Genomic DNA, 45,169 nt, shown 5'->3' with positions numbered 1-45,169 from the left:
GCGCGATCGTGCTCTCCGGACCGGATCAGGCTCTCGGCATAGGCCTGCTCGAACAGGTCGCGCTGGGCGTGGCTGCCGCCGACGGTAAGCAAGCCGTCACGGGCGGCGCCGAGCAGGCGAGCCGCCTCGCGGTAGTCGCGCTCGTGGAAGGCGATCAGCCCGAAGGCGGCGAGCGCACCGTTGCGGGCCGCGTCGCGCCGCTCGCCACTGGGATGGGCCTGCGCATCCGCGATCAGGCCACGGGCAATCGCATCGGCCTCCGCGGCATGGCCGGCGCCGAGCAGCGACAGGGCGTAGTGCAGGTCGGCGAAGACGAGGCAGCCATCGTGGACGCGGCCTTCCGCCCTGGCGGCGAGTTCGTCCCAACGGGAGCCGACATCGACGCCGGCGAATTCGAGCCGCGCCAGCAGCGAGGCGCCATTGGCGATGTCCCGATAATCGTCGGTCGACTCGGCCCGGATCTCCTCGTCATAGAGCCGCAGCACCTCGCCGGTCTCGCCACGCTCGAGCCGGAACAGGGCGAGATGCCAGACAATGTGGAAGCGCAGATTGTTGGCGTGGGCGATGTCGCGGCCGTCGCCGAGCCAGGCGATGCCCTCATCGGCCCGGCCGGTCATCTCCAGGACGTGGGCGACGGCGTGGCGACCCCAGGCGTCGCGCGGGCTCAAGGCGACGGCGCGACGCCCGGCCCGCTCGGCCTCGGCATAGAAGCCGCGCTCCTCGAGCGCGAAGGCATGACAGCCATGGACATAGCCGGCGAGCGGATGGCTCTCGCCGAAGCCGGGCGCGACGCGGCGCAGGGTCGAGAGCATCTCGACCTGGTCGCCGAGCATGAAGCGGATGCCGTGCGAGAGCTTGAGGGCCAGCACGTCGAAGGGATGAGCCAGGAGGATCGCCTCCAGCCGTTCCGCCGCGCGACGCGGGGCGCCGTCGAGCCAGAGCGCCAGCGCCTCGACCACCATCGCCTCGCGCCGTGTCACCAGCCGCAAGCGCGCTGCCGCACGCGCCTTCGCCAGGCAATCGCGGGCCGGAGCGGCCAATTCGGCCCGCGCCAGCGAGAGCAGCATCAGCCCCTTGGCGGCATGGGCCAGGGCGAAGTCGGGATCGGCGGCGAGCGTGCGGGCGAGATGATCGGGCGTGGCGGCGGCATGGGCGAGCAGCGCTTCGAGCGTATCGTTCCAGGCGAGGCGCGCGGCATCGTTCGCGACGGTGACGCGGTCGCCCGAGAGATCGTGATGCAAGGCGTAGGACATGGGCTGCTCCATTGCCGCGCCGCAAAGGGGCGCTCTTCAGGGAGTTCGCAGCGGCTCGATCAAGCGCCGTTCAATTCGCTTCACGGACCCGTGTCGATGCGGCGCTCTGAACAATGCTGACGGCAGTGGCGGAATGCGCGGCAGTCCAGCCTGCTCTGCGACGACGATCATGGCCCGCGATCGATGAGCAGGTGAAATAGCTTTCGGCTATCGAAACCAGAGAAAGCAGATATTTCAGCCGGCTCGATCTCTCCGGGATGCTGCCTTCCGGTCGCGGCATTGCGCGACATTCAGGAAGGAGACGGTCATGTCGAGACGATACGCACCTGCAATCCGCGGCCTGCTGGCGGGGGCCGCCTGCACCGCTGCGCTCATCCAGGGCATCAGTGCAGCGCAGGCCGGCACCTGCCCGGCCGACAAGCAATTGAAGCAGCCGCGCACGGTCGAGAACGCGCCCGACGTCGGCATCCGGCGCGAAACGCTGTCCGTCGTGAACGTCACCGGCTGGCGCAATCTCGGCGATCTGCGCCTGCGCACGCGCCGCCTGACCGTCGCGGTCAACGGGATCGTGCCCTTCCATCGCCATGACGACCGCCCCTCGATCGTCTACGTCGCCTCCGGCGAGATCATCGAGCACAGCGCCTTCTGCTCGGTCCCAATCACCCACCGGACCGGCGAGTGGACGCCCGAATTCGGGCCCGGCCACGCCCATTGGTGGGAGAACAAGTCGGGCAAGGAAGTGGTCCTGCTCTCCTCCGACATCGTCCCGCCGGACATGCTCGACGATCCCGACATGTAACGCCCGATCATGCCGATGCGGGCCGGCCTTCGCCGCCCGCCATCCGGTGCCCCGATCCAACCCGCATCCTGTCGGAGGTCGTCATGCTGACGAAGGTCTTCATCGCCCTGGTTGCCTTGTCCTTCGCCGCGCCCGCCGCGGCCGAGACCGAGACTGAACGTGCTGTCACATCGCTCTACGAGCGGTTCGTCGCCGCCCAGAACGCGCGCGACACCAAGGCGGTGCGGGCGTTGATGTGGGATTCGCCGAGTTTCGTCTGGATCAGCGATGGCAAGGCGTTCTGGGGCGCCGACCGGATGATCGAACGCATGAGCGCCTTCCAACGCTCCGATGTCTGGGAGGTGAAGCCGGATCGGGAGCGTGCGCGGGTCGTCGAGGTCAGCCCGGTCAGTGCAGTGCTCTACCAGCCGCTGAAGCTGACATTGGGTTCCAGAGCCGACCCGCAACGGATCGCGTTCCTCGTCAACGTGCTGTGCGTGCGCACGCCCGACGGCTGGCGGGTCGGCGCGCTCTACACCACCGAGGAAAACCCGAACTGAGCCGGGCCCGGGCACGGCTGCATCCCGAGGATGGGAATGATGCGAAGCGAGAGCGCTCCGGCCGCCATGGCGATGCCGGTCACGAACCCGCGTTCCTGGCTGCGAACCTTCGTGATCGCGCTGACGGCCTTCCTGACGCTGGTCGATCTGTTCGCCATGCAGGCAATCCTGCCGGCGCTGATCCGGCACTATGGCACGAGCCCCGGCGTGATGGGCGTTGCGGTCAATGCGAGCACCATCGGCATGGCGCTGTCGAGCCTCGCCACATCCTATCTGAGCGCCTCGATCGACCGGCGCCGCGGCATCATGATCAGCCTCGCCCTGCTCGCGATACCGACCGCGCTGCTGGCCGGCGCGCCGAATCTTGCGACCTTCACCGGCCTGCGCGTGCTGCAGGGTGTGTTCATGGCCGCGGCCTTCACCTTGATGCTGGCCTATCTCGGCGAGCATTATTCGGCCAGTGACGGCGCGGCGGCCTTCGCGGCCTATATCGCTGGAAACGTCGCCAGCAACTTCTTCGGGCGGCTGCTGTCGGCCTCGGTCGCCGACAGGTTCGGGCTGCCCACCACCTTCTATGCTTTCGCCGTTCTCAATCTGGCGGGCGCCGTCCTGGTGCATGCCACCGTGCGGCGGGCCCCTCCGATGGCGACAGCGACGGCCCCCGTCACCGGTGCGTTGCGGCTGCATCTCGCCGATCCGCAGCTTCGCGCGAGCTTCGCGCTCGGCTTTCTGATCCTCTTCGCCTTCATCGGACTGTTCACCTATGTGAACCTCGTCCTGACCGCGCCGCCTTTGGCGCTCGGGATGATGGAGATCGGCTTCGTCTACTTCGGCTTCGCGCCCTCGGTCGCGACCACGCTCTTGGCGGGCTGGCTGGTGCTGCGCCTCGGCACACGGCGGAGTCTCCTGGCGAGCCTGGGCCTTGCGCTCGCCGGCTTGCCGCTGCTGCTGCTGCCGTCCCTGGCGGCCGTGCTCGGCGGGCTGGTCCTCTTCGCTATCGGCACCTTCGCCGCACAGGCGATCGCGACAGGCCACGTCGGCCGGACGGCGCAACGCGAACGCGGCGCGGCGAGTGGACTCTATCTCGCGAGCTATTTCCTCGGCGGCCTCGTGGGCAGCGTCATCTTGGGCCAGGTCTTCCAACGCTTCGGCTGGAGTGCGACCGTGCTCGCCATCGGCGTGACGCTGTCTGCAGCCGCTGGGCTTGCCATGACGCTCGACCGCGATGCGGGCGCAGCGGAGCGCGGATAGGCGGCGCGTTTCCGGCAGCTGCCTGTAACCAAACCGCCCGCGCCCGCGAATATCCACCCGATGGCGCCAGATCACCATCGAGCAGCGCGGCCAAGTCTGCCATCCGGGGGATTGGCATGGAAATGCATCAGATCCGCTACTTCCTGGCGGTCGCGCGCAGCCTGAACTTCACGCGCGCCGCGGAGCAGTGTCATGTCGCACAACCGTCGCTGACGCGCGCCATCCAGAAGCTAGAGGATGAGCTCGGCGGATTGCTCCTGCATCGCGAGCGGCAGAACACGCATCTCACCGAGCTCGGCCGGCTGATGCTGCCGCATCTGGAGCGCACCTATGTCGCGGCTCAGGCGGCGAAGGAACTGGCGCGCGGCGTCAGCAAGGGCGACATGGCGCATTTGCGCCTCGGCATCCTCGAAACGGTTTCCGCGGCGGTGCTGGCGGGCCTGCTCGAAAGCCTCAACACCTGCCTCAACGGTTTCGATCTCACGCTCGTAAGACTGCCGCACAGGGATCTCGTCGCCCGCGCTCTGGAGGGCGATTTCGATCTGGTCTTCCTGAGCGATGCGGTGGAGTTGCCCGAGCGCATGCGCAGCTGGTCGCTCTTCCGGGAAGGCAGCCGGCTTGTCGCGCCGCAGAGCCATCCTCTGACTCGCAAGACCAGCATCGCGCTCGACGATCTCGTCGGCGCTGAGATGATCGATCAGATCAGCTGCGTCGATCACGAGCGCTTTAAGTTCGTCTGCGCCTGCAAGGATGTCGCGGTGCGCTTCCGCCATCATGTGCAGGGCACCGACGAATTGCAGCGTCTGGTCCGGTCCGGCTTCGGCCTCGGCGTGCTGCCGGCGAGCGTCCCGCTGATCGAAGGCCTGGCGATGATCCCCTTCGAGGAGACCATCCCGGCGCGCAGCGTTGCCGTTGCGGTGGTCGCCGGCCGCCCCTTCCAGACCGCAACGGAGGCCTGCCTGCGCCTCGCGCGGTCCCGCGACTGGGACGATGCGGTCAGGCTGGCGCCGCTTTGAGCTGGGTCAGTGTCGCCAGGATCTCGGCCGGATCCATGCGATAGCGGAAATCCGGCTCGACGAAGGCTGAGGCGATCTGACCGTCGGGCGCCACCACATAGGTCGCCGGGATCGGCAAGAACCAGGACGGGTTACCGTTGATGCGCGCCAGATCGTAGCCGAGATGCTCATAGATCTCGCGAACCTCGCCAGGCACAGAGATGACGAGCCCGAACGCCAGGGCGAGGCCGAGATCGACGTCGCTGAGCACGTTGAACGGCAAATCGTGCTGGCGTGCGACCGCCAGGCCGCGACCGCCGATCTCGCAGGAGACCACGGCGACGCGCCCACCCAGCGCGGCGATCTCATCATGGGCATCGCGCAGCGCCGTCAGCTCGGTCTGGCAATAGGAACACCAGGCACCGCGATAGAAACTGAGCACGAGCGGCCCGGTCGAGAGAAGCTCGGCCGAGGTGACGAAGCGGCCATCGGCCGCGGTCAGACCGAAGGCCGGCATCGCGTCGCCGGCCCGCAAGGCCCCGGCCCCAGCACCGCTTCGTGCAAGATGCTCGACCATACGGTCATAGGCCTGCGCGATCTGCGGGCGCTCGCGCGCGAGCCATTGGCGCAGCTCGGCAAGGCGTTCGGCAAGGGACGTGTCGCTCATGAGGCGAGGCTGCTCGCGCCGCCCGGCCGCGGCAACAAAAATCGCCATAGCCGGCGGCTATGGTCACGACAGCGCATCGGCATTTCCCGGAGCCGGCCGCCATCCGCATCCTCTTCCGCAGCAAGGAGAGATGCGATGAACGTCCACGCCACAGCCGCTTCCGCGATCACCAGCCACCCACGCCCTCTCGCAGGCCGGACCGCCGTCGTCACTGGCTCCACCAGCGGCATCGGCCTGGGCATTGCCAAGGCGTTGGCGGGCGCTGGAGCCAATCTCGTCATCAACGGCTTCGGCGATCCGCGCAGCATCGAGCAGACGCGTCTGAGCCTGGAGGCAGCCGGCGACGTCACCGTGCGCTTCGACGGCAGCAATCTCGCCGAACCGGCCGGCGTAGCCACGCTGATCGAGGGCGCGGTGGCGGCTTTCGGCCAGGTCGACATCCTCGTCAACAATGCCGGCATCCAGCATGTCGCGCCGGTCGAGGCCTTTCCGGTCGAGCTTTGGGACGCGATCATCGCGCTCAACCTCTCGGCAGCCTTCCACGCCACGCGGGCCGTCTTCGCCGGAATGAAGGAGCGCAGCTTCGGCCGGATCGTGAACGTCGCCTCTGCGCATGGCCTCGTCGGTTCGCCGTTCAAGTCGGCTTATGTCGCCGCCAAGCACGGCATCGTCGGTTTCACCAAGGCAGTTGCGCTGGAGGGCGCCGAATACGGCGTCACCGTCAATGCAATCTGCCCCGGCTATGTCTGGACGCCGCTCGTCGAGAAGCAGATCGAGGAACAGGCCAAGGCGCACGGCATCGCGCGCGACCGCGTCGTCAAGGAGATCCTGCTCGCGGCCCAGCCCAACAAGCGCTTCGCGACCGTCGAGGAGATCGGTGCCCTGGCCGTCTTCCTCGCCTCCGAGGCTGGCGCCTCGATGACCGGCACGGCGATCCCGGTCGACGGTGCCTGGACGGCTCACTGATCAGCAAAGCGAGGAATTCGCCATGGCCGCCATAGCGACGACAACGACCATTCCGCGGGTTGTGATCATCGGCGCAGGCTTCGGCGGCCTCGCTGCGGCGCACGCCCTTAAGCATGCGCCGGTCGACCTGACGATCGTCGACCGGCGCAATTTCCACCTGTTCCAGCCGCTGCTCTATCAGGTCGCGACCGCCAGCCTCTCGCCGGCCGACATCGCCGCGCCGATCCGCTCGGTGCTGCGTGGCCAGGCCAATGCCCGCGTCGTGCTCGACAAGGTCGTCGATGTCGATCGCCGCGCCCGCCGCGTGGTAACCGAGAACGGCCGCAGCATCCCCTTCGACTATCTCGTCGTCGCGACAGGCGCCCGGCACAGCTATTTCGGCCGTGACGACTGGGCCGTGGCTGCGCCGGGGATCAAGACGGTCGACGATGCGACCCGCGTCCGCGCCAAGATCCTCAAGGCGCTGGAGGAAGCGGAGCTCGAAGACGACGAGGCGATCCGCAAGGCGCTGCTGACCTTCGTCATCGTCGGCGGCGGCCCGACCGGCGTCGAGATGGCGGGCGCCATCGCCGAGCTCGTCCGCCATGCGGCCGGCCGCGACTTCCGCCGCATCAGTTCCGACAACATCAGTATCGTGCTGGTCGAGGCCGGGCCACGCATCCTCCCGGGCTTCCGCGAGGAGCTGAGCAGCTCGGCTCATCATGCGCTCGAAGCCATGGGCGTCAGCGTCGCAATCAGGACCATGGTGACCGATGTCTCGGACGAGGGAGTGATGCTGGGCGCGATGCGCCTTCCGGCCCGGACCGTGATCTGGGCCGCGGGCGTCAAGGCCTCGCCTGCCGGGCGCTGGCTCGATGCTCCGGTCGATCGCGCCGGCCGAGTGAAGGTCGAGGCGGATTTCTCGCTGCCGGACGATCCCGCGATCTTGGTCATCGGCGACACGGCCGCCTATGCCGGAACGGACGGCGCCATGCTGCCGGGTGTCGCCCCGGCGGCGAAGCAGGCCGGGCATTGGGTGGGCAGTCTGATCGCGACGCGCGTTCTCTCGGCGCCCGAGCCCGTGCCGTTCCGCTATCGCGATGCCGGTTCGATGGCCACCATCGGCAGAAAATTCGCGATCGTCGACCTGGGCTGGCTCCGGCTCACGGGCTTCCCGGCCTGGCTGCTCTGGTCGGCCGCACATGTCTGGTTCCTGATCGGCTTCCGTAGCCGGCTCTCCGTCGCGACGAGCTGGCTCTGGTCCTACCTGACCTATGAGCGCGGCGCCCGCCTGATTACCGGCCGCGAGATCGCGCTGGCCAGGCCCGCGACAGAAACCCTCCAGCAGAAGGACGCCGCCTGATGTCCCCGTCGACCGTTCTCGATCACGAAGCCCGCCCGCAGCCGGAAGGCATGGCGGATGTCCCGGGCGCCAATGCGCCGACCATCAATCTCGCCCTCCAGGGCGGCGGCGCCCATGGCGCCTTCGGCTGGGGTGTGCTCGACATGCTGCTGGAGGACGGGCGCATCGAGATCGACGGCCTGTCCGCGACCAGCGCCGGTGCGATGAACGCCGTCGTCTACGCCTATGGCAAAATGGCCGGCGGCAAGGCGCATGCCCGCGAATTGCTGGAGCTCTTCTGGCATCGGATCAGTCGCGCCGGCCGGACCGCCAGCCCCTACCAGCAGACCCCCTTCGATCTCTGGCTGGAGGGTTTCGGCGTCAAGGAGCCGGTCAGCTACCGCTTCTTCGAGGCCCTGACCCGGACCTTCTCGCCGCACCAGCTCAATCCGCTCGGCTTCAACCCCTTGCGCGACGTGCTGACCAGCGTCGTCGACTTCGACGCCCTGCGGGCGTGCCGCTGCACCCGCCTGCGGCTCTGCGCGACCAATGTGAAGACCGGCAAGCCGCAGATCTTCACCAATGAGATGATGTCGCCGGAGGTCGTCCAGGCCTCCGCTTGCCTGCCGATGCTGTTCCAGGCCGTGGAGGTCGACGGCCATCACTACTGGGATGGCGGCTATGTCGGCAATCCCGCGATCTACCCGCTGATCTACGATGCGCAGGCGCGCGACATTCTCGTCGTCCACATCAATCCGATCGTGCGGCCGGACGTGCCGAACGACCCCTCCGAGATCTTCAACAGGATCAACGAGATCAGCTTCAATTCCTCGCTGATCCGCGAAATGCGGGCGATCGCCTTCGCCACCAAGCTGATCGATGAGGATTGGATCCGCCCCGAGCATCGCGACAAGCTGCGGCGCGTCTTCATCCACGCGATCCGCTCAGACGATGCGATGGCCGAATTCTCGATCGCGTCGAAGTTCAACACGAGCTGGTCTTTCCTGACGCGCCTGCGCGATCTCGGCCGCGCCGCGGCGGCGCAGTGGATCGCCGCGCATCTCGACGACATTGGCCAGCGCTCCACCGTCGACCTTCACCAGGAATACCTCTGAACCGCCAGTTCCGCGGCAACCGACTTCCAAGGAGGATCTCATGAGCATGACGACCGCCACCAACACACCGGGGGTTATCGCCCGCCTGGTCCCCACCGCCCGCCAGAGCTGGCATCTCGTGCTCGGAGGCTTCGCCGCCACCGGCTTCTACGAGATCTGGGCCAATTGGCCGACGCAGCTCTTCGCGGGCTTTCCACTCGAACCGCCGGCGCTGGTCAAGCTGCTGTTCCAGCGCCAGTTCGGCCTTTCCGTTCCGGATGTCTGGGCCAAGGCGCTGCACTACGTCACCGGCTTCATCGTCTACCCTCTCGGCTACTGGCTGACGACACGGCTGGTGCGGCTCGGCCATCCCGCCGATGGCTGGCTCTGGGGGGTGGTCACCTACTTCATCGCGCTCGGCCTGCTGGCGCCGCTAGCCGGCCTGCCTTTCCTGCTGATCGGCGACAACCTGCAGCTCTCCCTGATGAGCCTGATCGGCCATGCCATCTTCGGCTATGTGCTGGCGGTGGTGTTCCAGGCCCTCGAAACCACCCATCCCTCCGGCTGACGGCCGGCCGTTGCGGGAGGCCACGATGCGCACGGGCCTGCAGACCATCCTGACGACGCTCGCGCTCGGTTGCGTGCTGATCGTGGCTGGCAGCGTGCATATCGCCTGGTGGCGAACCGCGACGCGCAACAGCACGGCGCTTGCCATCGAGATCGAGCGACAGGTCACGACCTCGGTCCGCCACGAGTGGTGGGCGCAGGTCACCGGCGCAGAAGCTGCCTGGGGCGCCGCCGCCAGGCTGATCGAACGGGACAGCTCGCTCGCCGCACGCGACGCGGCCCTGACGCAGCCGCTTGGAAGCATGTCGCTCGTCACCGCGCTGGCCCATGAGGGGACGAAGGGCACCGTCGCGGCGATCGAGCCCGGCAAGCGCGGCGGCGAGCCCCGGCTGCAGACCGTGGCCGGGATCTGGCCGGCGGCCGATGCCTCCACACCGGGCTGGGTTTCCGCCATCGACCCAGCCGAGGCAGAGCCGGCGGTTGCCTATGTCGGCCGGCTGTCCGATGGCAGTCGCCTCGGCGCCTTCGTGGCACTCTCGCAATTCTCCAGGCTCCTCGGGCAGATCGCGGTCGGCCGGACCGGCGGCGCGGCGGTCATCGACCCCGCCGGCCGCCTTGTCGTCGAGCCGGCCGGCCATGACCGGGATCGCACGAAGCTGATCAAGGTCAGCCGCCGCATCGGCGCAGCGCTGGCGCAGCGGGCGGAGCAAAGCGAGCCGGTGCCCGAACGCATCGCCGTCGAGCTGGCCGGGGAGCGCTTCGCCGTCGGGCTGTCACCACTGCATTTCCAAGGCTGGCAATTCGCGGTCATCGTGCCGGAAAGCGACTTCCTGGGGGAGATCGATGCGACCACCCGCCGCGTGGGCATTGGCCTTGCCCTCGCCATCGCCCTGGCGGGACTGGTCGCCGCTGCCCTGGCGAAACTGCTGCTGGTCCAGCCGATCCGTGCGGTGGTCGCCGACCTGGCCCATCTCGAACGCTTCGAGCTCGACGCATTGGTCCATCGTCGTTCGCGCCTGATCGAGATCGACCAACTTTCCGCAGCCCTCGCGCGCATGGCGGCAGGGCTGGCGAATTTCGGCCGCTTCATCCCCGTCGATCTGGTGCGGGAACTGGTCGCGCATGGCGGCCGGGCCGAGCCGGGCGGCACGTCAGCCCGCATCACCATCCTGTTCGCCGACCTCGCCGGCTTCACACGTCTAGCCGAGCGCCTCGGGCCGGCCGTGCTGCCGGTCGCCAGCCGGTTTCTAGAACTCGCCTCGGAAGCGGTGGAGCGGCGTGCAGGCACGGTCGACAAGTTCATCGGCGACGCGGTCATGGCCTTCTGGGGTGCGCCACGGCCGCAGCCGCATACGGCCCTGGAAGCCTGCCGTGCCGCGCTCGCCATCGTCGCGGAGACGGCAGCGGCCGGGTTGATGGATGCCGAAGGGCAGCCGCTCAAGGTGCGCGTCGGCCTGCATTCGGGCGAGGCCATCATCGGCAATATCGGATCGCGGACCCGGCTGAACTACACCGCGATCGGCGACAGCGTGAACCTCGCGAGCCGGCTTGAAGGTGCCAACAAAGCCTATGGCACCGCTATCCTGATCAGCGAGGAGACACGGCGCGAAGCGGGCGAGGCCATCCTCGTGCGCGAGGTCGACTGCATCGCAGTCTACGGGCGCGACCTTGGCGTCACCGTCTATGAGCTCCTCGGACTGTCCGCGACGACGATCTGCCCGGCCTGGGTCGAGTGCTACGAGCGGGCACTCGCCGCCTATCGGCAGCGCCGCTTCCGCGATGCGCTGCACCTCATCGAGACCTGCCTGGCGCAGAAGCCGGGCGACGGCCCGGCCGTGGCGCTGGCGGAGCGCTGCCGAAATCTGCTCACGGCCCCGCCGCCGCCGGACTGGCAGCCCGTTCACGCTTTGCAGACGAAGTGAGGTTTGCGATGAGCGATTTCAGCGTCCGGTTCTGGGGCACACGCGGCTCGATGCCGGTGTCGGGCGAGCACTTCCGCACGTTCGGCGGCAACACGATCTGCATCGAGGTCGCGATCGGCGAGCAAACCTTCATCGTCGACTGCGGATCGGGTGCGGTCGAGCTGGGACGCGCCCTGCTCGCCGGCGGACGGCGCTCGGCCTGGCTGCTCCTGACCCATGTCCATCTCGACCATGTCATCGGGCTGACCGGATTCGCCCCGCTCTTCAGCCCGGATTTCACCCTCGGCATTCGCGCGCCGCGCCGAACCGACATCAGCGTTCATCAGAGCTTGCGACTGTTGTTCCAGGAGCCACTGAGCCCGATCGGATTCGCCTCGCTGCCGGTGCGTCTGGACGCCGTGAGCTTCGAAGCAGGCCTGAACATCACCCTGGACGACACCGTCATCCGTACCGTCACCCTGCGCCACGGCGTCGCCACTTGCGGCTATCGTTTCGACCATGGCGACCGTGCCTTCGTGATCCTGACAGATCACGAGCACATGGGCGACGCGCCCGATCCCGATCTGGTCCGCTTCTGCCGCGATGCCGACCTGATCGCCTATGACGCGATGTGGTGCGCCGACAGCGACTACCCGGCGCATCGCGATTGGGGGCATTCGACTTGGCAGGCCGGGCTCGCATTGATGCGGGCGGCGGGCGCCCGACGGCTCGCCTGCCTCCATCACGCGCCGACTGCGGACGACGCTGTGCTGCGTGACCGCGAGGCGCGCCTGCAGTTGCTGGCGCCCGAGAGCTTCTTCGCCCGCGACGGCGATGTCAGCTCGCTCTGAAGCGCCGGCTGACATGAGCCGCCTGCACCACGAGACGTCTTGACCGCGCGGAGGGAGCCATGTCCGAGCGACCGCCGATACGCGAACGCATGCCAGTAAACCTCACGCGGCATTGTTCCGCGATGTTCCCCCTTGCCGCTTGCGCTGCGATCGGATGGATGAGTGCGGCGTGGGCGAGTGCCGAGGCCTCCTCCGCCGGCATCACAACGCAACGAAGCCTCGTCAGCTATCTGGCGCAGGGCCTCACCGCCATCCGGGACCTGTTCTGGCCGATCCTGACCGCGATTCCGCGGATTCCCGGCGAAACCAGCGATGCGGCCGCTCGTATACTGACCAGCGGCCATCCCGGACTTCTCTGGCGCGCTGCCTGGATCGTGGCGCTGTTGTTGTTGCTTCCGCATGCCATGCGCCGGGGAACCTCGCGCCCAAGGGCGCGCATGAGCGCCTCGAGGACGACGCGGCTCATGTCCGCTTTCGCGTGTGATGTCGGCGACCTGATCGTAATGTTGCTGGCAGCGGCCATCCTGGTTGAGATTGCATTGGGCGACAGTACGCTCATGGCCCGGCTGGGGATCGCCGTGGTCGATACCGTGCTCCGGTTCAGAATCATCATGACGGCCGTCAGGATATTGCTGCGCCCGAGCGAGCCGCCGCTGCGCCTCATCTCGGCCAGCGATGCCCAAGTCCGGCGTGCCATGCCGTTCCTGACGGCCTCACTGTTCCTGGCCGTCGCCTTTGTGACGGTCATACCGCTGCTGCTTGAAGCCGGAATGAGCTGGCCCGCCGGGCAGGCTTCGGGCGTAGCGGCGGGCATCATCGCCACCGCGTTGATGTGGACCGCGGCACGCCGCTTCCACGCCGAGGCTCCGACGCGCCTGCCGATGTGCGAAACCGGCTCCGGTATCGCCATCGGTGCCGCCGGGATCGCCTGGATCTATGGCGTCATGTCCCTCGACTTTCCATTCTACGTCGCGACGATCTCGATCGGCGGGATCGTCGTCGGAGCGTTCATCGTCGATCGGCTCCTGCAGGCCTACTGCAACGCCCATGGGGACGAGCGAGCGAATGCGTCCCTGCCATGGCACCTGGCGCGAGCGCTCGTTACGATCGTGCGCCTGGCCGCGACGCTGGGCGTGGTTCTGATCGTTGCCCGGTTTCTCGCGATGGACTTTCCAGCCTGGCTCGGGGAGCCGCGCTGGATCGAGGTCAATGAGAGCATCGCGCGGGCGGCTGTGGTCATCATCGTCGCCTATGCCCTGTCGGCCTTGGTCAGCACCTGGATCCGCGCCAGATTCGTGACCGTCACCCGCTATGTCCCGGGTGGGGACAACGAATTCCAGCCCGGTTCGCGCCTCCTGACCGTCATTCCTCTGCTCCAGTGGGGGATCACCTTCCTCCTGCTGGGAACGGGGATTCTGGTCGCTCTCGGAGAGCTGGGGGTCAACATCGCTCCGCTGCTCGCAGGCGCCGGCATTTTTGGGCTCGCTCTCAGTTTCGGCGCCCAATCACTCGTGCGCGATATCATTTCCGGCCTGTTCTATATGGCGGACGACGCCTTTCGCATCGGCGAATACATTCAGGCCGGGCAACTCAAGGGGACGGTGGAGAGCATCTCGCTTCGCTCCGTCCGACTTCGCCACCACCATGGCCAGGTGCATACCGTTCCGTTCGGCCAACTCGGCTCCGTGACAAACAGCAGTCGCGACTGGCTGATCGTCAAGTTCAACCTGCGGCTGGCGCGCGACGTCGATCTCGAGTTGGTGCGCAAGACCGTCAAGAAGGTCGGCGAAGAGCTGCTGGCCGATCCGGAGTTCGCACCCGAATTCCTCGAGCAGCTCAAGCTGCAGGGCGTTGCCGATATTCAGGAGGCGGCGCTCGTCGTGCGTCTCAAATTCACGGTTCGGCCAGGAAAGCCAACAGAGATCCGCCGAGAGGCACTGAAGAGGATCATGACAGTGTTCGCCGAGCGCGGCATCGCTTTCGCGTCCCACTCGGTGGTGGTGCACGGTGCGATGGATCACCCGGATGTCGCTGCCGGAGTCATGACAGCCACGACGAGAGGCCTCCTCACGGCGCAGCAATCCGAGCCTCGCGCAAACGTGGCCGACGGGGGCCGACCCTAATGCCGATGGTGCATGTGAAGCGCGGGATCCTCGAACAAGACATGACAGTCAGCGTATACCGAGAGCTGAATTCCAGCCGGTACGCCCGCAACACCGAATGCAGCAGCTTGGTTTCTCGATTGCAGGCGGAAACGGGAAATGAGAGCTCAGAGGGCCCAATCGTCGCTTGGGATGTATCGGCTGTAGGGCAATTTCGCTCCTCGAACGTCCGGCTTCCGGCAGCGCAGCAGAGCCAGCTATTGGCGCATCACCGGCAGCAAGGCCGCGCCCAGGATACCGAGTTGTGGCGGAATTTTCGCTAATCGGCGCTTGGGAGGGTCAGTTTGACAAGCAGACCCGGCTGCAGCTGGTTCAAGCTGACGTCACCTCCGTAAAGGGCCGCGATCTCTCGCGTGATCGGGAGACCAAATCCTGTTCCTGGCGTGACCTCATCGAGCCGCCCGCCGCGGCTTAGGGCAATCTCCGCCGCGTTCGCGCTGATGCCTACGCCGTCGTCCCGAACACTTATGACGACGCTGTGTTGAAGGCGCTCGGCGCTGATCGCGACTTCCGACGCCGCCCATTTGCAGGCGTTGTCGAGGAGGTTGCCGCACATCTCGTTGACGTCGTTGACGTCGCAGGCCAGCTCGATGTCGCCCGGTATCGAGACGCTGAAGCGCAGGCTGCGATCGACGTGGATCTTGGACAGCGCCAGAACGAGATCGTCGATCTGGGGGGCGAGCCGGGTCCGGAAATGTCGCCCGCCGAGCAGCGCAGCGGAGCGGGCACGACGCAGATGATGGGCGATGCGCCTGTCCATACCCTCGACCAGCGCGCGCAAAGCTTCGCGATCGACATCGTGTCCGGGCCTGAGCTCCGCCGCGAGCGTCGCCAAGGGCGTCTTCAGGCCATGGGCGAGATTGCCGATATGACTTCGTGCACGCTCGGCCTGGTCGGCATTTTGAGCAAGCAACGCATTGAGTTCGACGACCAGGTCGGCCACTTCGGCCGGCTGGCTCTCCGGGACACTGCGCGTGCGGCCGGCGCGCACGTCCGCCAGCGCGCGCGATAGGCGCCGCAGCGGCAGCAGGACGAGGAAGACCTGAGCCGTGACCGCGCCCATCAGCGCGAGCGCGAGGGCGCCCAGCGTGATGGCCAGCGTCCTCCGTGCGGTACGGATCGGCGCGCTGAGCGCTTCGCGCGGCGCTGCCGCGACGAGTTCGAAGGGCTCGGAGCCGCTCGCGAGCCGAACGGTCCGGTGGCGCAAATGCAGCGGCTCTTGGCGCGGCCCCTTGACCGGCTCCGTCAGAGCCAGTGTCGCGTCACCGAGCGAGCGCGAGCGCAGCAGTGCATCGCCTCCCGTCACCTGCCAGTACCAGCCCGACAAGGCCCGGTCGTAGGGCGGCAGATCGAGATCGCGCCGCAGCCGGACCGCGCCGTCCGAGCCGACGGTGAGCGCCGAGGCGAGTGCCAGCAACTGCGCATCGAGGCGTTGGTCGATCTGCAGGGCCGTGAACCGGTCGAGAGTGCGGTCGATCACCACGCCAGCGATCAGGAGAGCGATCAGGACGAAGATGACCGCAGCCAGCCAGAGCCGACGCGCAAGCGAAGGACGGCGCCGATCAGCCATCGCAGACCAGCCGGTAGCCGAGACCTCGGGCCGTCTCGATCCGCCCGGCGCCGATCTTCTTGCGCAGCCGCGCGACGATGACCTCGAGGGAGTTGGAATCGGTTTGGGCGTCGCCCTCATAAACCCGCTCGAACAGCTCCCCGCGCTGCACCGTCAAGCCTTTACGCAGGATCAACGTCGAGAGGACGCGCCATTCCAGAGCTGTCAGCTTGAGCGGCAGCCCCTCGAAGGTGAAGGTCGCGATCTGCGCGTTGAAGCGCAGGGGCCCGCAAACGATCTCGGGATTGGCGTGCCCCGCGGCGCGCCGCACCAGGGCACGCAGCCGCATGATCACCTCTTCGACCCGCACCGGCTTGACGAGGTAATCATCGGCGCCGGCCTTGAAACCCTCGACCTTGCTGGTCCAGTCGTCGCGGGCCGTCAGCACGAGGATCGGCAGCTGCCGCTGGCTGCGGCGCCATTCGGCGATGATCCGCAGGCCATCCACCTTGGGCAGGCCGAGATCCACGAGCGCGGCATCATAGGTTTCGGTCGAGCCCAGATGCAGCCCGTCTTCGCCGTCCCTGGCAAGATCGACGGCGCAGCCCTCCGCCCGCAAAGCGTCGCACAGCGAGCGCGACAGGGCCGGATCGTCCTCGATCACCAGAAGCTTCATGGCGCCGGCCGCTTTGTCGCAGAGCCACGCAGCGCACGGGCAAGATCGGGCCCCTCGGCGCTGAGATATCGACCGTCGATCGCAGCGATCCGCACGCTGATCACATCCCCAGCAGGAGTGAGCAGCCTGACCTCGTAGACTTCATCTCCGGGTTCATCGTCTTCGGCGTCGTCGAGCTCGACATCGATGACCTCGCCCATGACGCGCTCCTGCGCCACTGCGGCCGCCCGGGCTTCACCGATCCGCGCCTGGTCGATCTTGCCGGACGGTGCCGCGCCGGCCGCGCCGATACCGCATAGGCAGGCTAGAAGCGCGAGGGCGATCAGCGTTCTCATCGTGGTGGCCTATCGGAGCCGCCTGAACCGAAACTGAACGGAAAGGTTCAGGCTGGTGATGGCGATGTCGGTTCAGGATACGCTTCATCGCAACAGGAGTTTCGCTGATGTCCCTGAAATCATATCTTCCTCTCGCCATCCTGGCGCCGGCCGCCGTTGTAGCGAGCCTGTCGGGCATCGTTTCCGCCGTCGGCCGGCCGGCCCCGCCGTCTTCGACCCAGAGTTTCGGCATGGTGCGTCTGGAGGGTGAGGTTCGCGAGGTCTTCGGCAACAAGGTCATCGTCGAGGGGCCTGCCGGACGAACGCTCGTCGAGACCGGCCCCGAGGGGCGCGTGCGCGCACCGCTCGCGCCGGGCGACAAGGTCGTCGTCGACGGCATGCAACGCGACGGTTTCGTCCATGCCTCGGCAATCGCGAAAGCGGGCGGTCCGCGCATCGAACTCGGCCGCGGGCCCGATGCCGGACCGGGCGAGCGCCCCGGCGGCCGCCGCGGAGCCGACGCGGCCTATCGAGCGGACACCGTCATACAGGCCGTGACCACGGCCGGCTTCCGCGATGCCCGCGTGATCGACGTCAAGAAGCATCACGCCGAGGTCGCGGCTGTTGCAGCGGACGGTCGCAGCTATGAGCTCCATGTCGAGTTCGACGGCCGCATCAGGAAGCAGGAAGACACGACGTTGGTGCGCGACGAGGGCGCGATCAAGACACTGATCGAGAAGGCAGGCTTCACCTATGCCGGTCAGATGCGCCCCGAGAAGAAGCACATGGTCGTCTCGGCGACCAACTCGCGCGGCGAGAAGGTCGAGCTTGACGTTCATCGCGACGGCTCGATCCGCAAGGAACGCCGGGTCTTTTGACAGTCGGGGGCAAGCGGGCAGCTTTGGAGACGACGATGCAGCCCGCCGCTGCAGCCAGACGGGTAGTTGACCATCTGGTTTCCGGCCAAGGCTCACTGCACGCAAGTGGCGCCAGTACGAACTGTGCGTCCCACCGACCGCTTGCAGCCTTGCCCCAAATCACCGAAGCAGCCCGTCGGCGTCGAATTCGTCCCAGCCTGCGAGGCTTGGCGACGCCTCCTCGGCGGCCTCCCGCTCGGTTCCGCCAGGACCGGATGCGGCCTTCCGCTTCCGGGCGAGGGCTGCCTTCGCCGCAGCCCGCCGACGATTCTCGGCGCTCCGGATCGCATCCTCCTCCCGCCAGATTGTGGGCAGGTCGCCGTCGAGGATTGTCTCGATGTGTCGTGGGTCGAAGACGTGAAAGGTCACAGTGCGGGCGCGTCCGCGGAGCTTCACGGTACGCGTCCCAACACTTCGCAGGCGACCGTCCTCCAGCCACTTGTGACGCTCGCGCGAGGAGATCCCGAGGACATCCTCGATCTCGCTCGGAAGCATGGGCAATTCGCTGATGCTTTCGAGCGCATCGCCGATACGGCTGGCGAGCGCAGCGAAGTGCTCCGCGTCAGGCACCGAAAGGATGACGAGCCCAGCATCGACAGTGAGGTGCTTCCGCATGGTCCAAGGAAGACGACGGCGCAGCTCGCGTTCGATCCCCTTCATCCTGACCGAGGAGCCAAGCGTCGTCGATGAAGGAAGCGGCCATTCCGCGACCGATGGGGATGAAGCCGATGTCATGCCCGAGAATCCGTACCCGAAGTCTGCCTTCGTGGCTGGCCTGTCAACCGCTGGAGCACAACGACGTTCCAGTTGGCCTCCTCGCACGCATTCCCTCCGGACGTGCGATCACAGCAGGCTCGGCTGGACGGGTGTCAATGGCTCCGGGCCCAGCAGCTCTCCTCGCCGCCTCAACTCCGTCTCGGCGCTAAAACGGATATCAATGTCGCGATCCAGCGCCAAGTTGCGCAATGCCGCCTCGGGGGCCTGATCCCAGCTCTTGCCGCGGGCCGGGCCGGAAGGCACGCGCGGCAGAAGCCCGGGTTCGCTACTCCAGAGCAGCAGTTGGTCGAGCGATACCTCATTGAGCATGTCGCGCAGGTGATGGGCGGTGACATAGGCGTCAGGCATCGCCCGATGGGCCGGAAGACCGAGTTCGTGGATCAGCCCCTCCGGCATGCGCTGATAGCGCAGCATCTGGTTCGAGAAGCGCGGAAGATGTGGCCACAGCCGCAGCGCGCATTTCCAGGTACAAATCCAGCGTGCGCCTCCGGTCAGCGAGGCGGAGCAGTAGCGCATCTCGAAGCCGGCCCGATGGGCCGCGAGCGCGACCACGCCGCCTTCAGGGCGCAGCACGGACGGCGCGATCTGCTTCCAGAATGGCGCGCCCACCACGTCGATATCGCGGATGTGATGGACGGCCATGGTGTCAGCCGAGATCGCACGCCCGGGATCGACGAAGAGCGAACCACGCTCCTCGTTGATGAGCCAACGGCCACCGGCGTCACGCACGACATCCTGCCATCCGATCTCGCAGACGTCTTGCGGGCCGCCTCCCGCAGTCTCCAGGTCGATCACCCTGATGCGTTCGTGAATCATCGCCAGGAGATCGGCATTCATTCAGGACGGGACAAGTCAGCAGCGTCGAGCCGACTTCATTTTGCTCGGGTCGGCCGCCCACATCGCCATGGGTCAGAAACGCTCAGCGGACCCGAGCCGGTGACGTCCGCTTCCCGGGCCGGAAATCAACGACGATTAAGCCGCCACGGCCGACGAATTGCCACATCGAGACGGTCGTGGTCGGAAATCGCCAGAATAGGGCGTCCAAAATGCCGCTATGGGCAGGCTTTCCGAATCGCTCGATCAGCACTGCTTGACCGAGGAAACGTCTCGGGTAGAGCCCGTCCCAGTTCAGCCGGGAGTATTCCCGCACCTTCGGCGTCGCGCCGAAACGGGACGCGATGAATGCAGAGGCCTGAATCGACAAAGGAGCCGGAAGGCGGCGGCACGGTGCTATGCTCAATCGAGGTAGCATAGTGGCAGCAGCGCTTGCTCAACAGCGAAGGGCCGCTTTCGCGGCCCTGGCAAGTAACTGGCGCTATTGAGATTGTCTGGAGCGGGCGAAGGGATTCGAATCCTCGACACCAACCTCGGCAGGTGAATTACTTTAGTGTTCTGATGTTCCACTGGCGTTTGTGGCTGTCAATTGGAATTCACGCGCATCGCTCCCTTCCAGATTACATTGGATGAACTGGCGCGAGCCCGCCGGACGCTGGTGGAATAGCGTGGACCAACGAGACGGCAACCGCGAGGTAACCGCGGATTTTGGCGGTGACGAGGACCCAACGGCCTCGCGTCGAGTATGTCGCAATGCTCAATAAAATGGAGCTGCCGGAAAGACAGTCATCTGGCCTGCGGCGACCAAGGCCCCAGGACGTCAATCAAAAAGCGTCCATCCACGATCCGAGCCATATCGCATGATGTCTCCTCGTGAAGACAAACCTAGTTTCCTACAGGCGCGGAAGCGATAGGTTTCGACTGACCTGACGCTCAAGCCGGTCTGGTGTGCGATGCTCTTGTTCGAATTGTTTGAGACGACGAGTCGGAGAATCTGTATTTCGCGTTCGCTCAGTGCGTCATCCGGGTTGTCGAGGCGACTTTCCAGGCTGCCTATGGGGCGTCTTAATTCTCGCATCGACACCGCCAGGCCTCCATCGAGGTACAGCCCGCCGGCCCGAACAGCCTTTAGGGCTTGCAGCAGTCTGTCGTTGGAAGCGCCATTCAGCAGATAACCTGCGATGCCGAGCTGAAATGCTGCCTTGATCGCGCTCGCATCGCGATCGTCGCAGACAAGCAAGATCAGAATGAGCGGTGACACGCCCAGAATGCGCCTTACGGAGGCAAGACCGGCCGGCCTCAGCGTACCGATAGAGATGATGGCTACTTCGGGGTTCTGCGAGCGAATGAATTCGACCGCATCAAACATCGTCGATGGCACGCCAATTATGGTCGCACCGGGGACTGCTCCGACAAGTGCGTTAAGGCCAGCAAGCATGATGGGCTGATCGCCGAAAAGCGCAATCCGCTGCGGAGATGACGCCGGCATTATCGCGAGCCCTTCCATGGGCAGCATTTTCCGAGGTTTCAGATGGAGTCAGAAACAGCTCGCTGAAAGAGAAGCTTCTGCATCGCCCGGAATGGGAGCACGGCCTTCAAGAAATTTGCGTGTCTATTTCTTTTCGGTGCCCGAAGGACCGAACATCTCGGTTAGTGGCTTGTTTGGGTGGCGTGACCGGGCAGGCCGATCCGCATTGCGTTGTCGGGCTGAACCATTGATCTGCGCTTCACCGATCACGCGTTCCCGATCATCGAGACCCCTCACGCGATACTGAGGCTCGCCGTCGACAAGAGAGGGCAAGCGGCGCGTGACCGTATAGAGCCCGACGGCATTCTGGTCGTGAAAGCCGAAAGCCAGGCTGACCTGGTCGCCGACGTCATAGTGATGCGCCATTTCCGTCTCCTGCTTTCGTCAGCCGGAGGAGCTGAGACTAACAGTAGCACATCACATTGAGATCAAATCAAAAATCGGAGCTTTCGCGGCGATCGTGACACACGCATGCCGCTCCGTGAAAGGCCCTAAGCGCCGTCAGCTCGATGGAGCGATCGCATAGGCCTGAAACACGGCCCCGTAGAAACAGCCGGAGGCGACGAGCACGAAAGCGTGCCAGATGGCGTTCTGGAAGGGAAGCGTCTGCCAGACGTGAAAGACCACGCCCAACGTGTAAAGAAGACCGCCCGTCACGATCAGCCATAAGGCGAGGCTCGGAAGCTGCACGATGCTCTCCCAGGCGAAGATGCCGCTCCAGCCCATGAGGAGATAGAGCGCAATCGACAGCCGATCATATCGGCCGGGTAAGGCGACCTTGAGCACGACGCAGACAGCCGATGCGATCCAGACGACGGCCAGGAGGACATGCGCCGCCGCACTCTCGCCCATTCGCGCCAGGAAAGGCGTATAGGTTCCCGCGATCAGGAGGTAGATGGCCGAATGGTCGAAACGCCGCATCAGCCACTTCACCGGCGAAACCGGCAGCATGTTGTAGATGGCGGAGATGATGAGAACGGCGATCAGCGCGCAGCTGTAGATCGCAACGGGAATCACATCAGGGATAGGAGCTGCTGCGACGACGCGCACGATCAGGTACGCGACCGCGCCGACCCCCAGCACGATTCCAAGCCCATGGATCAGACCATCGGCCCAAAGCTCGGCACGATCGAAGTGGAAGCGCCCCTGCGTCGGCTGGTGCAATTCAGGCCCTTTCCCAGTCGCGCCATGTGGCTCGAATCCATAACGGAACGACGTCGATAGCAAGGGCGCCTGCAGACAATGTGACAACGCCAAGGAAAGGCTCGCCGAACACTGCTCGGCGAGCCCTTCCTGATACCTCTGCGGATCAGGCCGCTTTGGCGACGGCCGCCGAGTTGGCCGGCTCGCCGAGCTGCGTCAGCAGCTTGTCCGTCTTGGTCTCCTCGGCGAGGGTCGCATCCAGCAATGCAACCGCCTCCTTGTGGCCAAGCTGCTTGGCCCAGGATTTGAGCGTGCCGTAGCGGGTCATCTCGTAGTGCTCGACCGCCTGTGCGGAGGCGACGAGACCGGCATCCAGGGCCGGGCTGTCGGCGTAGTCCTCCATCACGGCCTTGCCTTCCTCGAGGATGCCGAGGATCGCGTCGCAGGTCTTGCCACGGGGCGCCTTGCCGATCGCTTCGAACACGTCGCTCAGGCGCTCGACATGGTTCTCGGTCTCGGTGCGATGGGTCTCGAAGGCCTTTTTCAGGTCCGGGGACTTGGCTGCCTTCGCCATCTTGGGCAGCGCCTTCAGGATCTGCTTCTCGGCGTAATAAACGTCCTTGAGCATGTCATGGAACATGTCGTCGAGGGCTTTGGGTGCAGTCGTGGCCATGTTTGTCTCTCCAGGTTTTAAGGGTGCAGGCTTGGGGATCAGGCCTCGACCTTGTCGCGGGCACGGCCTCCGACAGTTGCGCCATAGCTTGAAGCCAGCGCTCCGATCAGCATCGCGATGAAGGTTGCCAGGGCGAAGGAAGCAGCGCCTTTTCGGGCAATGTCGGCCGTCTCGCGAGCCGTCTGCTCGGCCTTGGCGGCGACTTCCTTCGTCTTGGCTATGGCGTCGTTGATGCGCTTTTCGGCATCAGGCTGGCTGATGCCGGTCTGAGCCGCGATCACGCTCGCGACATAGGTCTTGTCGGCAGGCGCCATGTCGCCATTGCGGATGCTCATCGCGACGATCCGGCCGACCTCGGCGCGGGCCGGGGCAGCGTCGGTCGACGACGGAGCCGGACGGTCGGTACGAAACAGGGAATCCGTCAAGTACGCGGAGGGGTCCAGATTTGTCAGATCGACGCGACCGGCCGCCTGGCCCGCCATGCCGGAGACGGACGATGCGACCCCTGACGCTGCGCTGGCGCCAAGCCGTGCTGTGCCGCCAATGATCGCAGACGCGGTCGAGGCCAGCAGCAGTGCGGTGACAATCGCGCTGACGGCCCAAGTCATGAAGCCGTGCGCCGTGTCGCGGAACGCGACCTCGTCAGTGTGGAGACCGACGCGCTTGGTGCGCAGCCGGCCGGCGAGATAGCCGCCGGCACCGGCCGCCAGAAGGTGAACAATTGCCAGCCAGGCCAGGGCAGCGATGCCGAACGTCGTGGCGGTGACGCCAGCGCTCGACCAGGGCGAAACGGAGGTGAAGCCAAGCCCGGCGCCGGCGGCGAGGAGCATAAGGGAGATCGACGCGCTGACGACGGCACCTCCCAGTACAGCGCTCCAGGACACAGCGGAGGACGCGCGTGCAGCAGTGCCGTCGGCGACGCCACGGGCGGTATAATCTGTCATGTGGATAGTACTTTCAGGGCGCCGCCTGCGGCGCATTGTGGATGGCCCGATGGCCGCTCGATCTCAGCCCAACTTGTGAAGGGCAGCTCTGTTCCACGCCAGGCAGATCGCTATAGCCGCATCAGCGCCAGGCCATTGCCAGATGCACGCCGCAGAGACCCGTATGCCGGATCGACACGTCGCGATCATCGAAGAAAATGGGGCTCGTCGAATATTCCGATGCTTCATCTAAATATGTCGTTGAAGAAATAATTGAATCGAATCAAATGATGATCAGTCACTCTCAAACCGTGATATGCTTTTCTACGGGAGATTTTCTTCCGGTTCGGAAAGTCCGACATCATGAAAATTCCAGCAGAACTGAAGCCGGCCGCCTGGGGCGCCGTCGGCGGGGCTATTGCCCTTGCGATCATCGGTTTCACCTGGGGCGGGTGGGTGACGCACAGCACGGCGGAGCGAGAAGCCAGGGCACGTTCGAGCACCGCTCTTGTGGCTGCGCTCTCGCCGATCTGCGTGGCGAAGTTCCAGCAGCAGGCCAACGCGACCGAGCAACTCGTAGAACTCAAGAAGATCAGTTCCTGGCAGCAGGGGGATTTCATCGCGAAAGGTGGATGGGCGACAATGCCCGGGAGTCCTTCGCCAGATTCGGACGTGGCCAAGGCCTGCGCGGCAGCCCTGGGCGTTCCGAAAACCTGAGCCGGCTCCATTCGTCGCGCGGGATTGCGACCGGCCTGCACCTTGTCGCGCGACGCAGCCTCTCGGCGTCGCGTGACAACGATCCCAGCGCACCGGCGGCGCGCCTGAACCTGGTCAACCCTGGAGGATGATCCGATGAGCCTCCACTTTCCCAATCCGATCCGGCGATATGACGCCGCACGGGACTGTGTGTGCTTCTGGGGCTCCGATTCGGCCCTGGAGATTGCATTCGAGGTCGAGCTCGGAGCGTTGCGCAGCATCGACTCGTCAGCCGGGCCGGGCGAAGCGTCGATGCTGCGGGCGTATGATGGCCATCTCGCGACCATCCAGAAGGCTGCTGGGGCAGCCTATTCCCGCAAGCGCCAGAGCTACCATCGATTGACTGCTGCCGACTTTTAATCGTGCTCGCGTTTCTCCCCCGGCGACTGGCCCCCGGGCTTCCCGGGGACGTCGGTTTGCCGCGGCGTGACCTTGCCGGCAGCCGGCGCGGGTTCGGCCGGCGCGGCTGTCGGGATGTTCGTCGGCTTATTGGTGTTTGCGGCCGGCTTCGGCTCGATCGTGCTGAAACGGATCATCATTGTCCCTGTCGGTTCGCTGACACTCGCAGCATGAACTCGGTCCATCAGACCGCTGCCCGAGAGCACTGGACGCTACTTCCTCTTTGGCGCTGCGGCCTTCACGACCACAGCGGAAAGACTGTTGGGGGCGGGAGCTGCAAGTTTAGGCTTGTCCTGCTTCGGCTTCTTGGCCTCTCGGTTTCCGCGTCGTTCGCCTTTAGACATGCCGTTCTCGTCCTCGTTCGGAGATCGCGGGGCGCGATCTCTCGGGTCGTGCCGGCCGAAGCTGGGCGCCTCGCAGGCAGCCGCCCATTGAAATGCGCATGCGAAACAGCGGGCGCGGATGTCACTCAGGAGGGGCGAGCAAGGGCTCGGTGCAGTGCGGCCGGCTAGCAGCTGCCGCGGCTACCTGGGGGCGAACCCAGGCGAGTCCTGTCGAAGCAGAGTTGCAGCCTAGGCCAGGGCTGAGGAAAGCGCACGTTATTTCTCCGTGGCGATCCCTTGGGAGCCGCGCGCCTCCGCCCGGCGGGAGCGCATGTGGTTTATCCGAGGATGGACCGATATAGCTGGAGATAGCGATCGGCCATTCGCTCGACGGTGAAGCGCGCCGCGACGGCTGCCCGGCAGGCAGCGCGGTCGATCTCGGAGAGGCGTGCGATCGCAGCCACGGCCTCCTCAATGCTATCGACCAGGAACCCGGTCACGCCGTGCTCGATCAATTCCGGCATCGAGCCGCGGCGGGAGGCGATGACGGGCGTGCCGCAGGCAAGCGCCTCGATGACCGACAATCCGAACGGCTCCTCGAAGTTGATCAGGTGCAGCAACGCCTTGGCGGAGCCGAGCGTTTGCGTGCGGGCGCTGCCGCCCACTGGTCCGAGATAGACCACGCTCTCGCTTTCGAGCGCGGGCGCGACCTGCGCGTCGTGGTAGCCGCGATCCTGGATGATGCCGGCCATGACCAGCCGCCGGCCGGCTGTGCGCGCGGCGGCGATCGCCTCGGCCGCTCCCTTGTCGGGGTGGATGCGGCCGAAGAAGAGCAGGTCCTCGCTCCCTACCGGATCGAACGGAAAATCCTCGATCCTGATGCCGTGATGGATCGTCGCGGCATAACGCAGATCGGGGTGCCGGTCCGCGGCGCTGATCGCGACATAATGGGCCCGGTCCTCATAGGCCTTGAAGGCCGGCAGGATGCGCTCCGAGGAGAAGCCGTGGATCGTCGTCACCACCGGCGTGTTGGCCAGGCGCGAGAAGGCGAGCGGCACAAAATCGGCCTGGTTGTGGATGATATCGAACTCGCCGGCGCGTTCGAAGACATGGGCGACGTGCAGCAGCTCCCAGACCTTGGCGTCGATCGTCGGGTCTTCGGAGTACGGCGCCGGGCAGATGCCGGCCAAGGTGCCCGCCGTATGACTGTCCCGGGTGGCGAACAGGGTGACGTCGACGCCGCGCGCCAACAGGGCCTCGGTCAACAGGCTTGTCACCAGCTCCCAGGGGCCGTAGTGGCGCGGCGGCGTGCGCCAGGAGATCGGCGCCAGCATCGCGATACGCATCGGTTTCCCCTTCTCTCTGCTCAGTCGGCGAGCGTCAGGATCACGCCCTCGTTCGGCCGCAGGAGCAGAGCTCCGTCCTGCACCGGCGCTGCATCGGCGAGCGTCGACAGGAGGGGGCGGCAACCATGCGCCCAGGTCGGCAAGGCCAGGCGCTGCAGCTTCGCCGCGAGATTGAGCGCCACGATCAGCCGCTCCGCACCATGCCGGCGCTCATAGGCGAGTATATCGCCCTCGGCATCCAGCAGCGCGACATCACCGATAGCCAGTGCAGGATGGTAGCGTCGGACCGCGAGCAATTGGCGATGCAGCGCCAGCAGCGAGCCCGGCTCGGCCGATTGACGCTCCACGTTCCGGGCGGGCCAATCGGCGTTGAGCGGCAGCCAGGGCGCAGCGGTGCTGAAGCCGGCATGCGCACTGGCGTCCCACGGCATCGGCGTGCGGACCGGATCGCGCCCGAGGCCCTTGCCGGGCTGGCGTAGCTCGCGTGGATCCTGGACCTGGTCGGGTGGGATAGGCACATCTCTCAGCCCGACCTCATCGCCATAATAGAGGGTGGGCGTGCCACGCAGGGTCAATAGCAGCATCGCTGCGACCCGAGCCTGGCCTCCTCCCAATCTGGTCGCGACGCGCGGTCGGTCATGATTGCCAAGGACCCAGTTGGGCCACGCGCCAGGCGGCAGCGCCGCCTCGTAGGCGATGATGAGCGCCGCCAGCGCCCGCGCCTGCCAAGGCGCCTCGATCAGCTGGAAATTGCCGGGCAGATGCACGCCAGGCCGACCCTCGCCATAATAGTGCATCAGCCGCTCGACCGGCAGATAGATCTCCCCGATCAACAGGCGCTCGCCCTGTCCCGCGGCCTGATCGTCATCCGCGAGGGCACGCATGCCGGCTGCGATGTCGTGGACCTCGGGCTGGTCGGTCGAATGCAGCTGGAGCAGGCGATCCATCTCGCCGAGCGCTGGTGCGTAGGCCGGGTTCGGCGGATTGTCGGGGAAGTCGGCCGCCTTGATCAGGTGCCAAAGCACGTCGATGCGGAAGCCGTCGACGCCGCGGTCGAGCCAGAAGCGCAGCACGTCGTGCATCGCTGCCTGTACGGCCGGGTTGCGCCAGTTGAGGTCCGGCTGCTGCTTCAGGAAGGCATGATAGTAGTACTGGCCGCTGGCCTCGTCCCATTCCCAGGCAGGGCCGCCGAAATCGCTGATCCAGTTGTTGGGCGGCCCGCCCCCGGGGGCAGGATCGCGCCAGAGATACCAGTCCCGTTTCGGATTGCTGCGCGAGGAGCGGCTTTCGGCGAACCAGGGATGCCGGTCGGAGGTATGGTTTGGCACGAAATCCAGCAGGAGCTTAAGCCCGCGCGCATGGGCCTGCGCCAGCAGGTCGTCGAAATCGGCGAGCGTGCCGAAGCGAGGATCGACGTCGCAGTAATCGGAGACATCGTAGCCGAAATCGGCCATCGGCGAGGGGTAGATCGGCGAAATCCAGATCGCATCGACGCCGAGTTCGGCAATATAGTTCAGCCGCCGCGTGATACCCGGGACGTCGCCGATCCCATCGCCGTTGCTGTCCTGGAACGAGCGCGGATAGATCTGGTAGATCACGCCGCTCTGCCACCATGGCGTGGGCGTCATCGCCTCACCGCGCGCGGCCGGGAGACAACGGCCTGATTGCCCAGCAATCTCGCTGCAAACCGGAACAATAACCCCGCGGCGACAGTTCGCTCTTCATGACCAATCTCCGCAAGGTTCCATCGATCCGTCCCGATTCGGCCCCCGAGCAAGGGAGGCCGCCGGCCGGAGACCACGACATGGAGCTGTCGCTCCCGGCGGATGCTCCGCGCAATGTCGTCAGAAAGCGGCAGCAGCGGGCTGCGCGTTCGCTGGCCGGCCGGCATATCGATGAGGCGCTGTCGGAACTGCCGATCTCCGACCAGGCCAGGGCGTCGCGCAAGGCGAAGCTGATCGAGCTGCCGGACGACACCCCGATCAAAAGACTTGCGAAGCGATCCAAGCCCGTTTCGGCCTAGCCAGCGTCTGCGCGCCGCTGGACGGCCTTGCTCAGTCATCGGAATCGGGCCGCTCATCGTCGACAACGCGCCGGCAGGTTCCCCGGGTAAAGCGCTCGATCTCGGCCAGCGCGGCATCGAGCGACCCGAATGGGCCTCGCCGCATGGCCTGCATCGTTTCGATCGCCTGGCCGGCAGGGTAGATCATGAATTCGCCCTCCGCCCTGTCCTCGACATATCCCATCGCTCGACCCAGCAGGTCGGTCAGCAGCCAGGCCGTTCCGTCCGGCTTACGTGTCACGTCGATGTCCAAGCGATCTCCGTTCGTTGGCCCCCGATCCTAGGAACTCAAGGGGCGGGCTTTAACCAATCCGGAGCGTGGTCTAGTGGTCGGTCCCCGGAGACCGTCATCAAGCGCGTCAGACGGGCCGTTTGCGCTTGGGCGCCGACGCTGCAGCGGCTCGGTCGACGGCCTCCTTCTGCAGCCGCAATGCCCTCAAGCGCGCCGTGTTGGCGTCGCGCGCCTGATTGATGGTGTCCGTTTCGGACAGCACGCGATTGCGCGACAACGACTGGGTTTGCGTTCTCAGGAACGCAGCATCTGCGGTCACGCGGGATTTCGAGTTCTCTGCCAAGTGTCTTCTCCGGAGTGGGTCGGCGTGGGGTAGGAGACGCGCCTTGAGCAAGCGTCACACGACGCGGCTGCGCACCGATCCTGGGCTGTCCGAAACAATCTGGTCATGGCCGATCGCCCGCTCATGGCCGTCGGCGCCGCGAACGCGGTATTCGCGCTCGCCGCTCGCCCGCGTCGGCATGATCCGCACGATCTCGTAGTCACCGGCACCAGACTGATCAGCGAAGCCGAAGGACAGCCGGACCATGTCTCCCGGCGCGATCGAGCGGTGGGTCGTGGGCTTATCTTGGGTCATGTTCGTGCTCTTTCTCAGGGAAGGCGCCCTGCCGCAGATCATGCGTTTCGTCGGCGCTGACCGGGCTCAGGGCCTGCAGCAGCGCCTCGATCCTGATCGTCGCGAAATTGCAGTAGGTGTCGGAAACCGCATAGGGCAGGACGATCTGGTCCCGGTGGCGCATCGCGCCGCAGGTGTAGACGACGTTGGGAACATAGCCCTCGCGCTCGGACGGCTCCGGCCGGACCAGGGGCTCGCGCGAACGCGCCAGCACCTTCGATGGATCTTGTTTGTCGAGCAGGACGGCACCGATCGCATAGCGCCGCACCGGCCCGACGCCATGGGTGAACAAGAGCCAGCCTTCGTCGAGCTCGATCGGGGAGCCGCAAGTTCCGATCTGGATGAACTCCCAGGGGTATTGCGGCTTCAGGATCGCGACGCCGCCGTCCCAGTTCATCAGGTCGTCCGAATAGACGAGATAGAGGTTCTCATTGTCCTGCCGCGCGATCATGGCGTAGCGGCCGGCGATCTTGCGCGGGAACAGCGCCATGCCCTTGTTCACGGCGGCGCTGCCCCGCAGCGGCGACATCCGGAACGACAGGAAGTCGTTCGTCTCGATCAGCTCGGAGCGTATCCCCCTGCCGTTATAGGCCGTGTAGGTCGCGCGAAACACGCTGCGCCCGCCCTCATCGAACTCGACGAAGCGCGCATCCTCGATCCCGTTCGACTGCGAGGCCGTGATCGGAAAGATCACCCGCTCGCTGATGTCGCCGTCCGAGGCGAACGCCACTTCGACATCGTCGCCGTCGAGGCGCACCATGCGATTGCGGAAGGTCGCGATCGTCGCGAGGCGCGAGGTCGGATCGACGCTCAGGCTGCCGTCGGCGGCGATCGTGCCGGAGCGGAAGGTCAGGGACGAGATATGGCCCTCGCCGACAGCGCGCAGGCTGAGGATGAAGCGTCGCCCGCCAGGCGGAGCACCGGACTGGTCGGGGTGCGAGACAATGCTTGGATTGAAGAGGGCTGCCGCCTCGAACGAGTACTCGTGCAGGAAATAGGATCCGACCAGCTGGCGTTGCGTCCTGCTGAACTTGCAATGCGTGGTGAACACCTCCTCCATCTCGTCGGCGCGCGCCTCGAAGCGCTCCAGCAAGTTCCGGTGCCGGCCATTGAAGTTCTCCAGCACCTCGGCGAGCTGGCCTGCCGCCGCCTCCTGGTCCAGCCCCATCACGCGCGCGACGATGTGGTTCGCGCGCAGCTTGTCGGTCGGGTTCATGTCGCGCGGATCGGGCGAGGGCCCGAAGCGACGCACCACGACCCGAGCGGGATCGGGATGCAGATGCAAAGCCTGCAGGTTCAGGAAGGTGGCTTGCGGCAAGGCGGCCCCAGTTCGGTTTGTGCGGATCGCCGAAGGCTCAGGCGTGCAAGACCCGAAGCGGCGCCAGTTTCGGGCGGTCCCCACTCATGCGGGAGAGCTGGCGAATCTCGGCGAGGCTGAGAAGGTAGGATACCACGGATTCACCGCCGCGGTTCTCATTCGGCCGATCGCGGTGGAGACCATCGCGGCAGGCGCCGGTTTCAAGATCGACGAGCGGTGTCGACAGGTCGTTCTCGCCCATGAACCAGGCGAAGGCGCGCAATGCTTCCGTCCGCCATTGCGCGTCACCATCGGCGCGCCAGGCGGCGAGGCAGGCCGAAATGGTCGCCGTGGCCTCCAGAGGCTGCTGGTCGAACGCCTTCGGTGGGCTGAGCCTGTCGCCGAAGCTCTCCGAACCCACCGGTCGGAACAGGCCGGCAGGTGTGCTCTGCACCCCAACCAGCCAACGCAGCGAGCGCAAGCCGGCATCGACATAGGCGGGAACCTGCATCGAAAGCCCGGTGGCGATCAAGGCCTGTGGCAACCGCGCGTTGTCATAGGAGAGCCCTTCCTCGAACCAGACCCAGTCCGGCGTCTGGACCGTCGACAGCAGGGCGAGCAGACGGTCCGCCAGCAGGGTGCGCAGCTGGATGGTGGAGGATGGCGCGGCGACCACGGCGCAGTAAGCGTCGAGGCCGAGCAGGGCGAATCCCCAGGCCCGAGGCGAACTGAAGCTCTCGGCCGCGGGCAGCGCTTCGGCGAACAGCGCCGCGGCCCAGCGCCGCCGTGACGGGCTGGTGTCGCTGCGCGCGCATTCGCCGAGAGCCCAGAGCGTCCGGCCATGGCTGTCTTCCGAGCCGACCTCCTCGAGCCAGCGCCGATCGAAGCTCATGAAGTTGCGGAAGCGCCGCGCCTGCGGATTCCAGGCATGCTGAACGAAGGAGGCGAACCGCGCCGTCAGAGGCTCGGCTAGGTGCCGCTCGCCGGCGCTGCCGAGAAGGCAGGACAGCAGCAGCGCCCGGGCATTGTCGTCGACGCAGTAGCCGTGTGCGCGGTCCGGCACGGAATGAACGGCGTGCTGGAAGAGTCCAGTGTCGTCGCACATGCAGTGCAGGTGATCCGTCCGCAACTCCGGCGGCGCGGAAGGCAGAAGGGGTGGTCTTGCCTGCGCCGTCCCCGCAACCACGTTCAGCAAACGGCTGCGCCGCGCCGTCTCGAATGTGCTGAGATAGCGCTTTGCGGTCTGCTCCCATGTCATGGAGCGGCTGCTGGCATAGGCGCGCCGGCGCATGGCCTGCCGCCTGGTCGAGTCGGTCAGCAATCCTGCGATCTCGTTGCCGGTCGCGACGACGTCGCTGAACGGCACCAGCACGCCGCGGCCATCGGCGAGCAATTCCTGGGCATGCCAATACGGCGTCGAGACGACCGCTTTTCCGAGCCCGAAGCTGTAGGCCAGCGTGCCCGAGGTCATCTGCGCCTCGTTGAGATAGGGCGTGACGTAGACGTCGCACATTGCGATGAAGCCGAGCAGCGTCTTGCGGTCGACGAATTGATCGAGGAAGACGACGTGGTCCTCGATGCCGAGTTCATGGACGCGCTTCTGCAGGCCGATGCGATAGGTTTCGCCCTGCTCGCGGACGAGATGGGGGTGGGTGGCTCCCAGGACGACATAGACGGCATCGGGCCGGCGTCTCAGGATCGACGGCATCGCATCGATCATCACCTCGATGCCTTTGTTGGGCGACAGCAGACCGAAAGTCAGGATCACCGAGCGGCCGGCGAAACCGAGCCTGGCCTTGGCCTCGTCAGGCTCGACAAAGGCGAAATCGGGGATGCCATGCGCGATCACCTCGATCTTGTCGGCGGGAAGCCGGTAGATGTTGCGCAGCATGTCGCGGCCTTTCTCCGCCATGACGACGACGCGCGACGAGGCATCGACGATCCGCTCCATGACGCCGCGCTGCGCGGGGCTCGGCTTCGACAGGACGGTATGAAGCGTGGTGACAACCGGCATCGTCAGCCGTGCCAGCAATCCGGCGATATGCGCGCCCGCTTCGCCACCGAAGATGCCGAATTCATGCTGCAGCGAGACGATGTCGAACCGGCCCTCATTCAGGAAGTCGGCAGCGCTCGCATAGTCCTCTATCCGCTCGTCGCGGATCTGGAACCCGACAGAGCCTGGATAGTCGTAACCGTCGCCATCGTTCATCGCCACGATCGAGGTCGCCAGATCGGGGGCCGATGCGGCGACCGCCTGCTGCAGATCCGTGGTGAAGGTCGCGATGCCGCAGCGGCGTGGCAGCGAATTGCCGATGAAGGCGATCCTGTCGAGTGCGGTCATGATCGTGCCTCTACGGTTGGACTCTGCACTTTCGCCAGGGCGGCGAGTAGCAGGGGCCGGTGACTCGTGCTGTGGGCCGGGATGGTGGGGTTTCGAGCTGCGATCGGCCGCAAAAGGTCGCGCTTGGGCAGGGCGGCGTCATAGGCGATCAGGCAGGTCAGGCCCGTTCGTCCGGCGGCGAGATGCGTTGTCTCGTCCTGCACGAAGCAGCCTTCGCCCATGTGCGCCCGCCACGGCCCGATCCGGCCCTCTCCGGCGATCACCAGCAGCCAGGTCTCGGCCTGCGCGCGCAATTCCCATAGGGATTCCGGCGGAAGCTCGAAGCGCTCGAGGGTGAAAAACGAGGTCGCCAGAAGCAGCGTCCTGGCGTCGCTCAGCCGGCGCGCCGGCATCTGTTTTGCAGCTGGTCCGGCATAGGCGGCGGCAACACCGAGCTCGATATGGAGCTCGCGCTGGCGCCCTTGATCGAACAGGCGGAAGGTCGTGTCACTGCGCTGCTGAATCTCGGCGAGCACGAGGCCCGGACCGATCGCGTGGATCGTCCCCGCCGGCACGAAGATCACATCTCCCGCCACCGCGGTTCGCCACGACATGCGCTCGGCAATCGAGCCGTCCTTGATAGCGTCTCGCAATTGCGCCTGCGAGAGCGATGACTGCAAGCCGAGCGCCACCATGGCACCGGGCTCGGCAGCGAGCACATACCAGGCTTCGGTCTTGCCGCGGGCAAGCCCCATCGCGTGGGCTGCCTCGTCATCCGGATGCACCTGGATCGACAGCGCCTCGCGTGTGAACAGCAACTTGAGCAGCAGAGCGGGGTCAAGAGCCGAATCGTCGCGCTGTAACCAGATTTCGCCGATGGCGACGTCATGATGATCGATACCGCTCCATGGCTGGAGGTAGTGTGACCCCCAGGGTTTCGGCACGGCCTGCAAGCGAGCCAGTTCGAGGGCCATGGCGAACTCCAATATCGCCGGGCTTCGACGGTTCGACGGGATTGTCGAATGAGGCTGCGGCGGGGCCGGCAAGGCATGGATTTCGGCGAAGGGACCGTTCTTTGCGGGCCTTGTCTTTACATGGGCGACCGACCTTCGGCCCGGACCGTTCAACTCCTGCCGATCAAGGCAGCCGCTGGTCCTTTTCAAGGGCTGCAGCGAGATAAGCCGGCTCGATCGGAATCATCTGGTGTAAGGACCCGGGCATTCCGATCGCCGGCAAATGGATGAAGCCGCCCACACGCCGCCAGGCCAGCCTTGAAGCGCTCTCGATCGATTCCTCGTCATAGTCGACCCGGTATTCCCCGGCCGGCAGCGGTGCCTCGAAGTCGGGCAGCAAGAATGGGCGCGAAAAGTGGACGGAGACCTGCGTGGTGCGATTGGTCACTGAGGTCTCCTTCCTAAACAACGATCCAGTCGGAGGTTTCCGACGAACGGGGAAAGGCGTGCCAGGCGACTGCCCGACCGCTCCTGGCCAGCATTTCAATACCGACCGATCACGCTCGGATATGGGATAAAGTTCATCTGTTACAAGGTCAAAAAATAATTATCTCTCAAAAATTCTCTTAAATGCAGTTATGTTCTCATATTTTTCTAATGATCACTTTCCTTATAACGTTGATCTCGTGCGACAATATCTCCATTCCTAAGGATTTGGTCGCATATTATTTTTTGCCTCTACCGATTCAAGCGATGATTTCCCATATCGAAGGCTCGCTACGCTTGCAGACAGGGACATGATTGGCAGGCTGTCATCCCGAGCGTGTGCGGTGTGCCCGCCCTCGCGCAGAAGGAACCGACCCATGGCTCGTTTGATTACGAAGACAGGACAGCGCGCCGAGATGGTCTGCGATATGTCGACTGAGAGATCGGGCAAGCTCATCTGCGACCCGAGCATATTGATTCTCGCCGACCTTCAAGGCGACCTGATGCTCGAGACCGACGACGGTGGGCGGTGCCATATCAGGATCACGTCGATCGGCGCGGACCATCTGACGTTTGCAGGGCGTGTGATTGAACGCGTCTGAGGTGAGGTTTCGGCGATAGCCGGTGTCTCAGCTCTGCTGACGATCGGACTGTGGAAGTCACTTAGCGAACGGAACCAGGCAGTGCGCCGTCGTGTGAGCTTGGCAGGCATGATTTCGGAGCCCGGTTCAAGATCGCGCCGCGAATGCAAGGGCTGGGCATATTCGCCAGAGCAGCATTTCGGAACCAGCAATGACCAACGTCATGTCGCAAGCGATTTATCATTGAGTTCCAATATGTTGAAAGCATTCAACGTTGGCGTCTCTGACAGCCCTGCTGCGCCCGGGTTCAAATTGAACGGTCACGCCAAACTTGTAGGCGCCCGCCGATCTCGAAGGCCCGCGAACCGCTTAATCTGCAACCGCCGTGTAACCCTGCCGATTTCACCCGATTTCTCATCCTAATTGTGGCGAGGCGCCCCGCATGTTTCCTTCCTCGGAGAGGTCAATACTCTTGAAGGAAACGCTTCGTGGAACTCCGAGAAGGCGAGAAGCTGATTACCCTGAAGCAGGCATCCGAGGCGCTCGGACTGCCGCTCTTCAAATTTTATCGGGCAGCCAAGGCGGGATAAATTTCGACCTACACGCTCTTCAACTCTCGAAAGTACGTCAAACTTCGTGAGATTAGCGAAATTATCGAGAAGAGTAGGACTTCGGCAGACATCTCAGCGAGCTTATGAAATCCTCCGGATCTGTGGCCTGCTGCCGGTTCTGTGGACGGTCAGTTAAGCTAATCCAACAACGAATGAGGGGAACGGCATTCAACCGATTGTCAGTTCCCGCTGTCTCGGCAAGACTGTCAATGAAAACAACAATTCCGTCATACGCACTTATTCGACTGTTACGGCAAAATTAAATCTCGCGCAGCCCGAACCCCATAATTCTTTTCCGCAAATGTATAAGACATAATTGTCTTTCCCGAGAAAATTCATTTTCGGAATATAATAGTATGTCGTTTCTCCAATTTGCTTGAGCGTGCCATTCGACGGCTGCTTCATGACAACGATGCGATGTAATTCACGCCCATTGAGCATTCGAGAAAACGAGTGCCCGCACCCCTCCTGATCTGTAGTAACAACCATTTCGATCTTGTCGTTCGAATGCATGTACCATTGTATTGGTCCGCTGGCATGGCATTTCGCCGTTGCTGATTTGGACAGACTTGTTAGCACCAAAATCAATAATAGGGCAATCAATGTCTGATGGGTAGTTGCAGCAAAGCGCCGTGAAGACTGGATATTTCTATAGAATATCATGTAATCATCCGGCGAAAAATCGATATTCGACGACCGTGTAACTTTACCGGATTTCAATTACGCTCCAGTAAATTTACAATTGGAAGATTTAATTATCTTGCGTTAGATTCGTAGATTAAACAAGCGAATTCGAGCCCTCTTCTATGGCGCGCCACCTCGATCGCCCGGTGCTCTAGGATCCGGACTCACAACCAGTAGCTGACAGTGGCCGCGATGCAGACGGCTGCGAGGAAGTTGACGGCTTTTCGGTCGTATCGCGTGGCGACGCGTCGGAAGTCCTTGATACGGCAGAACATGCGCTCGATGGCGTTTCGGTCGCGGTAGAGCACGGGCGAGAAGCAGTTCTTCCAGCGGCGGTTCGCCTTGGGCGGGATGTTCGGCATGGTGCCGTTTTCCTCGATCTGTCGGCGGATGGCGTTGCTGTCGTAGCCCTTGTCACCATGCAGAATGCGAGCAGCCGGCATCTGCTCCAACAGGGCCGAACCTGCCGTGCAATCGGCAACCTGGCCGCCGGTGAGCAGGAACGCGATGGGCCGGCAGTCGCAGTCGGTCAGCGCGTGGATCTTGGTCGTGCGGCCGCCACGCGAGCGCCCGATGGCTTGGTTCCGCTCCCCCCTTTTCCGCCCGAGGCCGAGCGGTGCGCCTTCACAGCGGAGGAGTCGATGAGCACCTGGGCGGGAGGACCACCGGCGCTGGCCAGCGCATGGAAGAGATCGACCCAGATGCCCTTGGCGGCCCAGCGCACATAGCGATTGTAGAGCGTTTTGCTTGGCCCGTAATCCGGCGGCGCATCGATCCAGCGCCCGCCGGACTTCAGGACATGGACGATGCCGCTGATCACCCGGCGGTCATCAATGCGCGGCTTGCCCCGTGTGTCGATTGGCAAATGCGGCTCGATCCGCGCGAATTCCGCATCCGTCAGCCAGAAGCGATCGGGGTTCATCATGACTTCCTTTCGGAAGTCGTGAATCACGCCATGACGGCGGCGCCAACAATTTTATGGGTCCGGACCCTAGCGGGGCGCATTTGAGGAGCCCGGCACGACTTCGAGCCTAACTTGTAACCGCGAGGTAACCACGGGCTTTCGCGGCACTTCGGAAATCGCCCCGAACCACTCAGACCCAAAAAGCAAAAAGCGCCGGGAAACCCGACGCTTACGTGCCTCTCAAACCTTGAGATTGTCTGGAGCGGGCGAAGGGATTCGAACCCTCGACCCCAACCTTGGCAAGGTTGTGCTCTACCCCTGAGCTACACCCGCATCCGAGACAGTCGCGCCGTGTTGGCGGCGCGGCCGGTTTATTGCCCAACGGGACGAGAAGCGCAAGCGCCTTGTTGCAATTTTCTGATGGTCGCGTGACAGGCCCGCAAAACCGCCGAAGAAACAATGCCATAACGCGGACAAGCGCTGGATGCGCCTTCAGCTTTGTCGATCCGCTAGCGATATGATGGAAAAACAGCTGTTATCCTGGGCGAGTCGGGCGCCATCTCGACGCGAGCGATGTCGCGTCGCTCTATGCCGCGCGGAGTGATGCGAAGGGGCATCTGACCTGCTTCACGCCTCGCATCGCTTGCCTGCGCCGGCCGGCGGCCTTAGGCATCGCGCAGCTTCCCTGTCCTGACCGGCCGAGCATGCCCACGCCTCTCACTCCCGACGCTCTCATCGCCAAGCTCGATGAGCTCGGCATCAAGACCGAGCGCATCGACCATGTCGCGGTCTTCACCGTCGCCGAATCGAAGGAACTGCGCGGCAAGGTTCCCGGCCATCACACCAAGAACCTGTTCCTGAAGGACAAGAAGGGCAGGCTCTTCCTGGTCTCGGCGCTGGAGAGTACGCGGATCGACCTGAAGCGGCTGCACGAGCGGCTCGGCGCCAGCGGGCGGCTGTCCTTCGGCTCTGCCGAGCTGCTGATGGCGACGCTCGGGGTGACGCCCGGCTCTGTCACCGGCTTCGCCGTCGTCAACGATCGCGCCGGAGACGTCACCATGGTGCTCGATGCCGCGCTGATGGATGGCGAGCGCCTGAATTTCCATCCTCTGGTCAACACTGCGACGCTCGGCATCTCCAGAGACGATATGCTCGCCTTCCTGCGTGCGGTCGGGCACGAGCCGATGATCATTGACCTTCCGACACCGCCGGATGATGGACAGAACGGCTGAAGCCACCCATCTATGGGGTGGCCCGCCATGCGGGCATCAGGTTTTTTCGATTTCCACGTCGACAGAGTGCTAGGTGAAGGACGAGCCATGCTGGTCAATGGCGATGCGGCCCCGGCCAAGGGGCTGATCAAGGACACGACGACGCAAGGCTTCCGCCAGGACGTCATCGCCGAATCGATGAACCAGCCGGTGCTGGTCGATTTCTGGGCGCCATGGTGCGGCCCGTGCAAGCAATTGACCCCGGTGATCGAGAAGGTGGTCAACGAGGCCGGCGGCAAGGTCAAGCTGGTCAAGATGAACATCGACGAGCACCCGGCGATCGCAGGCCAGCTCGGCATCCAGTCGATTCCGGCGGTGATCGCCTTCCAGCGCGGCCAGCCGATCGACGGCTTCATGGGCGCGCAGCCGGAGAGCCAGGTCAAAGCCTTCATCGAGAAGCTCGTGGGGCCGATGGGGCCCGGGCCGATCGAGGAGGTTCTGGCGGCTGCGGCGGAGGCTTTGGAGGCGGGCGACGCGGCAGGCGCAAGCGAGCTCTATGCCGAGGTGCTGGCGGCCGAGCCCGAGAACATCACGGCGATCGCCGGCATGGCGCGCCTGCATCTCGACGCCGGCGATATCGAGGGGGCCAAGGGCTTCCTCGCCATGGTGCCGGAGGCGAAGGGGCAGGATCCGGCGGTGGCGGCGGTCCGGGCCGCGGTCGAGCTCGCCGAGCAGGCCGCCTCGCTCGGCGATACCGCCGAGCTCGAGGCCAAGGTCGCGGCCAACCCCAAGGACCATCAGGCCCGCTTCGATCTCGCCTTGGCGCTGAATGCGCGCGACAAGCGCGAGGAGGCGGTCGATCATCTGATCGCGATCATCAAGGCCGACCGCACATGGAACGATGACGGCGCGCGCAAGCAACTGCTGCAATTGTTCGAGGCCTGGGGGCCGATGGACGAGCACAGCGTTGCCGGCCGTCGCAAGCTATCGGTCCTGCTGTTTTCGTGAGGAGAGAGGAGCGCGCGCTGATGGGCATGAACGCGGTCTATTCCGGGCCTGAGGACTGCCCGGCGGTGATCCCGCTGTTTCCGCTCGCCGGCGCGCTTCTGCTGCCGCGCGGGCAGATGCCGCTCAACATCTTCGAGCCGCGCTATCTTGCCATGATCGACGATGCGCTGCGCACGCACCGCGTCATCGGCATGATCCAGCCGGAGCCGGACAACGGACGCCAGGCGCAGGTTCCGCCGCTGCTGCAAGTCGGCTGCATCGGCCGGATCACGCAGTTCGCCGAGACGGGCGACGACCGCTACGTCATCACGCTGACCGGCATCTCGCGCTTCCGGCTGGAGGAGGAACTCTCCGTCACCACGCCCTATCGCCAGGGCCGGGTGTCCTATGGCGATTTCGCCGTCGATTTCGAGGCGCGTGCCGGCGAGGACGAGGTCGACCGCACCGGCCTCATCAAGGCACTGCGCAGTTTCGCCAAGGCGAACGAGCTCAAGATCGACTGGAAGGGCGTCAACGAGGCGCCGAACGAGGCGCTGGTCAACGCGCTCTCGATGATGTGCCCGTTCGGGCCGCGCGAGAAGCAGGCGCTGCTGGAGGCCCCGAGCCTGAAGACCCGGGCCGAGGTGCTGGTCGCGATCACCGAGATCGAGCTGGCGCGCGGCGGCTCCGACCCGGACACGACATTGCAGTGAGCGCCGCTTCCCTGCCTGCCGCCAGCGACCAGCCCGCGACCTATCCGCCGCGGCGCTCGGTCGTCGCCTGGATCTTCTTCGACTGGTCGGCGCAGCCCTTCTTCACCCTGGTCACCACCTTTGTCTTTGCGCCCTTCTTCGCCTCGACCCTGGCGAGCGACCCGGCAGAAGGGCAGGCGCTCTGGGGCTATGCGACGGGCCTTGCCGGGCTCGCCATCGCGCTGCTCTCGCCGCTGCTGGGTGGCATCGCCGACAGGACCGGGCCACGCAAGCCATGGATCGCGGTGTTCGGCGCCATGCTGGTCCTGGGCTCAGGCATGCTCTGGTACGCCAAGCCGGGTTCGCCCTGGGCGGTGACGATCGCGCTCTGCGGCTTCGTCATCGGCACGATCGGCGCGGAATTCGCGACGATCTTCAACAATGCGATGATGACGCGCCTCGTCCCGCCGGAGCGGCTCGGGCGCCTCTCCGGCACCGGCTGGGCCGTCGGCTATCTCGGCGGGCTGATCTCGCTGGCGCTGACGCTCGGCTTCCTCGCGGCCGATCCGCAGACCGGCAAGACATTGGCCGGCCTGTCGCCGCTGTTCGGGCTCGATGCCGCCGCTCGCGAGGGCGACCGCTTCTCCGGGCCGCTCACCGCACTCTGGTTCGTGATCTTCGTCACCCCGATGTTCCTGCTCACGCCGGACTCGCCGCGGACCGGCATCCCGCTGAAGGAGGCGGCGGCCGGTGGATTCTCCCATCTCAAGGCGACGATCACCGAACTGCCCTCTCTGCCCGGGCTCGGCCGCTTCCTGCTCGCGAACATGATCTACCAGGACGGGCTGGTCGCGCTCTTCGCCTTCGGCGGCATCTATGGCGCCGGCGTCTTCGGCTGGCAGACGATCGAGCTCGGTGTCTTCGGCATCCTGCTCACGGTCACCGGCACGCTCGGTGCCTGGGCCGGCGGCAAGCTCGACGATGCGATCGGCGGCAAGACTGTGATCCTCGGCGCCATCGCCTGCCTGCTCTTCGCCTGCATCGGCATTCTCTCGCTCGGGCCGGGGCAGGTCGCCTTCGTCATCGAGGCGGCGCCGGCTGTGCCGGGCGACGGGCTCTTCGCCTCGCTGCCGGAGAAGGTCTATCTCGGCCTAGGGCTGCTGATCGGCTTGGTCGCCGGCCCCTTGCAGGCCTCTTCGCGCAGCCTGCTCGCGCGCATCGCGCCACCCGCCCGGATCGGCGAGTTCTTCGGACTGTTCGCACTCGCCGGGAAGGTGACCTCGTTCATGGGGCCGACGCTGGTCGCGCTGGCGACGACCGTTTTTGCGAGCCAACGCGCGGGCCTGGCGGTGCTGATCGGCCTCTTCCTGACGGGTGCGTGGCTGATCGCGGGCGTGAAGGTGAAGCGGGGCGGCTGATCCGAGGCGCAAGGAACCCTCTACTGGAAGGAGAGGGCAGGGTGAGGTGTGGGCGGTTTGACCAGTTCCGCGAGCGCTCACCGCGGCTATGTTGCAGCTAACGATTTCACTCCGAACACCTCACCCCTGCCCTCTCCTTTCAGGAGAGGGGTTCCGTGTTGCGCCTTACGGCAGCGCTTTCAGATACCTGACCGGCCGGCCCGGGGCGGCGGCGTTCGCCGCGTGCACGATCGCGTTCGCGTCGATGCCGAAATGGCGGTAGAGGTCGGCGACGGTGCCGGTCTGGCCGAAATGCTCGACGCCGAGCGCCTTCTGCCGATGGCCGTGGACGCTGCCGAGCCAGGCCAAAGTCGCCGGATGCCCGTCCAGCACCGAGACGATGCCGCAATCGCGCTGGAGATCGCCGAGCAGGCGCTCGACATGGCTGGTCGCCTCATGGTTGCCGCGCTGGCGCGCCCGCTCGGCCGCCTGCCAGCCGGCATTCAGCCGGTCGGCCGAGGTGATCGCGAGCAGGCCGACATCGCGCCGGTCCTCGGCAAGCAGGCCGACAGCCTCGATCGCCTCGGGCGCGACGGCGCCGGTATAGGCGATGACGACGGAGGCATTCGGGCCGGGCTTCCTCAGCCAATAGGCGCCGTCGATGATGTCGCGCTCCAGCTCCGGCGTCATCGCGCGCTTGGGCTGCTCGACCTGGCGGGTGGAGAGGCGCAGATAGACCGAGCCGCCGGTCTCGTCGCGCAGCCAGGTGCGCTCGTCCGGATCGCCCTCGCCATCCTTCTGCAGGTATTCGAACGACCAGCGCATCATCACGGCGAGTTCGTCGACGAAGGCCGGCTCGAAGGCGCAGAGCCCATCCTGGCTCATGCCGATCAATGGCGTCGCGATCGACTGGTGGGCGCCGCCCTCGGGCGCCAGCGTGACGCCGGCCGGAGTCGCCACGACCATGAAGCGGGCGTCCTGGTAGCAGGCATAGTTCAGCGCATCGAGACCGCGCGAGATGAAGGGATCGTAGAGCGTGCCGATCGGGATCAGCCGCTCGCCGAAGATCGAGTGCGACAGGCCGAGCGCGGAGAGGTTTATGAACAGGTTCATCTCCGCAATGCCAAGCTCGATATGCTGGCCCTTGGGCGAGAACTCCCATTTCTGCATCGAGGGGATGCGCTCGTCCTTGAAGGTGTCGGCCATCGAGGCCCGCGCGAACAGGCCACGCCGGTTGACCCAGGGGCCGAGATTGGTCGAGACGGTGACGTCCGGCGCCGTCGTCACGATGCGGTCGGCGAGCGGGCCGCCGAGCTTCGCCAACTCGTCCAGCACCTTGCCGAAGCCAGCTTGCGTCGACATCGTCGCCTGGATGCCTGCCCCGAGCCTGGCCGGGACCGGCAGGGCCGGAGCCGAATGGCGCCGGCGGCCTTTGGCGAAGAACGGCACCTTGTCGAGGAAGGCGCGGATTTCCTTCTCGGGCAGCGCCAGCCCCTCGAACAGGTCCCATTCATGGCCGGGCCGGACCTTGTTGGCGGCCTTGAAGCCTTCCATCTGCTCCTTGGTCATCAGGCCGGCATGGTTGTCCTTGTGCCCGGCCAGCGGCAGGCCGAAGCCCTTGACCGTATAAGCGAGGAAGCAGACCGGCCGGTCATGCGTGATGCCCTCGAACGCCTCGAGCAGCGAGGGCAGATCGTGGCCGCCGAGATTGCACATCAGCGCCGAAAGCTCGGCGTCGGAGCGCTTCTCGATCAGCCTGGTGACCGGGCCCTGGTCACCGAGATCGTCCATCAGGCGCTTGCGCCAGGCGGCGCCACCCTGGAAGGTCAGGGCCGAATAGAGCTGGTTCGGGCAGGAATCGATCCAGGCCTTCAGCCGCTCGCCGCCCTTTTCCTTGAAGGCAGCCTGCTGCAGCGAGCCGTATTTCAGCGTGACGACGTCCCAGCCGAAGGCGCGGAACATCTGCTCGATCCGGTCATAGAGGCCCTCGCGGACGACGGCGTCGAGCGACTGACGGTTATAGTCGATCACCCACCAGGTGTTGCGCACACCGTGCTTCCAGCCCTCCATCAGGGCCTCGAAGATGTTGCCCTCGTCGAGCTCGGCATCGCCGATCAGCGCGACCATGCGCCCCTCCGGCGTGTCGCCGCCCCAGCCATGCGCCTTCACATAGTCCTGGACCAGCGAGGAGAAGAGCGTCTGCGCGACGCCGAGGCCGACCGAGCCGGTCGAGAAGTCGACGTCGTCGATGTCCTTGGTGCGCGAGGGATAGCTCTGCGCGCCCTTGTAGCCGCGGAAGTTCTCGAGCTTCTCCCGCGTCTGCAGGCCCATCAGATAGTTGATGGCGTGGAAAATGGGCGAGGCGTGCGGCTTCACCGCGACCCGGTCCTGCGGCTTCAGCGCGGCCATGTAGAGCGCCGTCATGATCGTCGCCAGCGAGGCCGAGGAGGCCTGGTGGCCGCCGACCTTCATCCCGTCATCGTTCGGGCGGATGTGGTTGGCGTTGTGGATCGTCCACGAGGCCAGCCAGAGAATCTTCTTCTCCAGCTCGGCGAGGATGGGCAGACGGGGATCGGACATCGCGGTGCTCCTTGGGCCGGGACATCATGCACAATTGCCTTGGGGAAGGCAGCTAAAGACCGCCTCGCCGGCTGACGGATTTGGCGGTTTCCGCTAACCTGTCGCGGCGAGGCGAGGGAAAATGCCAGAGTTCAAGCTCGACGAGATCGATCGCCGCATCGTCCAGGCCTTGCAGGTTGACGGTCGCATCAGCGTGCAGGAGCTGGCCGGCAAGGTTGGCCTCTCGCCCAGCCCCTGTGCCAGGCGGGTGCGCCTGCTGGAGGAGGCCGGGATCATCGAGGGCTATGTCGCCATCGTGAACCAGGAGAAGCTCGGCCTGCCCGTCTCGGTCTTCGCCTCGATCAAGCTGGAGCGCCAGCGCGAGGAGGAGCTCGACCGCTTCGCCGCCGCGGTGTCGCGCTGGCCCGAGGTCGCCGACTGCTATCTGATGACCGGGCAGCGCGACTATCTCCTGCGCATCATCGTCAGCGACCTCGCCGCCTATGAGCGCTTCCTCAAGGACAAGCTGACGCGGCTCGACAATGTCGCCTCGATCGAATCGAGCTTCGCGCTCGGGCGGGTGAAGCGCTCCTATTCGGTGCCGGTGGAGCTGGGGCGCAGCTAGCCGGTGCGCGCGTGGCCAAAGCGCGTCCGATACTCGCCCGGCGCGACCCCATAGCGGCGCAGGAAGGCGCGGCGCAGACGCTCGTCGTCGCCGAAGCCGGCGCGCACCGCGACCTGCTGGATGCCGATATCCGTTTCTTCAAGCAGATCGCGGGCAAGATCGAGCCGGACCGCCTCGACCGCCTTGGCGGGGCTGATGCCGGTCTCCTGCGCATAGACCCGGGCGAAATGGCGTGGGCTCATTGCCATCACGCGGGCGAGCTCCGGCACCGAGAGGTCGCGGGCCGCATGCTCGCGCATATGGGCGTGCAAGCGCTCGAAGCGCCCGGCGGCATCTCGCGACTGGCGCTGCAATTCGCCGCTGAACTG

47 protein-coding genes and 1 tRNA gene (1 of these 48 running past the window's edge) are annotated in these 45,169 nt (G+C 65.3%); 21 read left to right on the top strand and 27 right to left on the bottom strand.

Features of this window, described 5'->3' with window-relative positions; genetic code table 11:
• On the bottom strand, positions 1-1,253 hold a 1,253-nt coding region (locus BMZ21_RS27775), incomplete at its 3' end, for a tetratricopeptide repeat protein (protein ID WP_091842518.1).
• Between the two features lie 307 nt (positions 1,254-1,560).
• On the opposite strand from BMZ21_RS27775, the gene BMZ21_RS27770 reads away from it, so the two are divergent.
• From BMZ21_RS27770 to BMZ21_RS27755, 4 genes are all read left to right on the top strand, one after another.
• Positions 1,561-2,052: a hypothetical protein gene (locus BMZ21_RS27770; RefSeq protein ID WP_091842515.1), complete on the top strand. Its 492-nt coding sequence runs from the start codon at positions 1,561-1,563 to the stop codon at positions 2,050-2,052.
• 83 nt (positions 2,053-2,135) lie between these two features.
• Complete coding sequence (locus tag BMZ21_RS27765; RefSeq protein ID WP_091842512.1) at positions 2,136-2,591, top strand: DUF4440 domain-containing protein; 456 nt, start codon at positions 2,136-2,138, stop codon at positions 2,589-2,591.
• Positions 2,592-2,621: 30 nt separating this feature from the next.
• A complete protein-coding gene (locus tag BMZ21_RS27760; protein ID WP_091842510.1) occupies positions 2,622-3,842 on the top strand; it encodes an MFS transporter in 1,221 nt (406 codons plus the stop codon).
• 116 nt (positions 3,843-3,958) lie between these two features.
• Entirely contained in the window at positions 3,959-4,858 is a 900-nt protein-coding gene (locus BMZ21_RS27755) for a LysR family transcriptional regulator (protein WP_091842507.1), read from the top strand.
• On the opposite strand, the gene BMZ21_RS27750 is transcribed toward BMZ21_RS27755, so the two are convergent.
• The gene (locus tag BMZ21_RS27750; RefSeq protein WP_167561781.1) at positions 4,839-5,504 is read right to left on the bottom strand and encodes a peroxiredoxin-like family protein; all 666 of its coding nucleotides are present in this window, start codon (positions 5,502-5,504) and stop codon (positions 4,839-4,841) included. The two genes, BMZ21_RS27755 and BMZ21_RS27750, sit on opposite strands and share 20 nt — an antisense overlap.
• A 135-nt stretch (positions 5,505-5,639) precedes the next feature.
• Between BMZ21_RS27750 and BMZ21_RS27745 the strand changes: the two genes are divergently transcribed.
• Genes BMZ21_RS27745 through BMZ21_RS27715 form a run of 7 tightly spaced genes read left to right on the top strand, consistent with a single transcriptional unit; the run spans position 5,640 to position 14,327 of the window.
• Complete coding sequence (locus tag BMZ21_RS27745) at positions 5,640-6,470, top strand: 3-hydroxybutyrate dehydrogenase (protein ID WP_091842501.1); 831 nt, start codon at positions 5,640-5,642, stop codon at positions 6,468-6,470.
• Positions 6,471-6,492: 22 nt separating this feature from the next.
• Positions 6,493-7,812 (top strand): NAD(P)/FAD-dependent oxidoreductase, encoded by a 1,320-nt coding sequence (locus BMZ21_RS27740; protein WP_091842498.1) that lies wholly within the window; start codon positions 6,493-6,495, stop codon positions 7,810-7,812.
• Entirely contained in the window at positions 7,812-8,906 is a 1,095-nt protein-coding gene (locus BMZ21_RS27735; RefSeq protein ID WP_244544054.1) for a patatin-like phospholipase family protein, read from the top strand. The genes BMZ21_RS27740 and BMZ21_RS27735 overlap by 1 nt, the downstream gene beginning before the upstream one ends.
• A 40-nt stretch (positions 8,907-8,946) precedes the next feature.
• Entirely contained in the window at positions 8,947-9,453 is a 507-nt protein-coding gene (locus BMZ21_RS27730; protein ID WP_091842495.1) for a DUF6789 family protein, read from the top strand.
• 25 nt (positions 9,454-9,478) lie between these two features.
• Positions 9,479-11,374, top strand: a complete 1,896-nt coding sequence (locus tag BMZ21_RS27725) for an adenylate/guanylate cyclase domain-containing protein (RefSeq protein ID WP_167561780.1) — start codon at positions 9,479-9,481, stop codon at positions 11,372-11,374.
• 8 nt (positions 11,375-11,382) lie between these two features.
• Positions 11,383-12,204, top strand: a complete 822-nt coding sequence (locus BMZ21_RS27720) for an MBL fold metallo-hydrolase (protein ID WP_091842492.1) — start codon at positions 11,383-11,385, stop codon at positions 12,202-12,204.
• A 59-nt stretch (positions 12,205-12,263) separates the two neighbouring features.
• Complete coding sequence (locus BMZ21_RS27715; RefSeq protein ID WP_091842489.1) at positions 12,264-14,327, top strand: mechanosensitive ion channel family protein; 2,064 nt, start codon at positions 12,264-12,266, stop codon at positions 14,325-14,327.
• Positions 14,328-14,625: 298 nt separating this feature from the next.
• Here the strand turns inward: BMZ21_RS27715 and BMZ21_RS27710 are convergent, their stop codons facing one another.
• The 3 genes from BMZ21_RS27710 to BMZ21_RS27700 form a co-directional block, all read right to left on the bottom strand.
• Positions 14,626-15,849: a sensor histidine kinase gene (locus BMZ21_RS27710; RefSeq protein WP_244544053.1), complete on the bottom strand. Its 1,224-nt coding sequence runs from the start codon at positions 15,847-15,849 to the stop codon at positions 14,626-14,628.
• Positions 15,850-15,928: 79 nt separating this feature from the next.
• Positions 15,929-16,591, bottom strand: a complete 663-nt coding sequence (locus BMZ21_RS27705; RefSeq protein WP_091842484.1) for a response regulator transcription factor — start codon at positions 16,589-16,591, stop codon at positions 15,929-15,931.
• On the bottom strand, positions 16,588-16,926 hold the full coding sequence (locus BMZ21_RS27700) for a PepSY domain-containing protein (protein WP_091842483.1): 339 nt from the start codon (positions 16,924-16,926) through the stop codon (positions 16,588-16,590). Before BMZ21_RS27700 ends, BMZ21_RS27705 begins: the two co-directional genes overlap by 4 nt.
• Before the next feature lie 107 nt (positions 16,927-17,033).
• On the opposite strand from BMZ21_RS27700, the gene BMZ21_RS27695 reads away from it, so the two are divergent.
• Complete coding sequence (locus BMZ21_RS27695; RefSeq protein ID WP_091842480.1) at positions 17,034-17,783, top strand: hypothetical protein; 750 nt, start codon at positions 17,034-17,036, stop codon at positions 17,781-17,783.
• A 159-nt stretch (positions 17,784-17,942) separates the two neighbouring features.
• Here the strand turns inward: BMZ21_RS27695 and BMZ21_RS27690 are convergent, their stop codons facing one another.
• The 7 genes from BMZ21_RS27690 to BMZ21_RS27660 form a co-directional block, all read right to left on the bottom strand.
• Positions 17,943-18,482, bottom strand: a complete 540-nt coding sequence (locus BMZ21_RS27690) for a hypothetical protein (RefSeq protein ID WP_244544052.1) — start codon at positions 18,480-18,482, stop codon at positions 17,943-17,945.
• 183 nt (positions 18,483-18,665) lie between these two features.
• On the bottom strand, positions 18,666-19,436 hold the full coding sequence (locus BMZ21_RS27685; RefSeq protein WP_208862387.1) for a 3'-5' exonuclease: 771 nt from the start codon (positions 19,434-19,436) through the stop codon (positions 18,666-18,668).
• 817 nt (positions 19,437-20,253) lie between these two features.
• On the bottom strand, positions 20,254-20,940 hold the full coding sequence (locus BMZ21_RS27680; protein ID WP_167561779.1) for a LuxR C-terminal-related transcriptional regulator: 687 nt from the start codon (positions 20,938-20,940) through the stop codon (positions 20,254-20,256).
• Positions 20,941-21,045: 105 nt separating this feature from the next.
• Positions 21,046-21,327, bottom strand: coding sequence for a hypothetical protein (locus BMZ21_RS27675; RefSeq protein ID WP_091842474.1), 282 nt, complete (start codon positions 21,325-21,327; stop codon positions 21,046-21,048).
• A 135-nt stretch (positions 21,328-21,462) separates the two neighbouring features.
• On the bottom strand, positions 21,463-22,125 hold the full coding sequence (gene trhA / locus BMZ21_RS27670; protein ID WP_091842472.1) for a PAQR family membrane homeostasis protein TrhA: 663 nt from the start codon (positions 22,123-22,125) through the stop codon (positions 21,463-21,465).
• A gap of 145 nt (positions 22,126-22,270) precedes the next feature.
• Entirely contained in the window at positions 22,271-22,777 is a 507-nt protein-coding gene (locus BMZ21_RS27665; RefSeq protein ID WP_091842470.1) for a YciE/YciF ferroxidase family protein, read from the bottom strand.
• A 38-nt stretch (positions 22,778-22,815) separates the two neighbouring features.
• Positions 22,816-23,721, bottom strand: a complete 906-nt coding sequence (locus BMZ21_RS27660; RefSeq protein ID WP_091842467.1) for a hypothetical protein — start codon at positions 23,719-23,721, stop codon at positions 22,816-22,818.
• Between the two features lie 342 nt (positions 23,722-24,063).
• Between BMZ21_RS27660 and BMZ21_RS27655 the strand changes: the two genes are divergently transcribed.
• Together BMZ21_RS27655 and BMZ21_RS27650 are read left to right on the top strand one after the other, a co-directional pair.
• Positions 24,064-24,417 carry a hypothetical protein gene (locus BMZ21_RS27655; RefSeq protein ID WP_091842464.1) on the top strand — a complete coding sequence of 118 codons (354 nt, stop codon included), beginning with the start codon at positions 24,064-24,066 and terminating at the stop codon, positions 24,415-24,417.
• A 135-nt stretch (positions 24,418-24,552) separates the two neighbouring features.
• Positions 24,553-24,816, top strand: a complete 264-nt coding sequence (locus BMZ21_RS27650) for a DUF1488 family protein (protein WP_091842462.1) — start codon at positions 24,553-24,555, stop codon at positions 24,814-24,816.
• Here the strand turns inward: BMZ21_RS27650 and BMZ21_RS27645 are convergent.
• From BMZ21_RS27645 to BMZ21_RS27635, 3 genes are all read right to left on the bottom strand, one after another.
• Positions 24,813-24,995, bottom strand: a complete 183-nt coding sequence (locus BMZ21_RS27645) for a hypothetical protein (RefSeq protein WP_091842459.1) — start codon at positions 24,993-24,995, stop codon at positions 24,813-24,815. The two genes, BMZ21_RS27650 and BMZ21_RS27645, sit on opposite strands and share 4 nt — an antisense overlap.
• A gap of 521 nt (positions 24,996-25,516) precedes the next feature.
• Complete coding sequence (locus BMZ21_RS27640) at positions 25,517-26,524, bottom strand: glycosyltransferase family 4 protein (protein ID WP_091842457.1); 1,008 nt, start codon at positions 26,522-26,524, stop codon at positions 25,517-25,519.
• A gap of 20 nt (positions 26,525-26,544) precedes the next feature.
• The gene (locus tag BMZ21_RS27635) at positions 26,545-28,152 is read right to left on the bottom strand and encodes an alpha-amylase family glycosyl hydrolase (protein ID WP_091842455.1); all 1,608 of its coding nucleotides are present in this window, start codon (positions 28,150-28,152) and stop codon (positions 26,545-26,547) included.
• Between the two features lie 176 nt (positions 28,153-28,328).
• Between BMZ21_RS27635 and BMZ21_RS27630 the strand changes: the two genes are divergently transcribed.
• Complete coding sequence (locus BMZ21_RS27630; protein ID WP_091842453.1) at positions 28,329-28,547, top strand: hypothetical protein; 219 nt, start codon at positions 28,329-28,331, stop codon at positions 28,545-28,547.
• 31 nt (positions 28,548-28,578) lie between these two features.
• Here BMZ21_RS27630 and BMZ21_RS27625 read toward each other — a convergent pair whose 3' ends face one another.
• The 7 genes from BMZ21_RS27625 to BMZ21_RS27595 all read right to left on the bottom strand — a co-directional run bounded on the left by BMZ21_RS27625 (position 28,579) and on the right by BMZ21_RS27595 (position 34,512).
• Positions 28,579-28,839, bottom strand: a complete 261-nt coding sequence (locus tag BMZ21_RS27625; protein WP_091842452.1) for a hypothetical protein — start codon at positions 28,837-28,839, stop codon at positions 28,579-28,581.
• Positions 28,840-28,945: 106 nt separating this feature from the next.
• On the bottom strand, positions 28,946-29,161 hold the full coding sequence (locus BMZ21_RS27620; RefSeq protein WP_091842449.1) for a hypothetical protein: 216 nt from the start codon (positions 29,159-29,161) through the stop codon (positions 28,946-28,948).
• A gap of 54 nt (positions 29,162-29,215) precedes the next feature.
• The gene (locus BMZ21_RS27615) at positions 29,216-29,455 is read right to left on the bottom strand and encodes a hypothetical protein (protein ID WP_143079830.1); all 240 of its coding nucleotides are present in this window, start codon (positions 29,453-29,455) and stop codon (positions 29,216-29,218) included.
• Positions 29,442-30,812, bottom strand: a complete 1,371-nt coding sequence (locus BMZ21_RS27610; RefSeq protein WP_091842444.1) for a glycoside hydrolase family 130 protein — start codon at positions 30,810-30,812, stop codon at positions 29,442-29,444. The genes BMZ21_RS27615 and BMZ21_RS27610 overlap by 14 nt, the downstream gene beginning before the upstream one ends.
• A gap of 37 nt (positions 30,813-30,849) precedes the next feature.
• A complete protein-coding gene (locus tag BMZ21_RS27605) occupies positions 30,850-33,132 on the bottom strand; it encodes a glycosyltransferase family 4 protein (protein ID WP_091842441.1) in 2,283 nt (760 codons plus the stop codon).
• Positions 33,129-34,085, bottom strand: coding sequence for a class I mannose-6-phosphate isomerase (locus tag BMZ21_RS27600; protein WP_208862386.1), 957 nt, complete (start codon positions 34,083-34,085; stop codon positions 33,129-33,131). The genes BMZ21_RS27605 and BMZ21_RS27600 overlap by 4 nt, the downstream gene beginning before the upstream one ends.
• Positions 34,086-34,248: 163 nt before the next feature.
• Positions 34,249-34,512 carry a hypothetical protein gene (locus BMZ21_RS27595; protein WP_091842438.1) on the bottom strand — a complete coding sequence of 88 codons (264 nt, stop codon included), beginning with the start codon at positions 34,510-34,512 and terminating at the stop codon, positions 34,249-34,251.
• A gap of 415 nt (positions 34,513-34,927) precedes the next feature.
• Between BMZ21_RS27595 and BMZ21_RS27590 the strand changes: the two genes are divergently transcribed.
• On the top strand, positions 34,928-35,152 hold the full coding sequence (locus BMZ21_RS27590) for a hypothetical protein (protein ID WP_091842436.1): 225 nt from the start codon (positions 34,928-34,930) through the stop codon (positions 35,150-35,152).
• 827 nt (positions 35,153-35,979) lie between these two features.
• Here the strand turns inward: BMZ21_RS27590 and BMZ21_RS30130 are convergent.
• The 3 genes from BMZ21_RS30130 to BMZ21_RS27580 all read right to left on the bottom strand — a co-directional run bounded on the left by BMZ21_RS30130 (position 35,980) and on the right by BMZ21_RS27580 (position 37,663).
• Positions 35,980-36,405, bottom strand: a complete 426-nt coding sequence (locus BMZ21_RS30130) for a hypothetical protein (RefSeq protein ID WP_143079829.1) — start codon at positions 36,403-36,405, stop codon at positions 35,980-35,982.
• 185 nt (positions 36,406-36,590) lie between these two features.
• Positions 36,591-37,348, bottom strand: a protein-coding gene (locus tag BMZ21_RS27585) for an IS5 family transposase (protein WP_091842540.1) whose coding sequence is annotated in 2 segments (ribosomal slippage) — positions 36,591-37,015 and positions 37,015-37,348 — 759 coding nt in all. Because the reading frame shifts where the segments join, the coding sequence is not laid out codon by codon here.
• Positions 37,349-37,588: 240 nt separating this feature from the next.
• Positions 37,589-37,663, bottom strand: a tRNA-Gly gene (locus BMZ21_RS27580).
• A gap of 371 nt (positions 37,664-38,034) precedes the next feature.
• Here BMZ21_RS27580 and BMZ21_RS27575 point away from each other — a divergent pair.
• The 4 genes from BMZ21_RS27575 to BMZ21_RS27560 all read left to right on the top strand — a co-directional run bounded on the left by BMZ21_RS27575 (position 38,035) and on the right by BMZ21_RS27560 (position 41,638).
• Positions 38,035-38,562 carry a prolyl-tRNA synthetase associated domain-containing protein gene (locus BMZ21_RS27575; RefSeq protein WP_091842433.1) on the top strand — a complete coding sequence of 176 codons (528 nt, stop codon included), beginning with the start codon at positions 38,035-38,037 and terminating at the stop codon, positions 38,560-38,562.
• 87 nt (positions 38,563-38,649) lie between these two features.
• On the top strand, positions 38,650-39,549 hold the full coding sequence (trxA, locus tag BMZ21_RS27570) for a thioredoxin (RefSeq protein ID WP_091842431.1): 900 nt from the start codon (positions 38,650-38,652) through the stop codon (positions 39,547-39,549).
• 20 nt (positions 39,550-39,569) lie between these two features.
• Entirely contained in the window at positions 39,570-40,241 is a 672-nt protein-coding gene (locus tag BMZ21_RS27565) for an LON peptidase substrate-binding domain-containing protein (protein ID WP_091842429.1), read from the top strand.
• A complete protein-coding gene (locus BMZ21_RS27560) occupies positions 40,232-41,638 on the top strand; it encodes an MFS transporter (protein WP_091842538.1) in 1,407 nt (468 codons plus the stop codon). Before BMZ21_RS27565 ends, BMZ21_RS27560 begins: the two co-directional genes overlap by 10 nt.
• Before the next feature lie 165 nt (positions 41,639-41,803).
• On the opposite strand, the gene BMZ21_RS27555 is transcribed toward BMZ21_RS27560, so the two are convergent.
• The gene (locus BMZ21_RS27555; RefSeq protein WP_091842426.1) at positions 41,804-44,197 is read right to left on the bottom strand and encodes a transketolase-like TK C-terminal-containing protein; all 2,394 of its coding nucleotides are present in this window, start codon (positions 44,195-44,197) and stop codon (positions 41,804-41,806) included.
• A 121-nt stretch (positions 44,198-44,318) separates the two neighbouring features.
• On the opposite strand from BMZ21_RS27555, the gene BMZ21_RS27550 reads away from it, so the two are divergent.
• Positions 44,319-44,801 carry an Lrp/AsnC family transcriptional regulator gene (locus tag BMZ21_RS27550; RefSeq protein WP_091842424.1) on the top strand — a complete coding sequence of 161 codons (483 nt, stop codon included), beginning with the start codon at positions 44,319-44,321 and terminating at the stop codon, positions 44,799-44,801.
• On the opposite strand, the gene BMZ21_RS27545 is transcribed toward BMZ21_RS27550, so the two are convergent.
• Positions 44,798-45,169 carry the end of a GlxA family transcriptional regulator gene (locus BMZ21_RS27545; protein WP_091842421.1) on the bottom strand. It continues 630 nt past the right edge of the window, so 372 of the gene's 1,002 nt are visible here — the last part of the coding sequence; the start codon falls outside the window, past its right edge; its stop codon occupies positions 44,798-44,800. The two genes, BMZ21_RS27550 and BMZ21_RS27545, sit on opposite strands and share 4 nt — an antisense overlap.

This window comes from Allobosea lupini (assembly GCF_900109525.1).
GTDB classification, from domain to species: Bacteria; Pseudomonadota; Alphaproteobacteria; order Rhizobiales; family Beijerinckiaceae; genus Allobosea; species Allobosea lupini.
Note: the sequence above shows the minus strand (reverse complement) of the source record. Positions and strands in the feature narration are given on the sequence as shown.

Coding starts and splice junctions, on each gene's coding strand:
- BMZ21_RS27770 (WP_091842515.1), top strand. CDS start 1,561: ATGTCGAGACGATACGCACCTGCAATCCGCGGCCTGCTGGCGGGGGCC.
- BMZ21_RS27765 (WP_091842512.1), top strand. CDS start 2,136: ATGCTGACGAAGGTCTTCATCGCCCTGGTTGCCTTGTCCTTCGCCGCG.
- BMZ21_RS27760 (WP_091842510.1), top strand. CDS start 2,622: ATGGGAATGATGCGAAGCGAGAGCGCTCCGGCCGCCATGGCGATGCCG.
- BMZ21_RS27755 (WP_091842507.1), top strand. CDS start 3,959: ATGGAAATGCATCAGATCCGCTACTTCCTGGCGGTCGCGCGCAGCCTG.
- BMZ21_RS27750 (WP_167561781.1), bottom strand. CDS start 5,504: ATGAGCGACACGTCCCTTGCCGAACGCCTTGCCGAGCTGCGCCAATGG.
- BMZ21_RS27745 (WP_091842501.1), top strand. CDS start 5,640: ATGAACGTCCACGCCACAGCCGCTTCCGCGATCACCAGCCACCCACGC.
- BMZ21_RS27740 (WP_091842498.1), top strand. CDS start 6,493: ATGGCCGCCATAGCGACGACAACGACCATTCCGCGGGTTGTGATCATC.
- BMZ21_RS27735 (WP_244544054.1), top strand. CDS start 7,812: ATGTCCCCGTCGACCGTTCTCGATCACGAAGCCCGCCCGCAGCCGGAA.
- BMZ21_RS27730 (WP_091842495.1), top strand. CDS start 8,947: ATGAGCATGACGACCGCCACCAACACACCGGGGGTTATCGCCCGCCTG.
- BMZ21_RS27725 (WP_167561780.1), top strand. CDS start 9,479: ATGCGCACGGGCCTGCAGACCATCCTGACGACGCTCGCGCTCGGTTGC.
- BMZ21_RS27720 (WP_091842492.1), top strand. CDS start 11,383: ATGAGCGATTTCAGCGTCCGGTTCTGGGGCACACGCGGCTCGATGCCG.
- BMZ21_RS27715 (WP_091842489.1), top strand. CDS start 12,264: ATGTCCGAGCGACCGCCGATACGCGAACGCATGCCAGTAAACCTCACG.
- BMZ21_RS27705 (WP_091842484.1), bottom strand. CDS start 16,591: ATGAAGCTTCTGGTGATCGAGGACGATCCGGCCCTGTCGCGCTCGCTG.
- BMZ21_RS27700 (WP_091842483.1), bottom strand. CDS start 16,926: ATGAGAACGCTGATCGCCCTCGCGCTTCTAGCCTGCCTATGCGGTATC.
- BMZ21_RS27695 (WP_091842480.1), top strand. CDS start 17,034: ATGTCCCTGAAATCATATCTTCCTCTCGCCATCCTGGCGCCGGCCGCC.
- BMZ21_RS27690 (WP_244544052.1), bottom strand. CDS start 18,482: ATGAAGGGGATCGAACGCGAGCTGCGCCGTCGTCTTCCTTGGACCATG.
- BMZ21_RS27685 (WP_208862387.1), bottom strand. CDS start 19,436: ATGAATGCCGATCTCCTGGCGATGATTCACGAACGCATCAGGGTGATC.
- BMZ21_RS27680 (WP_167561779.1), bottom strand. CDS start 20,940: ATGGAAGGGCTCGCGATAATGCCGGCGTCATCTCCGCAGCGGATTGCG.
- BMZ21_RS27675 (WP_091842474.1), bottom strand. CDS start 21,327: ATGGCGCATCACTATGACGTCGGCGACCAGGTCAGCCTGGCTTTCGGC.
- BMZ21_RS27665 (WP_091842470.1), bottom strand. CDS start 22,777: ATGGCCACGACTGCACCCAAAGCCCTCGACGACATGTTCCATGACATG.
- BMZ21_RS27660 (WP_091842467.1), bottom strand. CDS start 23,721: ATGACAGATTATACCGCCCGTGGCGTCGCCGACGGCACTGCTGCACGC.
- BMZ21_RS27655 (WP_091842464.1), top strand. CDS start 24,064: ATGAAAATTCCAGCAGAACTGAAGCCGGCCGCCTGGGGCGCCGTCGGC.
- BMZ21_RS27650 (WP_091842462.1), top strand. CDS start 24,553: ATGAGCCTCCACTTTCCCAATCCGATCCGGCGATATGACGCCGCACGG.
- BMZ21_RS27645 (WP_091842459.1), bottom strand. CDS start 24,995: ATGATGATCCGTTTCAGCACGATCGAGCCGAAGCCGGCCGCAAACACC.
- BMZ21_RS27640 (WP_091842457.1), bottom strand. CDS start 26,524: ATGCGTATCGCGATGCTGGCGCCGATCTCCTGGCGCACGCCGCCGCGC.
- BMZ21_RS27635 (WP_091842455.1), bottom strand. CDS start 28,152: ATGACGCCCACGCCATGGTGGCAGAGCGGCGTGATCTACCAGATCTAT.
- BMZ21_RS27630 (WP_091842453.1), top strand. CDS start 28,329: ATGGAGCTGTCGCTCCCGGCGGATGCTCCGCGCAATGTCGTCAGAAAG.
- BMZ21_RS27615 (WP_143079830.1), bottom strand. CDS start 29,455: ATGACCCAAGATAAGCCCACGACCCACCGCTCGATCGCGCCGGGAGAC.
- BMZ21_RS27605 (WP_091842441.1), bottom strand. CDS start 33,132: ATGACCGCACTCGACAGGATCGCCTTCATCGGCAATTCGCTGCCACGC.
- BMZ21_RS27600 (WP_208862386.1), bottom strand. CDS start 34,085: ATGGCCCTCGAACTGGCTCGCTTGCAGGCCGTGCCGAAACCCTGGGGG.
- BMZ21_RS27590 (WP_091842436.1), top strand. CDS start 34,928: ATGGCTCGTTTGATTACGAAGACAGGACAGCGCGCCGAGATGGTCTGC.
- BMZ21_RS30130 (WP_143079829.1), bottom strand. CDS start 36,405: ATGATATTCTATAGAAATATCCAGTCTTCACGGCGCTTTGCTGCAACT.
- BMZ21_RS27575 (WP_091842433.1), top strand. CDS start 38,035: ATGCCCACGCCTCTCACTCCCGACGCTCTCATCGCCAAGCTCGATGAG.
- trxA (WP_091842431.1), top strand. CDS start 38,650: ATGCTGGTCAATGGCGATGCGGCCCCGGCCAAGGGGCTGATCAAGGAC.
- BMZ21_RS27565 (WP_091842429.1), top strand. CDS start 39,570: ATGGGCATGAACGCGGTCTATTCCGGGCCTGAGGACTGCCCGGCGGTG.
- BMZ21_RS27555 (WP_091842426.1), bottom strand. CDS start 44,197: ATGTCCGATCCCCGTCTGCCCATCCTCGCCGAGCTGGAGAAGAAGATT.
- BMZ21_RS27550 (WP_091842424.1), top strand. CDS start 44,319: ATGCCAGAGTTCAAGCTCGACGAGATCGATCGCCGCATCGTCCAGGCC.